Annotated in this window: 51 protein-coding genes (1 of these 51 running past the window's edge); 25 read left to right on the top strand and 26 right to left on the bottom strand. The window is 54.6% G+C overall.

What is annotated here, in order from left to right; genetic code table 11:
- A protein-coding gene (locus tag C4520_12250; protein ID RJP19853.1) for a hypothetical protein crosses the window boundary here: on the bottom strand, positions 1–138 show its 5' portion. The gene continues 147 nt to the left of window position 1, outside the view; only the first 138 of its 285 coding nucleotides appear in the window; the start codon lies at positions 136–138; its stop codon lies beyond the left edge, outside the window.
- 417 nt (positions 139–555) lie between these two features.
- Between C4520_12250 and C4520_12245 the strand changes: the two genes are divergently transcribed.
- Complete coding sequence (locus C4520_12245) at positions 556–1,023, top strand: hypothetical protein (protein RJP19852.1); 468 nt, start codon at positions 556–558, stop codon at positions 1,021–1,023.
- 71 nt (positions 1,024–1,094) lie between these two features.
- Here C4520_12245 and C4520_12240 read toward each other — a convergent pair whose 3' ends face one another.
- The 3 genes from C4520_12240 to C4520_12230 are packed head-to-tail and all read right to left on the bottom strand — an operon-like array spanning position 1,095 to position 5,183.
- Complete coding sequence (locus C4520_12240; GenBank protein ID RJP19851.1) at positions 1,095–1,571, bottom strand: deacylase; 477 nt, start codon at positions 1,569–1,571, stop codon at positions 1,095–1,097.
- Positions 1,572–1,626: 55 nt separating this feature from the next.
- Entirely contained in the window at positions 1,627–2,979 is a 1,353-nt protein-coding gene (locus C4520_12235; GenBank protein ID RJP19850.1) for an HD-GYP domain-containing protein, read from the bottom strand.
- Positions 2,976–5,183 carry a HEAT repeat domain-containing protein gene (locus C4520_12230; GenBank protein RJP19849.1) on the bottom strand — a complete coding sequence of 736 codons (2,208 nt, stop codon included), beginning with the start codon at positions 5,181–5,183 and terminating at the stop codon, positions 2,976–2,978. Before C4520_12230 ends, C4520_12235 begins: the two co-directional genes overlap by 4 nt.
- 258 nt (positions 5,184–5,441) lie before the next feature.
- Between C4520_12230 and C4520_12225 the strand changes: the two genes are divergently transcribed.
- The 15 genes from C4520_12225 (at position 5,442) to C4520_12155 (ending at position 25,358) form a co-directional block, all read left to right on the top strand.
- Complete coding sequence (locus tag C4520_12225) at positions 5,442–6,878, top strand: MFS transporter (protein ID RJP19848.1); 1,437 nt, start codon at positions 5,442–5,444, stop codon at positions 6,876–6,878.
- A gap of 80 nt (positions 6,879–6,958) precedes the next feature.
- Positions 6,959–7,639, top strand: a complete 681-nt coding sequence (locus C4520_12220) for an RraA family protein (GenBank protein RJP19847.1) — start codon at positions 6,959–6,961, stop codon at positions 7,637–7,639.
- Positions 7,640–8,395: 756 nt separating this feature from the next.
- Positions 8,396–9,205, top strand: coding sequence for an epoxyqueuosine reductase (locus tag C4520_12215; GenBank protein RJP19846.1), 810 nt, complete (start codon positions 8,396–8,398; stop codon positions 9,203–9,205).
- Positions 9,206–9,513: 308 nt separating this feature from the next.
- Positions 9,514–14,358 carry a hypothetical protein gene (locus C4520_12210; GenBank protein ID RJP19845.1) on the top strand — a complete coding sequence of 1,615 codons (4,845 nt, stop codon included), beginning with the start codon at positions 9,514–9,516 and terminating at the stop codon, positions 14,356–14,358.
- A gap of 248 nt (positions 14,359–14,606) precedes the next feature.
- Positions 14,607–15,728 (top strand): epoxyqueuosine reductase, encoded by a 1,122-nt coding sequence (locus C4520_12205; GenBank protein RJP19844.1) that lies wholly within the window; start codon positions 14,607–14,609, stop codon positions 15,726–15,728.
- Positions 15,729–15,766: 38 nt separating this feature from the next.
- Entirely contained in the window at positions 15,767–16,393 is a 627-nt protein-coding gene (locus tag C4520_12200) for a DUF1847 domain-containing protein (GenBank protein ID RJP19843.1), read from the top strand.
- Positions 16,394–16,772: 379 nt separating this feature from the next.
- The gene (locus C4520_12195) at positions 16,773–17,117 is read left to right on the top strand and encodes a hypothetical protein (GenBank protein ID RJP19842.1); all 345 of its coding nucleotides are present in this window, start codon (positions 16,773–16,775) and stop codon (positions 17,115–17,117) included.
- A 498-nt stretch (positions 17,118–17,615) separates the two neighbouring features.
- A complete protein-coding gene (locus C4520_12190; GenBank protein RJP19841.1) occupies positions 17,616–19,160 on the top strand; it encodes a cytidylate kinase-like family protein in 1,545 nt (514 codons plus the stop codon).
- 36 nt (positions 19,161–19,196) lie between these two features.
- Entirely contained in the window at positions 19,197–20,276 is a 1,080-nt protein-coding gene (locus C4520_12185) for a sulfite exporter TauE/SafE family protein (protein ID RJP19840.1), read from the top strand.
- A 39-nt stretch (positions 20,277–20,315) separates the two neighbouring features.
- Positions 20,316–20,735, top strand: coding sequence for a response regulator (locus tag C4520_12180; protein RJP19839.1), 420 nt, complete (start codon positions 20,316–20,318; stop codon positions 20,733–20,735).
- 183 nt (positions 20,736–20,918) lie between these two features.
- Entirely contained in the window at positions 20,919–21,743 is an 825-nt protein-coding gene (locus tag C4520_12175; protein RJP19838.1) for a cytidylate kinase-like family protein, read from the top strand.
- Positions 21,744–21,759: 16 nt separating this feature from the next.
- Positions 21,760–22,173: a response regulator gene (locus C4520_12170; GenBank protein RJP19837.1), complete on the top strand. Its 414-nt coding sequence runs from the start codon at positions 21,760–21,762 to the stop codon at positions 22,171–22,173.
- Positions 22,166–23,737 (top strand): HAMP domain-containing protein, encoded by a 1,572-nt coding sequence (locus C4520_12165; GenBank protein ID RJP19836.1) that lies wholly within the window; start codon positions 22,166–22,168, stop codon positions 23,735–23,737. Before C4520_12170 ends, C4520_12165 begins: the two co-directional genes overlap by 8 nt.
- Positions 23,738–24,171: 434 nt before the next feature.
- Entirely contained in the window at positions 24,172–25,065 is an 894-nt protein-coding gene (locus C4520_12160; GenBank protein RJP19835.1) for an SDR family oxidoreductase, read from the top strand.
- A 56-nt stretch (positions 25,066–25,121) separates the two neighbouring features.
- Positions 25,122–25,358 carry a hypothetical protein gene (locus C4520_12155; protein ID RJP19834.1) on the top strand — a complete coding sequence of 79 codons (237 nt, stop codon included), beginning with the start codon at positions 25,122–25,124 and terminating at the stop codon, positions 25,356–25,358.
- A gap of 188 nt (positions 25,359–25,546) precedes the next feature.
- Here the strand turns inward: C4520_12155 and C4520_12150 are convergent, their stop codons facing one another.
- Complete coding sequence (locus C4520_12150) at positions 25,547–27,730, bottom strand: STAS domain-containing protein (GenBank protein RJP19833.1); 2,184 nt, start codon at positions 27,728–27,730, stop codon at positions 25,547–25,549.
- 322 nt (positions 27,731–28,052) lie between these two features.
- On the opposite strand from C4520_12150, the gene C4520_12145 reads away from it, so the two are divergent.
- Complete coding sequence (locus C4520_12145) at positions 28,053–28,787, top strand: SagB/ThcOx family dehydrogenase (protein ID RJP19832.1); 735 nt, start codon at positions 28,053–28,055, stop codon at positions 28,785–28,787.
- An 8-nt stretch (positions 28,788–28,795) separates the two neighbouring features.
- On the opposite strand, the gene C4520_12140 is transcribed toward C4520_12145, so the two are convergent.
- The gene (locus C4520_12140; protein RJP19831.1) at positions 28,796–31,423 is read right to left on the bottom strand and encodes a PAS domain S-box protein; all 2,628 of its coding nucleotides are present in this window, start codon (positions 31,421–31,423) and stop codon (positions 28,796–28,798) included.
- Positions 31,424–31,602: 179 nt separating this feature from the next.
- Positions 31,603–32,430: an SDR family oxidoreductase gene (locus C4520_12135; GenBank protein ID RJP19830.1), complete on the bottom strand. Its 828-nt coding sequence runs from the start codon at positions 32,428–32,430 to the stop codon at positions 31,603–31,605.
- Positions 32,431–32,647: 217 nt separating this feature from the next.
- Here C4520_12135 and C4520_12130 point away from each other — a divergent pair, with 217 nt between their 5' ends.
- The 4 genes from C4520_12130 (at position 32,648) to C4520_12115 (ending at position 36,905) form a co-directional block, all read left to right on the top strand.
- Positions 32,648–33,697 carry a creatininase family protein gene (locus C4520_12130; GenBank protein RJP19829.1) on the top strand — a complete coding sequence of 350 codons (1,050 nt, stop codon included), beginning with the start codon at positions 32,648–32,650 and terminating at the stop codon, positions 33,695–33,697.
- 79 nt (positions 33,698–33,776) lie between these two features.
- Positions 33,777–35,171: an FAD-binding oxidoreductase gene (locus C4520_12125; GenBank protein ID RJP19828.1), complete on the top strand. Its 1,395-nt coding sequence runs from the start codon at positions 33,777–33,779 to the stop codon at positions 35,169–35,171.
- A gap of 65 nt (positions 35,172–35,236) precedes the next feature.
- Entirely contained in the window at positions 35,237–36,535 is a 1,299-nt protein-coding gene (locus tag C4520_12120; protein ID RJP19827.1) for a hypothetical protein, read from the top strand.
- Positions 36,536–36,545: 10 nt separating this feature from the next.
- The gene (locus tag C4520_12115) at positions 36,546–36,905 is read left to right on the top strand and encodes a carboxymuconolactone decarboxylase family protein (GenBank protein ID RJP19826.1); all 360 of its coding nucleotides are present in this window, start codon (positions 36,546–36,548) and stop codon (positions 36,903–36,905) included.
- Positions 36,906–36,958: 53 nt separating this feature from the next.
- On the opposite strand, the gene C4520_12110 is transcribed toward C4520_12115, so the two are convergent.
- Positions 36,959–37,489 carry a ferritin gene (locus C4520_12110; GenBank protein RJP19825.1) on the bottom strand — a complete coding sequence of 177 codons (531 nt, stop codon included), beginning with the start codon at positions 37,487–37,489 and terminating at the stop codon, positions 36,959–36,961.
- Between the two features lie 256 nt (positions 37,490–37,745).
- Between C4520_12110 and C4520_12105 the strand changes: the two genes are divergently transcribed.
- A complete protein-coding gene (locus tag C4520_12105) occupies positions 37,746–39,293 on the top strand; it encodes a phosphotransferase (protein RJP19824.1) in 1,548 nt (515 codons plus the stop codon).
- A 23-nt stretch (positions 39,294–39,316) separates the two neighbouring features.
- Positions 39,317–40,177: an SDR family oxidoreductase gene (locus C4520_12100; GenBank protein RJP19823.1), complete on the top strand. Its 861-nt coding sequence runs from the start codon at positions 39,317–39,319 to the stop codon at positions 40,175–40,177.
- A gap of 103 nt (positions 40,178–40,280) precedes the next feature.
- Here the strand turns inward: C4520_12100 and C4520_12095 are convergent, their stop codons facing one another.
- From C4520_12095 to C4520_12065, 7 genes are all read right to left on the bottom strand, one after another.
- On the bottom strand, positions 40,281–40,676 hold the full coding sequence (locus C4520_12095; protein RJP19864.1) for a four-helix bundle copper-binding protein: 396 nt from the start codon (positions 40,674–40,676) through the stop codon (positions 40,281–40,283).
- A 251-nt stretch (positions 40,677–40,927) separates the two neighbouring features.
- The gene (locus C4520_12090; protein RJP19822.1) at positions 40,928–41,434 is read right to left on the bottom strand and encodes a ferritin-like domain-containing protein; all 507 of its coding nucleotides are present in this window, start codon (positions 41,432–41,434) and stop codon (positions 40,928–40,930) included.
- 15 nt (positions 41,435–41,449) lie between these two features.
- Complete coding sequence (locus tag C4520_12085; GenBank protein ID RJP19821.1) at positions 41,450–41,923, bottom strand: hemerythrin domain-containing protein; 474 nt, start codon at positions 41,921–41,923, stop codon at positions 41,450–41,452.
- 206 nt (positions 41,924–42,129) lie between these two features.
- Positions 42,130–42,360 (bottom strand): hypothetical protein, encoded by a 231-nt coding sequence (locus tag C4520_12080; GenBank protein RJP19820.1) that lies wholly within the window; start codon positions 42,358–42,360, stop codon positions 42,130–42,132.
- 17 nt (positions 42,361–42,377) lie between these two features.
- Positions 42,378–43,586, bottom strand: coding sequence for a glutathione-dependent formaldehyde dehydrogenase (locus C4520_12075; protein RJP19819.1), 1,209 nt, complete (start codon positions 43,584–43,586; stop codon positions 42,378–42,380).
- 246 nt (positions 43,587–43,832) lie between these two features.
- Entirely contained in the window at positions 43,833–44,333 is a 501-nt protein-coding gene (locus C4520_12070) for a PRC-barrel domain containing protein (GenBank protein RJP19818.1), read from the bottom strand.
- Positions 44,334–44,755: 422 nt separating this feature from the next.
- On the bottom strand, positions 44,756–45,010 hold the full coding sequence (locus tag C4520_12065) for a hypothetical protein (GenBank protein ID RJP19817.1): 255 nt from the start codon (positions 45,008–45,010) through the stop codon (positions 44,756–44,758).
- Positions 45,011–45,280: 270 nt separating this feature from the next.
- On the opposite strand from C4520_12065, the gene C4520_12060 reads away from it, so the two are divergent.
- Positions 45,281–46,294, top strand: coding sequence for an HD domain-containing protein (locus C4520_12060; GenBank protein ID RJP19816.1), 1,014 nt, complete (start codon positions 45,281–45,283; stop codon positions 46,292–46,294).
- Positions 46,295–46,341: 47 nt separating this feature from the next.
- Here the strand turns inward: C4520_12060 and C4520_12055 are convergent, their stop codons facing one another.
- The 9 genes from C4520_12055 to C4520_12015 all read right to left on the bottom strand — a co-directional run bounded on the left by C4520_12055 (position 46,342) and on the right by C4520_12015 (position 55,086).
- Positions 46,342–47,160, bottom strand: a complete 819-nt coding sequence (locus C4520_12055) for an MBL fold metallo-hydrolase (protein ID RJP19815.1) — start codon at positions 47,158–47,160, stop codon at positions 46,342–46,344.
- A gap of 118 nt (positions 47,161–47,278) precedes the next feature.
- On the bottom strand, positions 47,279–47,593 hold the full coding sequence (locus tag C4520_12050) for a hypothetical protein (GenBank protein RJP19814.1): 315 nt from the start codon (positions 47,591–47,593) through the stop codon (positions 47,279–47,281).
- Complete coding sequence (locus tag C4520_12045; protein ID RJP19813.1) at positions 47,590–48,132, bottom strand: DUF4416 family protein; 543 nt, start codon at positions 48,130–48,132, stop codon at positions 47,590–47,592. The genes C4520_12050 and C4520_12045 overlap by 4 nt, the downstream gene beginning before the upstream one ends.
- Complete coding sequence (locus C4520_12040; GenBank protein ID RJP19812.1) at positions 48,101–48,811, bottom strand: epoxyqueuosine reductase; 711 nt, start codon at positions 48,809–48,811, stop codon at positions 48,101–48,103. The genes C4520_12045 and C4520_12040 overlap by 32 nt, the downstream gene beginning before the upstream one ends.
- Positions 48,808–49,620, bottom strand: coding sequence for a rhomboid family intramembrane serine protease (locus C4520_12035; GenBank protein RJP19811.1), 813 nt, complete (start codon positions 49,618–49,620; stop codon positions 48,808–48,810). The genes C4520_12040 and C4520_12035 overlap by 4 nt, the downstream gene beginning before the upstream one ends.
- A gap of 2 nt (positions 49,621–49,622) precedes the next feature.
- Entirely contained in the window at positions 49,623–50,111 is a 489-nt protein-coding gene (locus C4520_12030; protein ID RJP19810.1) for a hypothetical protein, read from the bottom strand.
- Between the two features lie 172 nt (positions 50,112–50,283).
- Positions 50,284–51,477 (bottom strand): M48 family peptidase, encoded by a 1,194-nt coding sequence (locus C4520_12025; protein RJP19809.1) that lies wholly within the window; start codon positions 51,475–51,477, stop codon positions 50,284–50,286.
- A 203-nt stretch (positions 51,478–51,680) separates the two neighbouring features.
- Positions 51,681–53,321: a thiamine pyrophosphate-binding protein gene (locus C4520_12020; protein RJP19808.1), complete on the bottom strand. Its 1,641-nt coding sequence runs from the start codon at positions 53,319–53,321 to the stop codon at positions 51,681–51,683.
- A 283-nt stretch (positions 53,322–53,604) separates the two neighbouring features.
- Complete coding sequence (locus C4520_12015) at positions 53,605–55,086, bottom strand: hypothetical protein (protein ID RJP19807.1); 1,482 nt, start codon at positions 55,084–55,086, stop codon at positions 53,605–53,607.
- 327 nt (positions 55,087–55,413) lie between these two features.
- On the opposite strand from C4520_12015, the gene C4520_12010 reads away from it, so the two are divergent.
- Positions 55,414–55,614 (top strand): hypothetical protein, encoded by a 201-nt coding sequence (locus C4520_12010; protein RJP19806.1) that lies wholly within the window; start codon positions 55,414–55,416, stop codon positions 55,612–55,614.
- Here C4520_12010 and C4520_12005 read toward each other — a convergent pair.
- Both C4520_12005 and C4520_12000 read right to left on the bottom strand, forming a co-directional pair.
- Positions 55,604–56,074, bottom strand: coding sequence for a hypothetical protein (locus tag C4520_12005; GenBank protein ID RJP19805.1), 471 nt, complete (start codon positions 56,072–56,074; stop codon positions 55,604–55,606). The two genes, C4520_12010 and C4520_12005, sit on opposite strands and share 11 nt — an antisense overlap.
- 75 nt (positions 56,075–56,149) lie before the next feature.
- The gene (locus C4520_12000) at positions 56,150–57,283 is read right to left on the bottom strand and encodes a hypothetical protein (GenBank protein RJP19804.1); all 1,134 of its coding nucleotides are present in this window, start codon (positions 57,281–57,283) and stop codon (positions 56,150–56,152) included.
- Between the last annotated feature and the right edge of the window lie 388 nt (positions 57,284–57,671).

Here is a 57,671-nt window from a genome sequence, read left to right as displayed (position 1 = left end):
CGTGTACGAATGCACCTTGTGCGCCGTCTCCATGGGCCCGCTTGCGCATCCGGAAAGAATCGCCAGACTGACCATGGCGAGTAAAAAGGCTCCAGCCGTGTCTGAAAGGAATCGCCCGCGCTGCATAATCTTGCTCATTTTCCCTCCTCGATATGATCACCCACCCCAACTATCTTCCTGAACTGAATGCCGTGGGGAGGAGCAGGAACAATACCAAGTTAATCGTATTGTCGAAAATAGTCATAACTTCAGTCCTATAGAGATGCTTCGCATAACGCTTCGACCATTGCATCGTGTGCGCGACCTCCCGCGCTGTCTGTGCATGAACTCCCACTGTCTGAATTCCGCCAAATAATCGCGGCTTACTTTTCAAACCCGCCGCTGTTAAATTTATTGTAGTTTATTACATGAAAGGAGAAGATTCCAATGGCGGATTCAGTGAAAACAGCTATCAATTGGCTGGTCGATTATCAGCAGGCGCTTGACGAGGCAAGGAACCGCAACAGGCTCGTCTATCTTGACTTCTGGTTTCCCGGGTGACTGGGCTGCAAGAAGATGGATACAGTTACGTATCCAACCGATGAAGTGATTCAAGAGATCAACGACCTGTTCGTTCCCCTGAAATCGCAATGCAATTTTGTGAAGCCGACCGAGCTGATGAAGAAATACCGCGTTCGCTGGACGCCGACCCTGTTTGTTCTTGAGCAGGACGGCAACCCGCGCTTTCATACCGTCGGGTATATGCCGCCGGCGGAACTGGTGGGCCAACTGGAGTTGATTCGGGCGATGGAGAATTTCGACATCGGCCAGCTCGAACTCGCGATGGCGGAGCTGAGAAGCGTCGCCGATCGGTATCCGGCCAGCGCCGCCGCCCCTCAGGCGATTTTCTATGAGGGAGTCGCGCGATACAAGCAAACGCACGAGCCGAAGCACCTGAAGCGGGTATATGTTGAGTTGCAGAAGCGGTATCCGGGCAGCCTGTGGGCGAAGAAAGCGACTCCTTGTGAAGAGGCGCCCGATTAGGCCAGACATAAAGAGGCAGTTCCTCATCAGGCTGAAATGGGGGGTGAAAATTGGGCAAGCACGCGTGATTCCTACACCTTCGCCATCTTCGATATCTCTATGATCTTCGGGTTGACCAACTTTTTGTAGTCGTCAAACCGCATTCTAATCGATTCGGTGTGGGAGCCGGCATTGAATATGATCTCGCCCATTTCTGCCAGTCCCTTATCAACGTAGACCGGCAAATCGTACAGATTACCGAACGGCGATTCGGCTCCCAACTCGACCTCGGGGAACAGTTGCTCCATCTCCTGCTCGTGCGCGAGCCGCGTCTCCTGACACCCAAGTTCCTGTTTCAGGAGCTTGAAATCAACCACGTTTGGCGCTTGCAGCACAAGGAGCACGAATTTTCCGTCACAATAGCAAACAACGCTCTTCGCAACCTTCCAACCCGTAACATCTTGTGCAGCCGCGGTTTCCTGCGCCGTATACGCGACTTTATGCGATAAAACTTCGTACGATATTCCTTGTGAATCCAGGTAGTCTTTAAGCTTTCGAGAGATAGTCATGGGTTCACCTCCCCACCATCAAGACCCATTTTTTTTCTGTTCCGGTATGATTCTGTCAAATATTGTCTGAATCGGCAACACCCACGACAGAGTATTCGGAAGGATTCTCGGCGGTATCAACGAGAGGTGCATCCGAATCGGAGGAAAGACGGTCCAGCAATCGGACCTTTGGGAAGAACGGATTATCCTGACCGGGTTCGATCACTACCGCTGCAGCCCCGTTCTGCAACCGCACCAGACTGCCCGGTGGAAATACTCCGATGATACTCAAAAACAGCTTGACGAGCAGAGGATCGAAATGTGTGCCCGACCCGTGAAGCAGGACTTTTACGGCATAGTCCAGCGTTTGTGCCGGCCGATACGGGCGGCTGGCCGTCATCGCCTCATATGCATCGGCGATCCCTATTATTCGCGCAACCGCATGCGGATGACTTTTGCCCTTGACCGGCGGATAGCCGCTCAAGTCATAGCCGGCGTGATGCTCGAAGGCCGCCAGTACCGGCAGATCACCCAGACCCTCGTATCGCATCAGCATCTGGGCGCCCTCTATCGGATGACGCCGGATGATGTTCCACTCGGCATCGGTCAGCCGGCCGGGGTTCGCGGCGATTTCGCGCGGGATTTTCAGTTTTCCTATGTCATGCAGCAGCGCGCTCACGCCTATGGCATTAATACATTCTGCCGATAGAGGAAGCTTTCGAGCGATCAGAAGCGCGGTTACGGCGACATTCACCGAGTGATGGAACAGGAGCTGATCGTAGTTTTTCATGCTCATGATGCCCATGCGCGCGTTGCGGTCGCCGAGAAATTCTTCCAATAAGGAGGATACTATCTTCTGAAGCGCCTCCTTGTCTATTCCGGGCGATTCAGCCGCGACATCCTGTTCGACGGCTTTCAGGCACTCGACGGCGCCCTGATACGATTGGGATGCCGCTTCACCTGTTTCCGTCTCGCTCAGGTCGTACGCCTTCTCCATCAGGTCGACCGCTAAAAGATTGTCGAATTCGACGCCGGATATCTTCTTTTCCTCCAAGTTTTTCCTCAACTCCCGCTTATCGGGATTCTTCTGTTTTTCCGCCGCCAGAACAGCGAAAAAATTCGCGATGGCTTCCGGCTCGGCATCCCGATTGATGGAAATACTGTTGATGCCGCGTTCCTTGAGGAATTGGACGAGAAAAGAATGCTTGATTGTCTCGTCGGGAAGCATTTCCTTTTCAAAGTACAGCTCGGAATTCACCATGTGGGCGGTGACACGAGCGCTGCCCGCCGGGGTCGAGCGAATCAGTTTCATCAGATCTTCGGCCGATTGCAGCACCATCGGGTGTTTTGGCGGATAGACGCCAACATTCCGCGCAACGGCCGCTATTCGCGCTATTATTTCGGGTGCGCCCGCATGATGTTCGATCATACATTCGCCTCGCTTAGATCACGAAGAGCCGCGCCTGCGAGCGCTCGAATCGCAGCCGCCTTCCGGCGGCGGAAAAAGCTGCGGGTTTGCGCAAGTTTCTCGAGTATAGACAAAGCCGGCTTCGTTGCTATCGATTTCAGCGCATCAACGGACAATCGTAGGAATTCATCATCCCGCTGGAAAATCGCCCGCCCCGATAAATGCCGCTGTAAAATCGGAACGGCTTGCTCCGCCTCAATCGCCGCCACCCACCCGAGCGCCGTTTTGCAGATAGCCGGGTCGTCATCGTCCAACGTGGAGCACAAAAGTTCCACGGCTTCGCCCGACCGGATCGCCGCCAGCGCCCTCAGTGCCTCCTTGCGAACGCGCGAATCCTTGTGTGCAAGCGCGAATTCCAGATATGGCACGCAGGCAGGCGAACCGGTCTGCGCCAGTATCGAAACCGCATTTCGCACGACAAACCATTTCGGGTGCTTCAGCTTTTCAGCCACTGCAACCACGTTCTTGTCGCCGGCGCGAGCGATCACTTTGCAGATCAGCAGCCGGGCTCGCCGCGATTTCTCCTCTTCGAGCGTCCCCATGAGTTGCGAGACGGCGGGCGGCCCAGCCGCTTCAAAATATTGGACCACTCGCTCGAATTCGGGTCCCTCGCCCTGCATGTTTCGCAACGTAGCCGCCAGTTCTCGCACAACGGCGCCCTCGCTGTATTCTTCCAGCAATGAGACAAACGGCTTGAGCTGCTGCTGGGAAAACATCCGTTTTTTCCGTTCGAACTCCTCCTTCAGGTTCTTCAGAAGCTGCGCAGCCCTCTCAAAATCATGCTTTTCGATCAGATATTCCATCGACTCCCGGACCCGCTTCAAGATCGCCGCATGATGAGTCGCGACATTTTCGTATCTCATCAACTCGAGCAGGATGGGTGTCAGCTGGTATTCGATCGGGGCTTGCAGTTCCTCCGCGACTTGCACATCCAATCGGGAGCGTTCCTCTGGAAGAAACAACACCTTCTCACAAGGATACTGCTCCATCACAAGCATGTGGGGCGGGGCGCCGGCATCAGGACCGCCCGCAGCTTCAGGAAGGCTCCTCTCTTCTGCGAAAAGGACTTCCTCTGTCTCGGAAGTCAGCTTGCCTTTCGTGCTGAGACCGTCCCGCAGAATCCCCGCCAACTCCGCTTTGTTTGCCCCGCTCAATTTCAGGTTCTTGAAGTATCCCTGCAACACGGAAGCCGATCCCCCGCTCGCCTCAAAATTCTCCAGGAGCGCATCGGCAAGTTGCGAAGCGGGAAACAGGCTGAGAATCTCCGACTCGATGCTCTTGAGCGCCAGGTTCGGCACAAGGCCATCTCTGACCAGATCTCCCCTCATACCCGCCGACATATTCAGCACCGACAGCGCCAGGTTCTGTACCACTTCATGCCGTTCTTCTTCGGACGACAGGTGCGTGGAGGCGGTTTCGATCGCCTTCAACGCCTGCCGCAATCGAGCTATCTGCGAGTCATCAGCGGCATCCCCCTCTGCCTGATCGAACTGGAGGGCGAACCTCTCGAGCGCGCGGGAAAAGCGGCTCGGCTCCTTCAGCAGCATTTGAAGGCGTTTCATGTCCTGAGCGCTCCCGCCTTGAATGCGCACAAACATGCTCCCAATTAATTCGGCACTGTCCGGCTCGCGCGAATCGGGAGGACTGTCAGTGCCTTGCGGGGCGAGTTCGTCAGGCAGGAAAAAACTCTCGCCATCGACGATCATTAACTCGGCGGTTTCCTCGACGAGCGCATGGACCAGGTTGCGGCTCTTGGTGAATTTCTCGATGCCGCCTGCCTTCGCTATGCTCTCCCTCGGCAGGTTCAGGATCCCGAGCAGAGCCCTCAGTTCCTCCACCGGAATAAACGAATCGAGAAAGATTTTCCTGACGCCCCGCTTGAAACATTCGAGCGCCAAATCCTGAACTCGAGGGTCGTTTGTCGTTCCTTCTTTTCTGTTAACCCGAATCCGCTTCTTCTCGATCAGAAGCTCCACAACCTCTTCATCCGGGAAGCGCTTTTTCATTATCGAAAGAACCTTTTGCAGCGACTCGTTGACCATGGCGTTGCCGGCAGGATACAACTGGAGGTTTTTCTTGGCCAGGATAAAAGCGGCAAGAAACTCGTCGGCGGCGTGTTGGGTGGACGTTTTTGAACCATCAAATGGTCCAGCTTGCCACTGCATCAGGATTTTCCCCTCCTGAGGGTGTTCCGCTTGTCCATACTAGGCAGAACCGGGGCTCCTCGTTAAGAAGTGGGTTATCGCTTGTTATTTCAAAGGTTTATGAATAATCATCATTTTTATACATACCCCCGCCACCGGAAAAACATGTTGACGCGTTTCGGTCAGGCGTACTACAATGAGGACAATTTGAGCATGAATTGTGCCAGCAAAATTACGGGTGCCGCAACGTGAACAATTATTCTTCAAGACCAGGTGGTAATGGATAAAGGAAATGCCGGCGAAGTGCTTTCATGCTCGACCGGTAATGATAATCAGGCAGCCCCCGTCGGCGCGGCCGAAACCGCGGCGCGGGCCTTCCGGCTCCCGCTGAAAACGCTGATCGGATACGGGTCGTCCATGATCGGGCTAAATGGAATGGCGACCATGATCAGCGTTCACCTGCTGTTCTTTTATACCGACATAGTTCTCATAGCCTCCACAACAGTTGGCGCCGTTATGGCGCTCGCGCAGGTATGGGACGCCGTGACCGATCCGTTGATGGGCCACGTATCCGACCATACCTCGTGGAAATGGGGCCGCCGCCGCCCCTACATCATGATCGGCATGTTCCCGGCGGCTATCCTCTTTTTCCTGCTCTTCTCTCCGCCGCTCAACCTGTCCATACAAGCTGCTTCCCTCTATTTCGCCATTGTATTTATTGTCTTTTATACGTTCCGGACAGTCTGGGAAACTCCCTATTTCGCGCTGGCGCCGGAGATCACCCTCGATTATGACGAGAGAACTCGTTTATCAGCCTACCAGCAGGTCTTTGCGACCCTCGGGGACATCCTCGGCACAATGGCGCCGGTCATCCTGGTCGGAATTTTCGCCACGCAACGAGGCGACTTCTCTTTTCTCGGACTGCTGGTTGCGGTTCTGGCAATCGCTTCAGGACTTTTCACCTATTTCGGAACGCGTGAGAATCCCGACCTCTCGAAAACATCAAAGCTCCCGCTGCTCAAATCCTTGAAAGCAACCGCCGGCAATCGTCCTTTCCTCTTGCTCGTGCTGACATCCTCGTGCACCGCCATTTCAAACTACACGACAATCGCCGTCACCCGCTACATCGTGAAGTACTATTTTCAGCGCGAGGACCTGTATCCTCATTTCTTCGCCGCGTTCTTCGTGGGCGTGTTCATCTCAATTCCGCTCTGGATAAAGTTGACCGGGCGCATCGGAAAGAAGAACGCGTATATCTTTACTATGCTTGTCTATGCGGCGCTGCTCTGGGTGATCCTGCTGCTCGGTCCCGGCGATTACTTCATCTACGGAGCGACAATGATCATAGCCGGCGCCTTCAATATCGGCCTGTGGCTGATTCCCGGCTCCATTCTGCCGGACATCATCGAGTGGGACCAGCTGCACGTGGGCGACCGCAGGGAAGGCGCCTTCTACGGCATCTGGACCCTCATTCGCAAAGGAGCAATCGGCGGCGCCTTCATGATCATCGGGTATCTGCTTGATTTCGTCGGGTATGTGCCGAACGTGGATCAAACGCCGCAGGCTCTTCTTGGAATCAAGATGCTGTTCGGCCCGATACCGAGCGTGCTACTCGTTCTCGGCATCCTCATTTTCCTCAAGTTCCCGATTACGAAAGAAGTACATCGCAACATCGTCCGCCAAATCGATGAACGGCGGAAAGAAGCTCAAAAATGATTGGGAGTTATTACTGAAGAAGAATTCGCTTCGTGCCTTCATGGCTTAGCGATTTCATTCCTTCCGAAAGGAGATTCTGTATGGCCATGCCCCTGACTCGCGAGCAGATAGAGGAGCTGCGAAAAATCACCACGCCCACGATCATTAATGCTATCGAGACATTCGACGTTCAGCCGCGCAATTCCGGCTTCATGAACCCGCAGATACGCTGCATTCTCCCGGAGCTTGGGCCGCTGGTCGGCTATGCGGCCACCGGCAAGCTTTGCGCAAACAAACCCGCTGAAGAGAAACACCGCGGACTTAACCACGAGATGTGGAAACTCATTCTCCAGACGCCGGCGCCGCGCGTCGTCGTCATTGAAGACATCGATAACCCACCGTGTGTGGGATCTATGTGGGGAGAGGTCAACGGCACCATCCATAAAGCGCTCGGCTGTATCGGAGTGGTGACCAACGGGGGCGTCAGAGACCTGGACGAAGTGCGCGCGATGGGATTCCACTTCTTCGCGACGCATGTGATTCCCTCGCACGCATACGAGCACTTGGTCGAGATCGGCACGCCCGTCTCGGTCGGCGGGCTCACGATCAAGCCGGGCGACCTGCTGCACGGAGACCAGCACGGCGTCATTGTCATCCCGCATGAGATAGCCGGCGAGGTGGCTGGCCGCGCACACGAGGTCGAGGAGAGCGAGCGCGGCATCATCAACTTTTTCCGGTCTTCCGATTTTAATCCGGAAACCTTTATCGACGCCAAACATTAGGGCCGCGGGAACGATATTGTTCAGCGATATTTGTCAGCGTTATCTGTCATTGAGCGGAGCGAAGAATCTCGCTTTGCTGTTGAGCGTAAGCGGAATCCCCCGCCTTGCGGGATTATTCTGACCCTGCGGTCGGGGGAAGAATCTCGTTTTTATTTAAACTGTTGCTGAACGCCTTCCAGGATGGGAAAGTTCCGCATACGGCCTCGACAAGATCGGCCAGCAGGAAGCGTCCGCAGAGAACTCAGAATCTGTCATTCTGAGCGAAGCGAAGAATCTCGCCTTTTGAACCGGTGATGAAGGAGGAAACAATTCGGCAAATTTGCGTGTCGTGGTATCCATTACAGGGGCGCGATTCATTGCGCCGGCGACAAGACTGGCCGAATGAATTCGGCCCTACCGCTTGGGCGGAAGCGCGTTCATTCGGTAGGTGCGATTCATTTTCTAGGCAGGCGTTCGATTCGGCAGGTGCGAATTCATTTGCAACGTACCTGTTTAATTTGGTAGGTGCGAATTCATTCGTACAGTCTTCGCAAAATTAGCGCGAGGGGGACGCAAACAGCGGGAATTAGAGACTGTCCGACGATGACGAGGGGGACGGTTCGGAGCGAAGGGGACTGGCTCCATTTGCGGAACTCATGCCTTTTTGAATTCGTAGATACAGGTCTGCGACCCTGGCGCCTGTCCCAGGAGCGAAAACCCGTCGCTCAATCGGGCGGACACATGGAATTACCCCCGCACCGTTAACCAAGGAGCACCATGAAAAACCAGGATATCATCAAACTCATCAATGATTTCGTCGCTCGCGGCGAAGGCAACCACATCCCCGAATGCGGCGGAATGCGAATGTATGATCCCTCCCCGCTGGTTGGTTTCGCGTCGGCGAACGACCCGCTCTATGCGGAATTGAAGAAAGAGGGCGTCATCGGCCCGCACCACACCATGCCGCAGGACTGGGTCCCGAACGCGAAAAGCGTCATCGCGTTCTTCCTGCCGTTCACCAAAGAGGTCATCGAAAGCAACTACCCGGAAGGGATGTCCTCGAAGGAATGGTACCTCACCCGCTATTACGGCGAAGATTTCCTCAACGCTTTGCGCGACCACGTGGCCGCATCGCTCCAGAAGGCGGGATATCAGGCGGTGGCGCCGTCACGCTCGGACAACTTCGAGATGCTCAATACCTCGAGCAACTGGTCGGAGCGCCACTCGGCCTACATCGCCGGCATGGGCACCTTCTGCCTCTCGTATGCCCTTATCAATGAGAAAGGCTGCGCCGGCCGCTACGGAACCGTTGTCACCGATCTCGAGCTTCAGCCGTCTCCGCGCACCAAGGGACTGCGCGATAACTGCCTGTACGACGAGAAAGGCACGTGCGGCCTGTGTATCGCGCGCTGTCCGGTCGGCGCGATCACGCCCGAAGGAAAAGACCATATGAAATGCCAGGAATTCCTTGTGACCAAGGTGATGGCTCATTACGTGCCGCAGTACAACATCGTCGTCGGCGGCTGCGGCAAATGCCAGACCAAAGTCCCCTGCGCCCGCAAAATCCCGAAGAAGGCGGACCTGTAAGAAGCATCCACCACGAATACTGAGAAGCGCGCCGAATGCCGCGAATCAAGAAACCGATACTTATTCTATCCGCAGATTTCTCAGATTTGCGCTGATTAAGTTAATAGTGGAGGCCGACCTATCTGCCCGCCCACCGCTCCTTCGCCATCCCGCATCCTCCGTAGGGGCGGCCCTCGAATCAAAGTTCAAATGGCAAAAATGCAATCGCACTGATCCTCTTAAAGCTTTACAATTGTTGACTCTGTGCGCGGGAAGGCTTAGAATTGATTCTACGGCAAAAATTGAAGCTTGAAATGAGATAGAAACCAATGCCTCTTGACCAGATATTTTTGCAGGAATTCAATCTGCTTATAACACTTCCCTTCCTTGTTTCGACGCTTGGTTCCATGGCGGCCAATGAGGTCAAGGATTTCGCAAAAGCACTAGCAGGAAAAAAAGCGGCGAAGCAGGTCGCCTTGACAGAGAAGATTCGCGAATATAGGGAGCAGTGTGATTTGCCGGGGCTGATACAGAAGGCCTGGAGCAAGGCCCTTCGTTCAACTGTCTCGAACGATGAAATGGCATTCGCATTAGCTGATGAAGCCTTTGCCAATAGTTTATTCGCCGACCTGCTTTCCCAAGAAGCCGCAAATGAAACGGTGGACAAAGTATTGGCGCAGCGGGAGAAAGTCGCAACTCTTGCTCACTTCGATGAAAAAGAGCTAAGAGAAGTCGTCCCAGCCATTCATAAAGCATTCATCGTAACCGTCTCCAAAGATGAATTACTGCGGTTTTTGTACATCACTGCTCAGAACCAAAAGATTTTCGACAGGCTCATAAGGGAGGGAGCGTTCACCCAAGAGCAGCTTGTCAAGATAGTCAACAAACTCCAGTTGTTCAGTCAAAAACTGGATTCTCTGCACTCTGAACATTCCAGGCATGCGATACGTACGGAAGAGGTTCTTTCGCAGATTGTAATCCTCTTGAAGGATGCATTGGCCCGGCAGGATGTGACCGTCCCAAAGCTTTCATTTAATGTTGAAGCTTACATAAATGGAATCCTGCAAAACGAAGAAGAGTTTGATGCGGTATATGTGCCCCTAGATGTTGAGGCAGAGATTTCTGGGCAAGAGGGAACAAAACCAAAGACTCCGCTCTTCGATTTCCTTCAAACAGTGAGAAAGCATGAACGATCCTCAAGACGTGGTAGAGATGAAGAAGAACGGAAGCAATTTGAGTCTATGCCTTTAGCGGAAGCAATTGAAAGAAACCCGAAGCTGGTAATTCTTGGTGAGCCGGGGGCGGGAAAATCGGTTTCTCTGCGGCATCTTGCAATGATGTATGCGCGTAAAGGGAAGCAAGACCCGGATTCGCCTCTTCCGGTCTTGATCGAACTTAAGGACATCGGCATTGGCGGCAAGAATATCGAGACGCTCATCGCCCAGGAGTTGGGCTGCAAGATTTCGGAACTCGATGATCTACTTGCTTCTCAAAAATTTGTCTTCCTTTTTGATGGCCTGAACGAAATTGGTACCGAACATAGAGCAGATGGCATTGCAGAGGTTCGAACCTTCTTTGGCGGCAAGCATAACTGTTATGCTACTTCCCGGCTCGTCGGCTATTCGGATGACATTTCACGCGAGACAGTGGAAATCGAGCCGCTCGATGAGCCAAGAATTCACAATTTCATCGAAAATTACCTGCGATATTGTGGAAGCAGCCGGACAGAGCCCGAGGTGTTCAATGCCATACAGAACGAGCATCGCCTCTCTGAACTTGCATCTAATCCGCTTATGCTTTACATGATGACAACAATCCTTGCACTGCAGGGGTATTCGGACACGCCGAAATCGAGAGGACAATTATTCGAATTGTTCGTGACGAATCTCCACAAGCGAGATAGCCAGCGTTGTCTTTGTAAGCTCGCGGAAGAACAGTGGACAAGCCTTTTGGGAGCATTAGCATATGAGATGATTGATGACGGAGGCAAGGTAGCAATTAAGAAGGAAGAAGCAAAAGAAATTTTGAAAGACGTAAGGCAGAAAATGATCCAGTCTGGTAAATTGTCTCCATCAAAGCATGGAGAGCTGTTCGATAATTACGAGGAGTTGCTTCAAAGCGGTTTATTGAGGGAAAAAGAAGAAAATGTCGAATTTTGGCATCAGCAATTCCAGGAATTTTATGCCGCTACGGCCTTAGAGCAGCAGATACTAAACTTCGCCGATAAAGATGATTTAGACGAAAACAAACAATTCATTCAGAAACACTTGAATATGCCACTTTGGGAGGATCCTCTTTTACTCGTGGCCGAAAAGATAAGTCGGTTAACTAATGTAGTATCTGACTGTAACACCGCAATAACGGCAGGCAACCGATTGATCCACTTAACGCTGTCGCTGGATCCTGTTTTTGCTGCAGATCTGGCACGTTCCTGCGGACCTGCTGTGTGGAAAGAAGTGCGGATTGCCGTAGGAGAACACTTGCGGGCAATGTACCAACTTCATGATAAATACTATCGACAAGTCGCTTTGGCTGGAATGGTTGCCAGCGGCTCAAATGATTTTGTAGATATATTTTTACCTCTTCTGACTAGCGATGATCGGCAGGTTCGTCTGGAAACTTATCGTGCATGGCGTAAGTTTCATCCATCGAGCTTAGGCACAAATTGGAGAAATGTCGTTAAAACCTGGAACGAGGAAAGTCGAGTAGATTTTCTCTGTGAAGTAATTTCGGAAGGCCGTATGGCCAATGTCGCCGAGGAATTTGCACTCATGGACCCAAGCCTAAACGTGCGATTCGTAGCTCTTCAAATGCTTGCGTGGATTGATGCTAATGAGGCTGTGGTTCAGATCCTGAAGACTTATCGTGACGATGAGTTCGAACAAGTATTGCGGGACAGGATATTACATAAAATCCCCTCTGAGTTACACGTCAGGGCTCTTGCCACCTACAAAAGGCTTCTGAATAAGGAAGAAGATCCAAAAGAGCGACTTAGAATTCTATTTGCCGCAGCGAAAGTAGGCGGTGACCAAGTCTGGGAGAGAGTGAAAGAGGAGTTGGCGAGATGGCCGTCTGGAAAAATCGGTGACGATATTGAAACACTTCTCAAGCCAGCTTTAGAGTTTGGCAGAAAGAGCGATCCTGAGTGGGTCAGTCAATGGGTGGCGCAACGTATTATTAGCGGTTACCTATGGCGCGATCATTGGATGGAGTTCGTCTCTCAAATTCCCAATACGCTAAAGCAAAACTTGCTGGAAAGAATTGTTCATGGCGACTTTAGGCAGACTAGTAGTAAAGGCGTTTTATCAATCTTGGCTGCAACCGCTGATGCCGAATTTGCCAAGAGCATATTTTCCCGACTATGTGAATTTCATACTGTTACGGCCGAGCGCAGCAAAACCGATACTGCATGTTGGGAAATTTTTGGGCAGCTAAGACACCTGTTTCATGCATTACCCCCTGTGCCGGCTGTCTCTGGAATCTCAGATACCCTGGCGCCGGAGCTTGATCCAGTCCAATATGAAGTTGCCGTTGATCTCCTTGGCGGTTATGAAGACTCTGATTTGAAGAACCTGCTACGTAACGACTTACGTCAGGCCTTGCGAAAGTATCTCAAAAGGGGCATTCCATTTGTATTGAGCCGGGACGATTTCAGCGGGAGCTTAAAGGGCCATCTTTCAATAGCCCTAGCAAGAGTTGGATATCCAGAGGATATGTCCGACTTATACCGGCTTGTACAGGCTGATATAGAGCGTCGAAGGCGGGCATTGAGAGCTCGAATGAGTGGCGAACGAGGTCCGATCCCTAATGGCGGCGCGAGGAGTCATTCCAACGAGTATACGCGTGCGATTGTGCTATTAGACCCAGAAAAGGGAGAAGAAATACTTCTGAAAATTTTGCGTGAACCCGAGTATGAGGAGGATGCGGCGAAAACACTGGTTCAGTTGGCCAAAGTACAGAAACCTGGAGAGGCATTTAGCTCAAGAACAAACTACTCTGTCATTTGGAATTCCCGCTCCGGACAATATTCCACCGTTTTTTTTGAAGATCGCCGTCGTCGTTATGTGGCGGCAATTAAGCAGCGAATCTCAGTAATCATGGATGATCATTCACGAAGCGGTGCGCCTGACTCTTTTAATCTCCGACTGAAAAGATTGGCATATACTATCGCTCTCCTTGATGGCGTTGAGTCAGCAGATTATGTCATGGAAATCATGACACTCCGCAGTGAATGGGATGACTGGATTCGAGCCGATGCCGTCGAAGCCTTGCTCTTCAGCGGAGCACGAGTGCAGGCAGATGCGGCACTTGCTGTCCTCAACCCGGTGATCCAGCGTGGTATATCGAAAAAATATTACCGAGACGAGTATCTTCTTGAGAAATGTCTCTGTCTGCTACCATTTGTCGAACCAGCTTCGGTAGGAATCGCGCGCATAAGAGAAGTTATCGCTTCAACACGGATTCTAGGCTATGGATTACGTGACTTAGTGACTGCGATCGGATACAGCCGATGTGACGATTCTCTATACCTCTTGCAGGATTTAGCAGAGAACGCTGAATACCAATATAGATATATCGCCAGTGAATGGCTTGGGGCCGTTGCTGCACTTGACACGCCAGAATCCAGACGTACCCTCTTGGACTTTATCGATCCTGAAATCGAACATCCCAAAATCGAGCTATATTTTGAACAACATCATCGAAAACGACTCGCTCTACTTATTGCAGATATTGCACGTGCGGATCCGGCAATGAAAGATCATCTATTTCGGTTTTGTTATATACAGATTTCCTCCCGGGCGCGCCTTCTGCTCGCCGATATCATCGCCGAATTGCGGACTCATGAAGCCCTACTCGCCGGTCTAAATCTGATTGACGATCAAGCCAATCCTCCTGTTCCGGACGGGCTGATAGAAGCGTTGGAAAACGTTTTTCTCGACCGACATGCATATGGTGATTCAGGATATTCATTTATACTTGAACCTCACAGCGCAAATGATATCAGGATACGCCTGTTCAATATGATGTCATGCGATGGGGGACGGAGACGGTCGGCTCGCACACTACTTATCCAAATAGAACAGTGGCGCCTAGAGTATGGACGGCCAAATAATGAACCTCGTCACCCTGCATTAGATTCCGGTGAGCGGTGGCCACCGCTTCGGACTATGTGAAAACCTTATTCCGCTTCAAGAACACCCCGAAAGAGAGCGTAGCGTTTGTTCCTGAAACACGATTCCGCTAATCGATCATGTCCCCAATTCGCAATCTGCTAGTTCTTGTCCTAGACGCGGAGATTTGGTAGGATGGTAACTCTAAATTCTGGCTTATCCCTTTCTCGAAAGGGTGACCAAAAAGAAACAGTGTTTCTCTGCGTTCTTTGCGTCTTCGCGGTTAAGATGGAGTTAATTCGGAGGAGTTCATGAATTTGAAGCAGCGCCTGATTCAGAAAGCCCAAGAGCTTGATTTCACCGATGTCGGTTTTACGACGGCGGAACCGCTGGATTTGTACCTGAAGGAGCTCGAGTCGCGCGAGGAGTTTTATTTCTGGGCGCTGACCGATATGTTCGATCTCAGGCGCGGCGCGGGCCTGCGCGAGAAACATCCGTGGGCGAAATCGGTTGTGGTGCTCCTGAGCAATTACCACCGGCGCCGGTTTCCCCCGCAACTGACCGGCAAGATCGGCCGCTGCTATCAGGTGGACGACCGCCAGGAGAAGCGGGAAGAATATCAACGCATCACAGTTTTTTTCAATTTTCTGAAGCAGGAAGGGCTCCAGTATCAATTCGATCAGGAGACGCCGGCTCGCATGACGGCGGCCAAGGCCGGCCTTGTCACCTACGGCAAGAACTGCTTCGTTTATTCCCGGCGGGCGATGCTCGGCGCCTCCTGGCTGGTAAGCATCCCGATCCTTCTCGACAAGGAGATCGAGCCGGACGAGCCTTCAATCGAACTCGGCTGCCCGAAATGGTGCAAAAACGCCTGCATCGCCGCCTGTCCCACAGGCGCGCTTTTTGCCCCCAAGAAAATGAATCCGCTCAAATGCATCGCATTCAATTCGTATTACGCGCCCGGCATAACGCCGCTCGAGCTGCGCGAGCCGATGGGCGCGTGGGTGTACGGCTGCGACCGCTGTCAGGAGGTGTGCCCGCGCAATCAGGCGTGGATGAACCAGGCGCTGCCGGAGAACCCTTCTCTTTTCGAGCGCGCCGACGATTTCCGGATCGAGACACTGCTCGCGATGAGCCAGGAGCACTACGAGAACAAGGTGTGGCCGCTCGCGTTCTATATCCCGAAAGAGAACATCGCGAAGTGGAAGATGAATGCGGCGCGCGCACTCGGAAATCTGGGTGACCCGGCTCATGTGCCGGCGCTGATCCGGGCGTTCGATGAGAACTCCGACGAGACCGTCCGCGGCATGTGCGCGTGGGCGCTCGGCAAACTCGGCGGCAAACAGGCGAAAGACGCCCTCGAAGCGCGCCGCCCGAAAGAGGACGGCTTGGTGGCCGAGGAAATCGCCGCCGCCCTCGCTGCCATAAATTGATCGGTATCTCCGGACCAGACAAAAGAGGAGACAAGATAATGGAACAGATGACACCCCAATGCGCCGAGTGCCTCTCAAAGCTGTGCGTGCTCGGCCCAAGCGAAAACGGCCCCGAATTCTGCGTGATGAGAACAACGCCCGAACTGTTTGATGAAGCCCGGGCGATTGTCGCCAACCCCGATATCCAAAAAATGTTCCGCGGCGTCGCACGAACGTGGAAAGACTCGAAGCTGAGCAAGAACCGGATTGAAGAAATAGTGATTTACGCCCGCAACATGGGCTTCAAGAAGCTGGGACTCGCTTTCTGCCTCGGCTTATCGGGAGAAGCGGAGGTCGTTTCGGCTTTGTTCAAGAAAGCGGGCTTCGACGTCGTCTCGGGCTGCTGCATGACCGGCGGGTTCTCTTCCGATGATGTCGGGCTTCCGAAGGAAGATAAGATATATACCGACGGGCGCCAGCCGCAATGCAATCCGGTCGGCCAGGCCTTGATGATGAACAAGTACGGAACTCAGTTGAACGTCATGCTGGGGCTGTGCGTGGGCGACGACGCCCTCTTCATCAAACATTCGTTGGCGCCCATCACCATCCTGGCGGTGAAAGACAGGATTCACGCCCACAATCCACTGGCCGCCATCCCAAAATACAAGGAAGAGTTGGGCTTATGATCGGTTTTCGTGGTGTCCTCTCCCCTACTGTAGGGGCGGGTTTCTAACCCGCCCCGGTTTTAAATCCGGCGGCGGATACTGAAAATTTCATTGAACCTCAGAGACGCAAAGATCGCAGAGAAAAACCAATCAGGAAAGAGGGACTTATTGATTCATTCGTCATATCCTCTTCCCTTCTGTAGGGGCGGGTTTCAAACCCGCCCGGGTTTTAAATCCGGCGGCAGACGCAATGAATTGCGCCCCATGACAAAAACGAATTGCAAGCCGCCATCGGTCTTGAACGCTTTACCTCTGCGGTTAAAAGGGCAATATCGAATGAGCCAAAATGATTTGCGGCAGCACGCTGTATCTATAATACTAGTAGTGGAGGTTGTCTTTGATGAAATTCGCTTTTTTCCGTTTTGGACATAACCATAAGTCAGAGCAGAAGCCGGTAATTATCGATGCCGAAGACGACATAGAGCGGGAACGCGGCACCGGCCGGATCATATTCCGAAAACCGACCCTGAAGGAAAAGATCATTCTGGTGCTTCAGATGCTCGGAGGCATCCTGCTGACGGCCGGCCTTTTCCTCCTCCTGCTGCCGGTCGCAATTTTCTTGGCTGTCGCGGTTTCGGCGCTCGTCCTGGCCTTCCTCATCGTGTTCTGGTGGCACATGCGAAAACACCGCCCGGAGATGGAAAGATGGCGTTCGTATGTCGAGCGCCTGTTCGGGCGTCTCTAGCCCAAATCTTCCCGATCGCTTCGATAGGGATCGACAGGAATTCTTTAACGCTAATCACCCTCCTCCAGCTGCGGGGGCAATGCCGGACGACCCGACGCAGGCTTGACATTTCAACGATCTTGTAGTAAAGTCTAAGCACCAAAGTCAATCAAAAAGGCGGTGTAAAATCCGCACACCCCTGTGGGTTTTCGAATGTTTATGCGCCGTTTGGTTGACCTCGGAGAAGCGGTGGTGAAACTAGAATGCACCTTTTGAAGTTTCGCCATTTAGTGAAGATTCGAAGCCGATTCGGCATAATTCGGCCTTTGCATCGCCATATTTGAATAATTGATATGGTGCGTTTTGACGCAAAGGGTGGAGTGCCTTCGGGTGAAGAGCGTCCCCCAAACAGCGCTCTCGAATTCTTTCGCCCTCTTTGATTCCCGATAAAAGAGGAAGAGGCATCACCTCGAACGAGCGGCGCCCCAAACCGCACGCGCGAGGAAATGGAGGGAATCTATGGCATTGCCTATCATTTTTATCTCCAGCGAATCGAGGACTGCGCGTCGAAAGCTTGCGGACGACCTTGCGAGGAAGCTCGGCTGCAAGTGCCTCTGTCGAGAGGACCTTATCGACGACGCAACCAGGGCAGGCATTCCGGTCGGCAAACTCGAGGTGGCAATGGTCAAGTCGCCCGCCATGAGTGAGAAACTGGCCAGGCAAAAGGAACGCTACCTTGCCTTCATCACGGCCACTCTGTGCGAACTCGCCCAAAAGGAATGTTTCGTTTATCACGGCAGGGCCGGTCATCTTCTGCTGCCAAACATTCCTCACATGCTTCGAGTGCGCTTGGTCGTGCCGCACGAGACTCGGGTTCTCGAGGCGATGGAGGAACTCAGGCTAAGCAGGGAGAGGGCCGTCGAGTATGTGAAGAATGTGGACGAAGATATCGAGCGGTGGATACGCTATTTCTACGGGGTTCGTCGCGACGAGCCGGGTCAATACGATATCGTCATCAACCTCGAAAACATGAGCCTCGCCAACGCGAGCGCAATGCTGTGCTCCATCGCCGAACTGCCCGATTTCCGACCCACGCCCGCATCGCTGAAGACCATGGAAAATCGCACGCTCGAGGCCTGCGCCCGAAAATGTCTCGCGATGGATCCGCTGACGGCGGATGCCGATCTGAGAGTGCGGGCAGACGACGGCGTCGTGACCGTAACTTATATGCCGAGGCAGCCGGGAGTTGCCGATGTTATTCCCCAGGTGTTGGAGAAACTGGAAAAGTGCCGTCAGGTAATGTGCACGATGGCCAGCACCAACATCTTATGGATTCAGGAACGATTTGAGCCGCAGTGCGAAACCCTGAATCAGCTTAACCAGATCGCCAAACGGTGGGACGCCGCCATTGAACTGGTTCGATTCACCGTTCCAAGCGATGTCGAGAACTTGTTTGTCAGCAGTAAAGCAGGCGAGAAGCCCGAAACTGAAGCGGTTGCCGCCGGTTCGTTCGAGCGGCTCACACAGGAATATAATGGCGGTATCGAGGACGACGTCGAGGACCCGAAAAGGGATGAAGGCGGGATTCAGGATACGATCCAGGAGCTGGTCAACCTCGGCCGGTCGGGCGGCGCGAGCACGATATCCGGAAATTTCCATTCCCTTCTTTCCAGGGTTCGCAAGGACGTCAAGTACAGCCTTATCGTCGTGGGTGATCTCTTTCTCTCGAAGCCCGCGGAGACGCGGTCGCGGCTGAGGCGCGAGTTGAGCGGCTACCTCGGCGACCGCCTGAACATCCCGATCATCAACAGCGAGGAACTCCAGCAGAAGTACCTGGTCGGCAAGAAACAGGTTTTCAAATTAGGCGCCTACGGAGCAATCGTTTTTCTCATGTATCTTGCGGTTTTCCAGTTCCAGGAGCCCATTCTCTCGTTCTTGAGCGCGTCCGACCGTATCCAGGACAGAATCCTGAGAATGGCCGCTATCCTTATCGTTATCCCGGTGGTCGCATATATCTATGGGACCTTTGCAAGCCTGCTCCTGAAATTCCTGAAATTCGAGTAATTCCGGAATCCAAGACGGCTACAGGAGGAATTAGTGATGCACGGGCTAGAAAATCTTTTCATTCCGTTGAGCCTTTCAACGGCATTCCAGGTGATTCTACTTGGATTTATCGGAGGTGTGCTCAGCGGCTTCATCGGGAGCGGGGGCGCTTTCTTCATGACGCCGGGCATGATGAACCTGGGCGTGCAGGGCGTCATGGCCGTCGGAAGCAACATCGCCCACAAGTTCGGCAAGGCGATGATGGGCTCTCGCAAACACGGCGAAATGGGAAATGTGGACAAGAGGCTTGCCATTTTCCTGGTGGCCACCTCGTTCGCGGGAATCAGGCTCGCCGTATGGATCAACAGCAAGCTGTTTGCAGGTGCAGGCGGCGGTCATGGCGAGGCCGAAGGCGCAGGGGCCAACCTTTATATCAGCGTGGTGTTCATTTCCATCCTCTCGGTGGTTGCGATCTCGATGCTTCGTGACGCGCTGCGCAAGAGCGACGAAGGAATGGGACCTTCGCGCAAGATAAGCGAATTCCTCTCGCGCCTGAGGCTGCCCCCGATGATTTACTTCAGAATCGCCGACGTGAAAGTATCCCTCTGGATGCTGTTGCTGGTTGGACTGGCGACCGGTTATCTGGCCGGCACTATCGGAGTCGGCGGGTTCATCGGAGTCCCTGCGATGATCTATGTGTTCGGTATTCCCACCGCCGTAGCTGCGGGCACCGAACTGTATCTGGCCATGTTCATGGGAGCCTGGGGCGCCATCAATTATGCCTGGGAGGGCTTCGTTGACATTCGACTGGCAATGCTGTTGTATCTCGGCTCGCTGCTCGGCATATATATCGGCGCATACGGCGTGAAAGTGGTGAACGAGGTATATATCAGACTGGTGACCGGCCTGGTCATCATCATTTGCGCGATCAGCCGCGGCATCGCGATCCCGATGTATCTTCGTCAGCTCGGATGGCTGAACATGGATCCCGCGCTGGATGCATATTTCAACGGCGCGAGCAAGGTAATGCTTTTTGTGGCAGGATTCGGCGGAGTCGGCGTCATTCTCTACAACGTGTTCCGCGCTCATCGACGCAAGCGAAGCATTCAGGTCATCATGAAGTACGTCGAAACTTAGACTGAGGGGGCAGAATTCTTCGTACAAGGAGAATAACGGATGCAAGGCAAACTGAATGTACTGCTCATAGATGATGAGCCGATCGTGGGGAAGCGCCTGCAGCCGGCTCTGTCGAAGGTCGGCTGTGACGTGGAGATATTCACCGATCCCCTTGCGGCGGTAGCGCGGCTCAACGAGAAAACGTTCGATATCGTCGTGGCCGACATCAGGATGGAGCAACTCGACGGAATCGAAATCCTCGAGCGGGTCATCGCCAAGTCGCCTCGCACGAAGGTGATCATGATCACCGGTTACGCGACGCTGGAAATGGCGCGGGAGGCTCAGGCGAAGGGAGCCTTCGATTTCATTGCCAAACCCTTTACTCCGGGTGACCTCCGCGAGGTAATCGCGAAGGCTGCCGACTCGTTGGGAATCAAAGGCATCCGCGAAGAAGCGCAGCCCCGAGGGACGCAGCCCTGAAAGCGTTTCGGAATCGCCTTTCGCCGCAGAACCGGCCTTGTCAGCTCCCCATACCGCCGGGAAGCCGCGCATCCGAATTTTTTGAGATCCCCGCCTTTTCATTCATATCCGGATACTTGATTCCATCGTTGTTATGTAGTATTCTCAAAAAGAGGACATCGATCGGGGAGAGGATATAAAAAGATGCCTATCGTAACGGTCTCAAGGCGCGCCTATAGCTGGGGTAAGGACATCGCCGAGAAAAGCGCTCAGGTTTTTGGATATGAGTGCGTTGGGCGCAAGGTGCTTCGGCTGGCTTCGAGTGAGTACGGCGTTCCGGAGGAAAAACTCTACCGCGCGACTCATGAGGCGCCCTCGCTTCTCGGAATGAGCCCGAAGACCAGGAAAAAATACATCGCCTACGTCAAGGCCGCTTTCGCAGAATACATGCTCAAGGACAACATCGTCTATCATGGCCCCGCCGGAGAACTGCTCATCCAGGGCGTCTCGCACCTGCTCAGAGTTCGCATCAATGCCGACCTCGCGGACAGGATCGCCCTGAAAATGAAGCGTGACGGCGTGTCCGAGAAAGAGGCCCGCAGCGGAATCCAGAGCATCGACGAACAGCACGCCAAACTCATGCGGTGGGTGTACGGGCGCGACGATACCGATGCCCGCCTCTACGATCTGGTGATAAACGTGAGCCAGATCGGAGTTGATAAAGCCGTTGATATCATCACCGGCACGGTCAAAATGAAGAAGTTCCAGCCGATGACCTACTCACTCAAGTTGTTGAAAAACATCGAGCTTTCGTGCCGGATCGCAGCTCATTTGGTCGACCTCGATCCCGACATCCGGGTGCGCTCCGAGAACGGCAACGTCCACATCTACACCAAGGCGTCCGGTAAAGCAAAAACGAAAAATGTCCGAATAATAAAGGAAAGAACGCTCGATCTTGCAGATGTGAAAAACGTGGATGTCCACATGTCGGAAGACCTGTTCGAGCGTATTGCAGGCGAAATGAGATGATCGAAAAGGATTGGATATGCAGGAAAAAATCAGGCTCCTGATAATCGATGATGAGCCGATCGTGGGAAAGCGGCTGAAGCCGGCCCTCGAAAAGATGGGGCTTGCGGTCGAAGCCGTCGACAACCCGCGAGAAGCGCTCAGACTCTTTGACTGCCAGCCGTTTGATATCGTGGTGACCGACGTGCGCATGGAAGGCGTCGATGGAATCGCCATACTCGAACACGTGACTCAGAACTTCCCGCGGACAAAGGTTATCATGATCACCGGCTACGCCATGATGTCGACCGCACGGGAAGCAATGGATAAAGGGGCATTCGATTTCATTGCGAAACCATTCGAGCCGGACGAGCTGCGCGTAATCGTTGAACGAGCCGCCGCGGCGCTCGGATACGATACGCAGGCTCCGACTTCAAAGGGCGGTAATGACTGAAGAGGCCGCACGCACAAGCGCCAAACAAACCGCTTCAACCGCGCAATCCGCCGAAGCAGCGCTGGCTTCCGGCAGGCGCGTAACCGATCTTGCGCTAAAGGCCCTCAAAGAGCGGCCGAAATTCAGCATCCGGATGCAGATATATCTCACCGTCCTGCTTTCCCTCGTCATCTTTCTCGGCATCGCCGCGGCGCTTCTGGTTACTAACCACATCATCGAGAACAGGGTCAAGCTCCTCGAGATCTCCAACAGCTACCTGTTCGAGATACAGCAGGCGCGCCGGTTCGAAAAAAACTATTTCCTGTACGGCACCAACCTGCGCGACGCGTTGGACAACGTGTACACCGCCAAGCGGATTCTCCTCGAAAACAGCGACCGGTTCGAAGGCGTGATCGACCGCAACTCGTCAACCGCAATGCTGGCGCATCTCGAACAATACGAGAGGCTCCTCGAGAAATTGGAAGATATCGAGCGCAAACCCGAGGCTGAAGACTTCTACTGGAAAAAAAAGGACTCCGAGGTCGAAGTGCGCAAGCACGGGCAGGAAATGGTTTCGTTTGCGCAGAACCTGACGCAGAAGGAACGCGCCGGCCTCGATAACATGATCATTTTTTCGCGGAGAATGCACATCTATTCGTTCCTGTTCCTCTTCCTCCTGTTCGTGTTCAATACCGTTGTCCTTGGCTGGCGCATGATCTCTCCGCTGAGGCGGTTCCTCACATATGCCGACCGCATCGCCGGCGGCGACTATTCGCCAATCATGCCCGCGCGCCGATATCGCGACGAGTTTTCCACGCTCGCCATCGCGATCAACCACATGATCAGCGAGCTCGAGCGCAGGCAGGATATCCTGGTGCAATCCCACAAGCTGCGCGCGATCGGCACGCTTACCGCCGGCGTCGCCCACGAGCTGAATAACCCCATCAACAACATCTCGCTCACCGCGCACATGCTGAAGGAAGATTATACGACCCTCTCCGATCCGCAAAAACTCGAGATGATCGACGACTTGTTGAATGAGCTGGACAGGACCAAGAGAATCGTGCGCAGCCTGCTCGATTTCGCGCGCGAAAGCGAAAGCATCATCGAGCCGCTCGACCTGAACGACGTCATCCGGGAGACGCTCGGACTCGCCGGAAACCAGATTTCACTGGCCGGCATCCACGTCGATCTCCAGATCATGCCGCACCTGCCGCGCATTCACGGCGACCGCCAGCAGATCGAACAGGTGTTCCTCAACCTGATTCTCAATGCGATCGACGTCACCCCCAAGGGCGGACGCCTGCAGATTCTGGTTATCCCCGACGACGAGCCGAACTATGTCGCCGTGAAGGTCACCGATTACGGCCCCGGAATCCCCGATCACGTCCTGTCCTCCATATTCGATCCCTTCTTCACCACCAAGTCCAAAGGGACCGGCCTCGGGCTTTCGATCTGCCAGGGCATCATCGCCAAGCACGGCGGCAACATCCAGGTGAAGACCAGAATGAATGAAGGCACCACCTTCACCGTGCGCCTTCCGATAACGACCTTCCCCGCCAACCTCGACCGCGTCAAAAGCTGACCAAACTCAATCACCAGGGCACAAAGCCACAAAGAAGATTTTCAACCGCCGATGAACGCCTGACCTTGCCTGCCAAGCGCTTCGCATGGCCACGCGCCCCGCGTGGTTCGCATTGTCACGCGCTTCGCATGATACATGCCGAAAAAGACATTCACAGGAGCAAACAGAGAAAACAGAGATTTGGATTTCTCCTTCTCCGTCGCCTCTGGTGATTTTCGCGTGGTTTCGTCGCTTACAAATTCCGGTTTCCAAGTCTTAAGATGGATTCCCGTTCCCCAACCAGAGGCTGTTTGGGTAGTGAAGGTCGTCGGTCAAAACCCTCAGCTCCGGTCTCGACCTTTTGTGCAAGGACTGCTGCTTTCTGGTATAATCATGTTCCCATTTAATGCCCACGATATTTGCCGAACGTACAAAGCAATGAAAGGAGAATATCGATGTCCAAGATCGATTTTACCGGCAGAGTGGCCATTGTCACCGGCGCCGGCTCAGGCTTGGGAAGAACCTACGCCCTGGAATTAGCCAAGCGGGGCGCCAAGGTTGTGGTTAACGATCTCGGCGGCGCCAGAGACGGCACCGGCTCGAGTGACGCAGCGGCCAACCAGGTCGCGGAGGAGATCAAGGCGGCGGGCGGAGAGGCGATCCCGAACTACGATTCCGTTGCCACTGTGGCTGGCGGAGAGAACATTGTCAAGAGCGCCGTTGAAGCATTCGGCAAAGTGGATATCGTGGTGAATAATGCGGGCATTCTGAGAGACAAATCCTTTCTCAAGATGGACGAAAATATGTGGGATGCGGTCGTCGCGGTGCATTTGAAAGGCGCCTATTGTGTATCGAGACCGGCCATGGAAATCATGCGAAAACAAAACTACGGCCGCATCGTGATGACTTCGTCCACCTCAGGCCTGATTGGGAATTTCGGCCAGGCGAATTATGGCGCGGCCAAGATGGGGCTGGCCGGACTGACGAACGTATTGAAAAAGGAGGGGGCAAAGTACAACATCAAGGTGAATGTCATTGTGCCCAACGCCCTGACGAGAATGACCGAGGATATTCTGCCGCCGGGAATGCAGGACGTATTCAAGACTGAAAATGTCACTCCGGCCGTGGTGTACTTGTGTTCGGAGCAGTGCGAGGATTCGGGTCGTTATATTGTCGCAACCGGCACTCCGAACGGCATCCTGTACTGCCGCTCCCAGGTCATGACCGGCCCCGGGAAGAAGTTCGACAAGGTTCCTGCGGCTGAGGATATCATGCAGAACTGGGGCGAAATCACGAATCTGAACGGCGCCAGATTCTGCGAAGAAGCTACTGAGCTCTTCATGGGATAAAATCGACGGTCCCATCAAGCAGAACCCATTAAGGCACACTCTCCTTCGCTTTCTTAATGAAGGGGAGTGTGCCGTTTCTGCTTTCAGCATCGCCGGGACATGAAATCAGCGAATCCGTGTCTTTGTCTGCGTTCATCGGATTTCATCTGCGTTCCAAAGAGAAACTCTTCCCGCGCGAAGCGCGGGGTGGGGATAAAACATTCGACTACGCTCAAGATCGGAATGATTCCCGCGAGGCGCGGGACTTCATCGTTCAGCACCGGCGTGTATCGGCGTTCATCGGCGGTTTCTAAAAGAGATTCTTCGCTTTTGCTCAGAATGACCAAAGAGGGTGGCCAGATAGGCGCTAAGGCTCGACAAGAAGAGGAAGATCGAGATGATCGGCAAGCATCGCGTATCCTGGATTCTGCGGCTGGAATAATTCGCGCAATTCATTGAATTCGTGCGATACGTGATTAAATTTTCTCGCGCCTTGGCGGAATCACACTCTGCGGCACACTCTGAGGAGTGGGCACTCTTCTTCCTGGGCGTTCTCATGTGCTTTCGCATGAATCGCCTGGATCGCCGCCGATTGGGTCGGGAACATGTGGTCTTCGCCGATCTCTTCGTACAGGTGAGTGCGCTTGAGCACGTCGATCACATTGTCCTTCAACCCGCTGAACGAGACGTCGTAGCCGGCATCTCGCAGGCGCGCCACAAGCTGCGACAGCATTTCCTCGCCCGACGCATCGAGCTCGTTAATCCCGTGCGCAACGATCAGGACGTGCCTCAGGTCGGGCATGGCGGCCACCTGCTCGAGCACCTTATCTTCGAGATAGCTGGCGCTGGCGAAGAAGAGCGGGCCATCAAACCGTATTGCGGCGACGTAGCGGCATTTTTCCAGGCCGTGCCGGTTCGCATCGCGCAGCGAATCGTCGGGATGCAGCGACAGAACGGCGAGGCCGGGCTTGAGGTTGCGATACAGATACAGGATGAGCGAGAGCGCGACTCCGATCATGATGCCCTTGTCGAGGTGGGGCGCGAACGCGAGCGTGAAGACGAAACTCAGGATCGAGATGGCGCCGTCATAGCGCTGCGCTTCCCAGGCGTGGATGAACCCCTTGACGTTGATAAGGCCGACAACCGCCATCATGATGATCGCGGCAAGCACCGCCTGTGGCAGGTGGTACAAAAGCGGAGTGAACAGCATCAAGGTGATAACGACCACCAGGCTGGTTACCACGCTCGATAATCCGGTCACGGCGCCGGCTTGTATGTTTACGGCCGATCGCGAGAACGAGCCGGAGACCGGATAGCTGCGCCCGATCGAGCCGACCATGTTCGCAAGCCCCTGCCCGATCAGTTCCTGGTTCGGATCGAGACGCTGTCCCGTCTTTGCCGCCATCGCCTTCGCGATCGATATCGCTTCCATGAATCCGAGCAGCGAGATGATGGCCGCCATCGGGAAAAGCTGGAGTATGAAATTCGGATCGAACTTCGGAACCGAAAACTTCGGGAGCCCTTTCGGAATTGTGCCGACTACGGCCCCTCCCGAAGAGAGCGAAATGGAATCCTCCGGAATGATCTCGTTTCTGACGCGCATGCGCCAGCAACGCCCGTCACACTGGATGCCCTCCGGGGTCGCAGTGCGCAGGTAAAACTTCATTTCGTCCCCGCTCGTTGCCGCCGTGAACTGGAACGACCGAAGCTGGTTGCGATAGACCTGCGCCTTCTCCTTCAGTTCGGACAGGTGAAGGTTGAGCAGGGCGAGCTTATGGTTCAGTTCCATTGCCTCAGCCGAATGCAGGCCGTGCGTCTTCTGGACCTCGGTGATCTGAGGCGACAGCAGGGTGCGCGCCTCCGAGGCCTTCTCCATCTCGTCGAGCACCAGGTTATACTGGTTAACGGCCTCCCGCGCCTCCGGCGCCTCGATTGCGCTCAGGCGGGCCTTGTAGTTATGCTCGAAGCCGGTCGCCCACGCAAGCAGCGTCGTCACCACCACGGCCACAAGCACATTCGGTATCTTCGGGTTCAGCCATTTCAGGCCGTACATGATCGCAAACGCGAGCGCGGCCATTCCGAGGCTCGGCACGTGCGTGTAATGCCAGGCCGCCTGCATCACGCGCCAAATGGTTTCGTAATGATGCTCGGCCGTATCGACCGACACTCCGAAAATCTTTGAAAGCTGTGAGGTCGCAATGATGATGGCGGCCGCATTCGTGAAGCCGTTGACCACGGGATGTGACAGGAAATTTACCGCGATCCCGAGCCGCAGGATGCCGAGAGTGAACTGGAAGGCGCCGACCATCATCGCGAGGAGAATGGCGTACGCGATAAAGCCTTCGCTGCCCGCCTTCGCGAGCGGTTCGAGGGCGGCAGCCGTCATCAAGGAGACGACCGCAACCGGTCCGGTAGCCAATTGGCGGCTGGACCCGAAAAGGGCGGCGATGCTGGGGGGAATGAAGGCGGCGTACAAGCCGTAATAGGCCGGCAGGCCGGCGAGCTGGGCATACGCCATCGACTGCGGGATCAGCACGAGCGCAACGGTCACCCCTGCTATAATATCGGAGCGCAGAGTTGCCCCGTTGATTTCCTTGGCCCAGGCTAAAAAGGGGAAAACCCGTACCGGGTCGATCAGCCGTTTCCTTCGGGCCACGGCTTCAACTGGAGCGACGGTTGCATTCATACTGACGGCCTGTCGTGAGTCCTTCACGGCTTCAGCCTCCCAGAGATGGCGACGGGGGGCACGTGCGATCCGGATAATGGGGATATCCTGTATGATTGACCCACAATAGTATCTTCCGTTTCCAGAAAAATTTGCTAAATTAGGTTCACCTGATGAAACGCTATTGGGGGTTTGGGCCAAACATTATCGCATGGTAGAACTATACCATAAAAGGGTGCCGACTTCAACCGCAAAACACCCGCGCCGCGGGCCTTCCTCGGATTCCCTGCGGCCTTGGCTCAAATCGATCTCCGGCCCGGCTTGGTAAGGAAAAGGGGGACATATGGAATACGAAGGAATCGGGAAAACATACCAGGATCTGACCAGGTACAGGCGCGGTTCAATGCGCCGCCACAAGCTCGACTTTGAAATGCAGCCGTCTCCCCGCAAATTGTATCCGGAATCCCTGCAAGAAGTCGTGTTGCCCACGCCCACCACAAAGGGCGGCGTGCCTCTTTGGGACATCATCAGGGAGCGCCGCTCCATCAGATCGTATGGTCGGGAATCGATGTCGCTCCAGCAATTGGCTCAGCTTCTCTGGGCGACGCAGGGAATCACGCTCCGCGTGCGAGAACATGGATTTCGTAGCGCGCCCTCCGCAGGGGCGTTATATCCAATCGAGACATATGTTCTGAGCAACCGGGTCGAAAACCTGGAGCCGGGGCTTTATCATTACGATCCGTCCGAGGCTTCCCTGCAACTGCTAAAACAGGGTGATTATGGGCGGCTCGTGGCAAGAAGCGCTCTCGACCAGCCCATGTTTGAAGAGGCGGCGGCCGTTTTTCTTTGGACCGCGATCATCGCCCGCAGCGCCTGGAAATACGCTGAGCGGGCATATCGCTACATCTACATGGATGCCGGGCACATCGGGCAGAACCTGTACCTCGCCGCGGCCGGGATCGGGTTCGGATGCTGCGCCGCCGGCGCCTTTTATGATGAAGAGATCAATGCGTTTTTGGAGATCGATGGCAGGGAGGAAACGGCCGTATATCTGGCAGCGGTCGGAAAGCTGCACTAGGAAGAATTTTACGTGGTCTCAGAATTGAGCGGGAGGATGACATCGACGCAAGTGCCCTTGCCGATTGTGCTTCGGATGCTGATGGCGCCGCCGTGCGCCTCTATGATCCTCTTGCTGAAAGGTAATCCCAGCCCAATTCCTCTGGTTTTCGTGGTGAAAAAAGGCTCGCAAACCTGCTCGAGGTCGGTTTCGGCTATTCCACAGCCATTATCGATCATCGACAGAATGATTTTCCTGCCGGTATCATCCGCTGACAAACGCGAACGTATGATCAGAGTGCCGTGACCGCAGATGGCGTCGGCCGCATTAACAAAGAGATTCACGAGCACCTGGATAAAGCGGTTAACATCGACAAACACCTTCTCGTCTTCTCGTTCGAGGTCGGCATAAATGGCGACATGAGAGAACCTGCGCGTCGCAACCTCCAGCGCCCGCTCAATAAGGTCCTCTATCGTGACGGCTGATTTTTGAAGCTGAATCGGGCGCGCAAAGTCGATCAGCTCAGTAGTTATCTGGTTAAGCAGATTCACGCCGTAACCGATCTCCCTGAAAATCTCGGCGCTTTCCTTCTGCTGACCTACATATCGCTTCAGTGACTCGGCGCCGAGTTCTATGGTCTGCAGGGGATTTCTCACCTCGTGGGCGAGCACCGCAACCATCCGGCCAATCGCGGCCAGATTCCTCGCCTGCTGAAGTTCCTCCACCTTCCGCTTGACCATGTCCTCGAGCTGTTCGGACAGACGGCGATAACGCGCTTCGGAATCTTTCAGCTCTTGCTCGGCCTCCTTTCGCTTGCTGATATTCCTGACAAACGCCCACAGGCCCGAATTCTTGCCGGCTTCGTCCTTCAAAAGGTATTTCCTGACCTCGATGGGCAGTACTACCCCGTCCTTTCTGCGATACTCCTTTTCATAGACATCGGAATATCCTCTGGGAAAGACCTGTTCGTGGATGATCTTTCTTTCGAAGGCATGCCATCTTCGGGGAGTCAGATCCCAATACGACATCTGATTCAGCTCCGGTTCGGAGTAGCCGACTATCTGCATGAAGCTGGTATTAAACTCGATAAAGCGCCCGTCCAAATCGGTCATGACATATCCGTCATGACTTCCTTCATACAGCTCGCGGTAGCGGCTCTGCGATCGGCTGAGCTTTTGCTCCGCCTGCTTACTCTCGGTGATATCCCGGATCACCGCCAGTTTTCCCGTTGCTTCGCCGTTCTTGTTCCTGAGTACCGTAATGACCGAATCGACATCGATTCTCTTGCCGATGAGAGTGACGTGGACGTTCTGCCCGCTCCAGATGTTTTTTTCCGCAAGGGCGGTATTGACCGCGTCAGAATCCAGCCAATCACCATGGACTGTCTCAGAAAGCAGGCGTCCCAGAACCTCGGCTGCGGACAATTCATACAGGCGCTCGGCCCCCGGGTTCCAGTAGGTGATCCGCTGTTCTTCATCCACCGCGATAACGGCGTCATTTATCTGCGATAGCGCGTTGGCCTGGAACCGCAGCTCGTCCTCGACCTTCTTGTGCTCGGTAACGTCTCGGATGAGCCAGCGAATTCCCTCCGGATGCCCTTTTGGATTGCGAATCAATCCGACGCTGACGGAAGCGTCGAACGCCGGCTTCTTTCCCCGCGGCTGAAGGCGCAATCCAAACTGCCTCTTCCCCTTGAGCCGAAAGACACTGGCAAACCGTGACAGGAAGACGTCATGGTCCTCCTTCCGGACAAAGGACATGAAAGAACAGCCGGCGAGATATTTGCTCGACGTATTCAGAAGCTGGAGTGCGTTGCGGTTGGCGCCGGTAATGAAGCCGGACGCATCGGTTATGATGTAGCCGTCCGGCGCGAGTTCGAATAAATCCAGATACCGCTGGCTCTCGTTCTTCAGCACTTCTCTACTGGCGAGCATCTCTTCGTTTTGATCGCGCAACTCCTCCTCCGTCACCCGAAGTTCTTCAATCGTGCTTTGAAGCTCGTCAAGCGTCCTCTTGAGCTCGTCTTCCGCGCGCCCGCGTTCCCTGATCTCTTCCTTGAGGCGCCGATTGATCTGATGCAGCTCCGCCGTCCTCTCCCGGACCAGCTTCTCGAGGTGGTCCTGGTGCTTCAACAGCTCCTCTTGCGCGCGCACCCGGTTCGTCGCGTCGATAGCGGTCAGGAGCAATCCATCGGTTTGGCCGGCCGGGTTTTGGACCGGAAACAGGCTCCAGTCCCAGTAGGTTGTTCCGCGTTCGGTATCGGCTCCATACACAAACGGTTTCTCCGAGATGGAATACGGTTTGCCCCTCTCCAGAACGCGCCGAAAAATACGTTCGTTCTCTTCGTTCGGGTACAAATCAAAATGGTTCTTGCCGCAGAAGAAATCCGTATCGCGGCCATCAGCCTTGGCATACGCCTCGTTCACGCGAATGAAACGGAAATTCTTGTCCAGGTAAGCGATCAGAACGTAGCGGTTCGCAAAAAGCTTCTCAAGGATTTCCAAGGCATGGAAGGCCTCATCTTCTTTTTGCGAGCCTTTTGAGGAGGGCGCTGCCGCTGAGCGAGAAGATTTTTCTCCCTTGGACCAAGCTGCAGGAGAAGAGGGGGATTTCTTCTTGCTCTGAGGTTCCGGATTGTGTTTCGGGCGGGAAGCCACAAACTCTCCTTTTATTGCCCCATAATCATGGCACTTTCGAGAAACTGACGAAAGAGCTTATCGAATTTTATTATAGATCAACGTGGCCATCATTTCAAATTCAAGCAACAACAAGTTTCCTCTCGATGCTCCGGCTGACGGAAACTGTGGACACTTTCCAGGGAGGAAAGCCGGTGAACTCAATGCATTTCCCATCCGCCGGTGATATTGAGGGCCTGGCCGGTCATGTAATCGGCATCCGGAGAGCACAAGAAAGCCACTACTCCGGCGACGTCCGCCGGTGTGCCGGGACGACCGATCGGGATCGCCTTCACTTTTTCATCCACAATATCCTGAATGGAAATGCCGAGCGCGTCCGCCTGTCGTGCGTGTCCCTCGCGCGTCAGATCCGTATCAATGAATCCGGGGCAAACGGCATTAACGGTGATATGAAAAGGCGCCAGTTCGAGCGCCATCGCCCGGGTCAGTCCGATTACCGCCTGCTTCGCCGCGATATAGGCGGCCAGATAGGGAGCGGGCGTTTTCGCCGTGCGCGACGACAGATTCACGATCTTGCCGCCGCCGCGCCCCACCATCTTCTGTGCCGCCGCCTTCGAGCACAGGAATGCGCCCGTCGCATTGATTTCGAGCGTCTTGCGCCACGCCGCTTCCTCCATCATCAGGATCGGCGCGGAGCCGGGGTTGCCGCCGGCGTTATTGACCAGAATGTCAATGCCTCCGAATTCGCTTTCGGTCTTCTCCAATGCGGCCTCGACATCGGCCGCATCGGTAACATCGCATTTTACGGCGATGCTCTTTCCCCCCGCCTTGCGGATAGTTTCGGCTGTCTCGTTTAGTTGGTCCCACGAACCCATTCCATAGCCGGGGGCGTCTTTCAATTCCAGGCAGATGTCGCTGATAACAACGTTGGCGCCCTCGCGCGCAAGTCGAACCGCTATTGCGGCGCCGATTCCCGTAACTCTCCCCACGCCCGTTATAAATGCCGTCTTCCCTTCAAATCTGCTCATAATGCTCTCCTCTTGAAAAAAAACTCCACAAAACTCGGCATATGCTATATAATATACGATACCAATTGCCTTATCCACAATTCATGCATCGGGAACTGCACTATCGGGAGGAAGCGCAGCCTCGCAGCGGAATTCCCTATCCATCCCAATCATAAGGCATGGCAAATAATTCATTTATTCTGATGGTGTTTTCTGTTTTTTGAACAAGGAGGTCACCGTGACTCCAAACATCTTCAAGGCTGAGGAAATGCTTTATCCTCAGATGCGGGATTTGGATCGGGAAAAGACGCTGCTGATTCTGCCCGTGAGCGCGCTCGAAGTGCATGGTCATCACCTGCCGATGGGGATGGATACCTTCTCCGCGGCAACCTCCGCGGCGGGAGTGGCCGAACTCTTTGCCAAGGCGCATCCGGACTGGTCGGTCGTCGTGTATCCGCCGTTGACGCTCGGCACCGATGAGCTGCCGCTGCCCGGCTCGATCTCGGTCAGCCCGCGCACCGTAAGAAGCGCAGTCATGGGATTCGGCAAATCGCTTGCGCGCCACGGCTTCAAGTACATCGTGATCACCAACGGCCATGGCGGTCCGCGCCATTCTCCCGCGATCGAGGAGGCGTGTCACCGCATCAGCCTCCGCAAGAAAGTGGCCATGTTCGCGCCGTCAATCCGCGTGCTTCATCCGTATACCGACGGCAGAGCGATCCCGAAACTCGAGGCCGAGCTTGGCAGGCCGTTGACCGATCTGGAGCGGCGGGCTTTCGCCACCGGCGGAGAACACGCCGGCGTTCTGGAGACTTCGATCATGCTCGCGTATCGGCCGGACCTGGTTTCCGATGTCTACAAGAGGTGCGAATTCGATCAGCCGCCTCGCGTCAAGATCTTCTTCAAGCTGAGCAAGATAGTCGGCGGCGTCTTACGATTGGCTCGGCTGAGGAGACTCGCGGACAAGGCGACGCTCATTCTGAACGGACTCGGCGGCACGCTCGGCTGGCTTTTCAATTCGCGGTGGAACTACGGCGATCACCTGGTGACCTACAGCGGCATTCCAAAGGCCGGCTCGGCCGAGATCGGAAGTGCGGCGATGAGGCTGCTCGCCAAGGATTTGCTCGAGGAGGTGGAGGCCGTAATTCACGGCAAGATGCTTCCCTCCCAGGTCCACAGCCTCATGTGGACGGTGCCGCTTATTCGGACCGATTTCTTCAGGAACCTCGGTTTTGCCGCCGCAGGCTTGTTCCTGATTTTCATTGTGGGACTTTTCTTCGTAATCTAACGAAATGGGAGGCATACTACTTATCTCTGTTATGCGGCGATTCCGGTTCGCATGCACTTGATTATTCAAATCTTGCCGGATGCTCGCCTGCAAAAAGAATAAGTATTATGTCCCCAATTTCTCTTATGGGAGCGAAGCCATGATGAAGCTTTCGCGCCGCAGGTTTCTCTCTCTCGCCGGGGCCGGCGCCGGCCTCGCCGCAGCTCCCGGACTCGCCGCCCTCCCATTTCCCGCCAGCGTCGAATATGGCGACGCGCGCGGTGAAAGCCTCTGGATGAATGAGGCGCCTATTCCTCCTGCGCCGCGGCTGGAGGACACAATCGAGGCGGACGTTGCCGTTATCGGGAGCGGGTACACCGGCCTCTCGTGCGCGTATTACCTCAGAAAACTTCGCCCCGATCTCTCAGTTATCCTCCTCGAGTCCCACAAGCTCGGCTCGGGCGCATCCTCCCGAAATTCAGGCGCCGTCAGCCGATCCTATCGCGGCCTCGGAATGACCGCCCTCACACAGCGCGGCTTCGATCGCCTGATTCAATTCATCACGGAAGAAGAAATCGATTGCGATCTGAAGCAAGTCGCAACGCTCGAGTTATTTCCTTCCAAACGAGACGCGCAAAAACTTGCCGCAACGCTCCCCGGCGCAAAATGGGTTCCCGCCGGCGAGTTGCGCACATCTCTTCAATCCTCCTATTATGCCGGTGCTCTCGAATCCGGCGATTACATCACCATACATCCGGGAAAACTGGTCGCCGGCCATGCGGAGGCGGCCCGTCGCGTGGGCGTCAAATTGTATGAGGAGTCGCCCGTCGTCCGGATTCAGGATGGGAAACCGGCGCGTCTTTCGACGCCGCTCGGGAAGGTGATTGCCCGCTCCGTTTTCATTGCGACCAATGCATATACCGCTCGCCTGGGAATTTTACGCTCCATACTCCTGCCCGTTCACCAGTTCACCTTTGCGACCGGACCGCTTACATCCGGCCAAATCACAGAGAAGGCGCTCGATCGCTGGCCGCTGAGATTCGAGCGCAACATCCTGCCGGTGACAACCGTGCTTACCCCGAGCGGCCATTTCTTCATCCGGATCGTGCTCGGCTATTCGAGCTTCAATTCCTGCAGGTGGACCGATATTAACGGCGCGAAAGAGCTCGCACGTCGCATGTTCGAGCAGCGGTATCCCTGGATTTCCAGGATTCAGCTCACCGAGGGGTGGCATGGAGTAACCGGTCACACGCTGGACGGCCGCGAAATCGCACGTCCGATTTTCGGCGGGAATATTCTTGTCAGCGCAGCCTATAACGGGCTTGGCGTGATGCCCGGCCATAACAACGGCTACTTGGCCGCATGCCGCCTCGCCGGTTATAATGACGAGGATGCGCACTATTTCAGCGACCGAATACGCCATTATCCTGTTCCGGGAGAATTCTACAGGAGCCTGCTCTTCAAGCCGTTCATGAAGGTAATGACCCCGGATTAACCGAGCCGTTTTTTATGATGCCATCTCCTCCACCCAACAACCAACTCCGCCGACTGCGCCTCGCGATGATACTGCTCTACATCGCGTTTGGATTCGCATTCCGCATCATGATGGCGCCGGCCAATCAGCTCGACCCGCACGTGCCCGACCTGACGGGCGACCTGATGATGAATTACGACGTCGTGGCGGAGATCATCGGCGCGCGTTCCATCATTGACGGCAGCTTCAGTATGTACGTCGGAAAATATTCCGCCGACGTTGTCCCGCCCGACGGCGTGGCGCTGCCATATCCTCCTCTGATGGCTTACATGCAGGCGCCGGTCGTCTTCATAGCGGACCGGTTCGGTGTCGAGCCGTTCGGCATGGTCATGATGATGCTGTGCGGCCTGCCGTATATCGTGCTCGGCGGGCTTCTTGCCTGGCAAGCGGGCAGTGTCTTACAAAATACGCTTGGGATCGACGATGAACTTTCCGCCACCACAGTGACGCTGCTGGTGCTGTTCTCGGCGCTGCTGTTCTGGGTTGTGACGTATGCTGCCCGCTTCGAGTTGGTTGCACCGCTGTTTCTGATCCTCGCAATGACCGCGCTCAGCCGCGGCCGCTATGGCCGCGCCGGCTTTTGGAACGGGATGGCGCTGATGACAAAACTGACCTCGCTACCGGCCACCGCGGTCTTTGCGGCGATTATTTTGAAAGAGATGGTGAAGGGAGAGGTTTCGGTGAAGCAGGCGGCTCGCTTTGCGGCGGGAACGCCGATCCCCCTTCTTATCCTGCTTCCGTTCCTTATCGCGCATCCGCGCGCGCTGTACGAAGGCCTGTTTGTCACGCCGGCGCTGCTGCCCATCATGGACGTGAGCTTCGTGAATCTGCTCGTGCAGGCAGGCGCATGGATATTCGACAAGGAGCCCCTGCGGGAATTGCTCAAGCTGCATTCGAGTTCGATGATCCTCGCGGCTTCATTCATATTCGTTGCCGCAGTCGTTTGGAAAAAAGATGTGAAGCCGGGAACAAGCCGGTTCTGCGCTCTGATCGCGCTGGCATCCTTTTTCCTGCCCGTACTCGCAAAGTATACGTACATCGACAAGTACACAGCGGTGGCGTCGATATTCGTGATTCTTTGGGGCGCGTCTCGGCGCAAGGGCTTCCCCCACGAGGCGGTGTGGTTCGTCATCTTGCAGTCATTTCTGCTCGACCATGTTCCGGTGATCTGGAAAAGATATGTCGGTCTGATCTTCTATGCCGTCGTTTTCGCATATGTCTTCTATTTCGCTTTTGTGGTCCGGCAGGTGGATGACGCCGAGCCTGCGGCTTCCGGTGAGCAAGAACGCCGGGCGACTGAATCGGCTGGCGTAGGCCTTCAATGAAAGGGTTCGTATGGATGAGAAAGATAGGGAGAAGTTGGAAAGAATTATCGATGACCGGAAGAAAGCTCACCAGTATCTTGTTTCAAAAGGCTCCCGCGTCTACCGTACTTTTCTGGACTTGGAAAAAGAGGCCTTCTCGAGCGGAAACCTTGAGAAGAAATATAAGGAACTCGTTGCTCTTGGCATTTCCATCGTGATCAACTGTGAATCATGCATCGAGTGGCATACGGCACAAGCTCTCAAAGCCGGAGCATCGGAGGAGCAAGTATTGGAGGCGATCGAGGTAGGAATCGAAATGGGAGGCGGACCGGCCACCGTATCGAGCAGATTCGCTCTCAAGGCCTTGGAATATCACGGCGGAAAAAAATAACTGCACGCACTTCCGTAAAAAGTAGAAACGGGACATCCCTTTCGTCGCTTGCTCTATGCAATCCCCAGGCGCAGCTGCGAAAGGCTGATGTGGTCGTTCTCAACCTCCGACACCGCCTCAAAGAATTCTCTGACCGGTTCCTCGGTGGTCCCTCGAGCGGCCGCTGAATAGAATTTTACCGCTTCTTGCTCGCGCCGCAGGGCTTCTTCCAGGTGCTCCTCGCGAGTGGTCAGCCCGCAAATTTCCGGAACATCCTGCACCGCCACTTTCGGAACATTGAGATATTTGCAAATCACCGAAGCATGCTCGCTCTCGATGCGTGAAAGAGCCTTGAACATCTCCTTTGTGAGCGGTTCATCCGTAGCATTCATAGCACAGCGGTAAAATTGAACATTATCCACCTCCAGCTTCAGCGCGCTCTCGAGATGTTTCCTGGTCACATCGCTCAGAATTGGGGGTTCCGGCTCAACCCAGTTGTCAGCCAGTATAATAAATTTTGCCGGCGCTCCGCAGAAGGGACAGTTGGAGGGCTTGGTGTTGCCGACGTAGGGATCCCCGCAAACCCTGCATTTGAAAACATTCATGATGCCTCCTCCTTTTCAGAACCCGCGCCTGTTCAACTTATTATAACAATGCCGCAAAGAAGCCGCAATTAGTTTTCTTGGCTTCTTTCCGCTTCGGGGGAAATGTTGCCCCTGTCCTCCCGCGGCCTTCGAGAAAAATCGGCCTGAAAATCAGGAACGTCTGTGCAGGCGGTCTCCTTATTGGCGGGGTGGCGTGATAATTGTTAAAGTTAAACAGGACAATGAGTTAAAGGTTGTATAGAGCCAGGCGAGTTTCATGATTCTCGAAATGCATTCCCACACCTCTGAACATTCGGTCTGCAGCCGGATCGACGCGGTCTCTCTCGTGCAGGCCGTCCATAACATGGGGTTTGAGGGGATCGTTCTGACCGATCACCATTATCTCTGGATGCCGGAGGAAATGGAGGATTTGCGCCGGCGCGCAGGCATTCCCGAATACTTTATTATTCTCGCAGGGCAAGAGGTAGCCACTTCAGATGCCGGTCACGTGCTGGTATACGGGGCCGAACGCACGCTTTCCGAAAAAACCCCGCTTCCCGCCATCCGGCAGGAGTTTCCTGAGGCCGCCATCGTTTGGGCGCACCCGTATCGCAACGGCCACAAGCCCTCTCCGGAGGGCCTGACGAATCCTTATCGGGATGCAGTCGAGATCTTCAGCTCGAATCATACTGTTGTGGAATTGAATCGCGGCGTGCGTGACTGGCACCGGCACAAGTTTGCGGCAACCGGCGGAACCGACGCTCACTCAACCGCCAATGTCGGCAGATATCCCACCATTTTCGAGCATCCTGTTAAAAGCATCGGCGACCTCGCCGCCGAAATAAGAGCCGGTCGCTGTCGCCCCTTATATAAGGAGATCACTCGATCAAGAGCTCCGCACATTGAGGTGGTGGAGCTTGTCATCGGATTGAAGGGAGCGAATAAGGTCCGTGAAAATCTGGTGATCAAGCGCTACAACAGACTGGATGCGTGGGAGCGCGGTAACCGCACTTCTCACATTCTGAAAGAACTGGGTCGGTATTCGTTCCACGGCGGAAAATTTCGCGTGCCGCGTCCCCTTGGTTCGGATGCGGAAGAGTTGGTCCTGATCGAGGAAGGAGTTCGCGGGAGAACCCTCTTTGAGCGGGTCCTGCGAGCCGATGTCGAGCATGCACGGTTCTATCTGCAGCTTGCGGCGCAATGGCTGGCGAATCTGCATAATATGAAGCTTCAGATAACGCCGCCCGACGAATTTATGGAGACCGAGCCCCACCGGCTGGCGCATTATGTCTCCAATTCCGATCGAATCGACCCGAAGCATGCCCGCCGCATCAGCGAGATCACGAACCATGTCCTGGAAGCGGAGCGGGTGTTATATTTGCATCATCCTGAGCGCATGGTCCAGGGGCATGGCGATTATCACCCGAAAAACTTATTCATCGGGCAGGACAATCCCGACGACAGCGAATCCAGCTATATTTCAGCTGTGGACTTTGATGATTCCTACTGCATGCCGCCCGCATTCGACGTCGGCACTTTCATAACCCAGTTTCGTAGCCAGTTCTTCCATCACCGGGACGTGCTGAAGACGGTGAATGAAGATTTCTTTCTTGCCACTTACCTGCAATATGCAGAGGATGCGGGCGACGATTTCCTTGCGCAGGTCGAGTTGTTCAAGGCCCGCGCCAGCTTGAGCATCATCTATTTCCTGATAAAAATCGGTCTCGGAGACAGTGAGAACTTGTGGAGGATACTGGTGGAGGCCGAGCATAGCCTCACAAGTCTGTCCATCCACGAATCGCATGCCGAATTCCGCGCCGACTGATCTATTAAGAGAAAGGAACCGAAATGGCAGAGAAAGGAAAGAAACAGTTTCCGCGCCAGCGGCAGAAACAACCTGGCATCCGCTCGAAGATGCGACCCAAGCCACTCACCGAAAGCGCACACTATAAACCTTCCGAGAAACTACTCGATAAGGCCACCCTGATCACCGGCGGCGACAGCGGCATCGGCCGCGCGGTAGCCATCCTTTTTGCGAAAGAGGGTGCGGACGTCGCAATCGTGTATTTGAGCGAGCATGAGGATGCCGCTGACACCAAGCGCCTGGTGGAGGCTGAAGGGCGCCGGTGCATTTTGATTTCCGGAGACGTTGGGCGGGAATCTTTCTGCTTCCGCGCGGTTGAGAAGACAATAAAAGCCTTCGGCAGATTGAACATTTTGATAAATAACGCGGGCGAACAGCATGTTGTGGAAGATTTCGCTGCGCTCAGCGGCGAACAGATTGAAAAGACTTTCAAAACCAACATCTTCTCAATGTTCTACATGATCAAGGCGGCTCTTCCACACCTCGCTCAGGGCAGCGTCATTATTAATTCCGCATCCATCACCGCTTATCTCGGACATCCGAAACTGGTTGATTACGCTTCCACGAAGGGAGCGATCGTCGCCCTCACGCGATCGCTGGCGCTGAAGTTCGTTGACCGGGGCATACGCGTGAATGGAGTGGCCCCCGGCCCCATCTGGACACCCTTGATCCCGGCCAGCTATGACGAGGATCACGTTGCGGAATTCGGCGGAAACACTCCAATGGGACGAGCCGGCCAGCCGGAAGAAGTAGCCCCCTGTTACGTTTTCTTGGCAAGCAATGACTCGTCGTACATGACCGGTCAGATACTTCACCCCAATGGAGGCCGCATTGTAAACGGCTGAAAATTCCTCCTGCAGGAATAACCGCTGTTGCCGCCGACCTGAAAAACGTGGCGCCTGTTTCTTCTCCGCGAGAAGCGGAAACAGGCTCCTTTTCTTTCAAAGATTAGCGAGCCACCGTCATTTCCTGAATGATGCGGTCGCATGTTTTTTCACAAGCGCGGCAGGTCTCCGCACAAATACGGCAATGCTCGTGGTGGGCTGCATGCTGTTCACATTCCTGTCCGCAGACACGGCATGCCGCGGCGCAGACCTCCAGTTGTTTGTGAAGCAGGCCCATGTCTGCGCCCACCTGGCGAAGCAGCATTCGCGCGGCGGCGCTGCAAGCGTCGGCGCAGTCATAATTGAGCCGAATGCATTTCACGAGCTGCTTCACATTGTCCTCTGCCAGACAGGCGTCCGCGCAGAGAATGCACGTATCGGCACACGAAGTGAGTGTGTCGATTGTTCTCATCAGATTGTTTTTGTCGATCTTGATTTTTCCAGGATGCGCTTCAATCATCTCTTGAAGATGATTCATAACTTTCTCCTTTTCCCGGGAAGCGATTCTTATTCTGGATTCCGCGAGTAGTCCTCGCCGGCATAGCAGACAGCGCAAGCTCGCCCTCTTCTTGCTCCATCCGGTTCTTCGACTGGTTTCAATTGTCGGGTCTCAAGTATTCCCTTGCGCCCTCATATTCCGGCACGGTTCGCGAATCTATTCCCAACGGAACAATGAATAAGAGCATATCTTTTGGTGATTCTGGATCGGGATCAGGCCGTCTTCTTCCACAGTTTAGTTTCCAGGGCTGTTTCGATATATTCGAGATGTCTCCTTTCATCCTCGTAATTCTTCTCGATAAGAGCCTTGATCGATGGGGTTACGTCCCAGGAGCGGGCCTTATTGTAACTCTTATTGGTTGTCTTCTCGTTCGACCTCATTGCTTTGAGCGCGCCTTCCGTCCCCGTCTTGCTCCGAATGGCCGTGAAACCCTCCAGCAAAAAACCCTTTGTGTCACGCTTGTATTCAGGAGGCGTTTCTCCCAGTTCGCGAATCGCGACTGACAGCTCCGCAACGTGCCGTTTGTGGTCGTCGCGAAATTCAATAAGCCTGTTCTTGATGGGCCACTCCTTGATTTCATCTATCGCCTGCCCGTATGCATATTCTGCATCAATGTCCAGCTGCACCAGCGAGCTCAGTTTTTTTGCGGTTTCCTTTGTATCCAAAGGGGACCTCCTTTTCTCATTCCCATTCTTTTTTACGACGCTGACGATCAGCAATGTCTGAAGCCGTGCTTAAGCCGCGGCTTTCTTGCTCAACCGGTTCTTCAAAGACTGTTTATTCTTCTGGAATTCCTCAAAGATGTCCGAGATCTGCTCTTGATCAAAGGCTTTCCGGGCGTCATCGAAAATTTTGCTCTCCTCTTCTTCGATGTGCTTTCTGATCAGTTCCTTGAAGACGAGTAATTTTGCCTTCCACTCATCCTGGTCTTTCGGCATCTTATCCAATTCTTTCAGCACCATTTCGGCGACATGATGCTCCTCTAAAGCCTCAAGGGCGTCTTCTCTTGCGCGTTTCTCCTTGGCGAGGACCGGATAAAAAACCTTCTCTTCCGCCTTCATATGCGGAATCAGATCTATCTTCAGTTTTTCAAATAGATTCTCTCTGTTTTTCCGCCCGCCTTTCGACGTCTGAACCAGCTTCTCCAAAATCCCCTGGACCTGCTCATGATCGCTATGGATTTCCATAAAAAGATCAGCTTGCGGCATTGTCTATCCTCCTTTGGTTCTCCGAGACAAATACACCCTCCTAATTCTTGATCCCGAACATGTCTCTGGAAATAAGGTAAAGTAGTTAAATTGCAGACCGGCCGCTTTCTCGTGAACCGGGGCCGAAAGACCTTTTTGCGGCGGCATACACTTCAGCCGATGATATATGGTTGATACAACTTTCGCCGCGAGTGAGGAATTTTCCCTCAATAAGGCACCGAGATGGACCGAAAGCGCTCCCACTTCTGGATGCACATGAGAGCGTCGATTCGGGGATCTCCCTCAAGCAGTTCAATGGCCGGGTATGCTCCCGCAGCCGTTATGTGTGCGTGCGGCGAGCTTTCACGCAACGCCTGCAGGACAGGTGTCTCCATTACGAAATCACCGATCCCATACCGCAGGCACAGCAGAATCCGGCGGGCGGCGCAAAATTGCATGACAGGCTGTATCTTCTTTATGCCGCCTGCTTCAGCTCCACCTTGATCCAACCGGGTTGCCGATGGTCGAATGCCTTATAGGCATCTATGATCGAAGTGAACGGCTCAACGTTGGTCAATATCTTCGTCGGCTGGACCGCGCCGCTTTGAACCAGGTCGACCAGCATCGGGATGTAACTGCGGTGGTTGCAGTTGCCCATGTGGATCCTGAGGTTCTTCATCATTGCCTGCCCGATGGGGAACAACCTGACCGTCTGCGGATAAACCCCGATAACCGAAAGCAAGCCCGCTTTCGCCAGGGCGTCAACCGCCCACGTCAGCGCCAGTGACGGCGCATCGCCCGGCTTCCACGCCTGTCCTTTCGTCTTCCTGGGGGCCACTTGGCTCAGCTCGCGCTCGTATTCTTCTCTTTCTTTTTTTACCTTTTCCGCAGCAGGCCCGCTGTGCGGACTCTCGGCGTCCACGCCCACGGCGTCAATTGCGCGGTCAACGCCTATTCCGCCCGTCAGGCTCATGATGGCTTCCACCGGGTCTTCTTTGCTGAAATCGATTGTCTCGGCGCCTTGCGCCCTCGCCATCTCGAGTCGGCACGGCACATGATCGATGGCGAAAATGCGCCCGGCCCCAAACAGCTTTGCGCTGAGAATGGCGAATTGGCCGACGGGGCCGCACCCGAACACCGCCACCGTATGCCCGCGATGAATTTGGGCGATGTCGGCCCCGAAGTAGCCGGTCGGGAAAATGTCGGACAGCAGAATCGCTTCGTCATCGGTGAGACTGTCTATCTTTACGGGTCCTACATTGGCAAAGGGAATCCGCGCCTTCTCCGCCTGAAGCCCGTGAATGGCTCCGGCCAGTTTCGGTCCCCCGAAAAAGGCCGTGCCCGCGCGCTTGCCGTTGGGATTGGCGTTGTCACACTGGGCATAATAGCCGGCGCGGCAATACGAGCAGTAGCCGCAGGCGATGGTGGAAGGAATGACTACCCGGTCGCCTTCCTTCAAGTTCCGAACTCCGGGACCCACCTGCTCGACGATGCCCACACCCTCATGCCCGAGCACTGTTCCCGGCTCCATTCCGGACATGGTTCCCCGGATCATGTGCAGATCGGTCCCGCAAATCGCCGTGGCGGTAAGCCGCACGATCGCATCCGTTGGCTCTTTGATCTGAGGCTCCGATACATCTTCAAAACGAATATCGCCTATATCATGAAAAACCACAGCTTTCATAAAACGGCTCCTTGTTTTGGTTTCCTGACAAGGGGGTTTTCCATAGTTTGCCGTCGCCAATACCTTCCTGCAATACTCATCGAGCGTAATTTTTGGGCAGGGCAGGAGAGCTTCGCCGGTGTCCCGGAAATCTGCCGATGGGCCCCGCCTCCTTACAAAAAATTGGCGATATCCGGAAGGATATCGCCAGGTCCTTAAGGAAATGCTGAGTTAGGGCTGAATCAACTAAAGAGTTCAGTCTCGCAGTTATTGTTGCTTCTTTTGCTGACCCTGTTGACCTCCCTGCATCTGTTGCTGTGCGCCCGCGGCGCCCTGCTGATAATATGTATTCACTCTCTGCTGGATCTGAGTGAATTGCGACCAGTTGTTCTCGTCGAAGCCGGGGGCGCTTCTCAGTTGCTGCTGGCTCACGCTGATGACAAGGGCATCTTTCTGTAATTGCGGATTCGCCGCCTTGATCGGGATGGGAATCAACTTGTTTTGCTGACCGACTTTGTCGCCGGACATGATAAGATACGCGTTCTGCCCCTGTTTATCCACCACGATGTCCTGAATTTCCCCGAGCTCCTGCCCCTGCTGGGTTTGAACTTTCATGTCCTTCAGTTCGCTCAGCCGGAACGCGTTCTGAAGCTGCTGCGCCTGCTGCTGCCTCTGCTGTTGTCCTTGCTGCTGAGCCCATGTCGCATCGGCCGCCGCAAAACTGGCAATCATCAAAACCACCAACAGGACGGTGACTAAATTTCTCATAGACAGTTCCTCCTTATCTTGTTTAGTTGATGCCCTAACATCCGCCTCTTTGTCTGGAATGCGGTTTTTGCAGTCCTCTGAGGTTCACAATCAAAAACCTCATACCATTAATAAATACTCTGATAGCGATTTGCGTCCGATACTATACAGTAAACACTGTATTTTGCGACACCCCCTCATGTGCAACGGCATGTCGGGGGCTGGCAGAAGAAAGCGGATTGAGTATCAGGCACGGAAAAAAGAATCGGCGGCATCCTTACCTGACGCCGCCGAAAATGCTGGAGGGCTCCTTAACCGAATCAAAACAGGCGCTTGTTTGCGCCCTTTTCGTTACCGTTGCCGCATCTCAATAACCTTTTTCGGGCTGGCTGAAATTCCGTTACGCGAGGACATTGAGCACCGCTTGTACGACTTCTTGCAAGCTACTGGGCAGGCTCTTCTGCCGGTTGTTCCATGGGCTGCTCTGCCGGCTGTTCCATCGGCTGCTCTGCCGGCTGTTCCATCGGTTGTTCCGTCGGCTGCTCCATGGGCTGCTCCATGGGTTGCTCCATGGGTTGCTCTGCCGGTTGTTCCATCGGCTGAGTTTGCTCTTCTTCTTGCCCTTGCTGCTGACCACAGGCAACAATGAGTGAACCGCCCAAGACGACCATCAACAGAACTGCTACTAACCTTTTCATTTGTTTCTCCTCCTCAGTAGAGATTCAGCAACGTTCATTTGTCGTGCCGCCCTCTGGAACTCAGTTGCCGACGCAGGAAGCGCCCAGCGTTCGCGACCTATTCCAAATTGAACCACATTATACACCAACAAAACAAATTTTTCCATTTCAGGATGCTTTCTTACGCCACGAACAAGAATTTCATTGACATTATTTGGCGAATTATTCTAAAATATTTCTACCCCAACACGCTTGCAGGTATCCTCGAGTCATTAGCTGGCCGCGGGAAAGATGGACCAGATAGCTGAAGGTGCTCAGTTTCTGCCTATCACGCTCCAGAGCTTGCGGGTGGATACGGTAACCAGCTTCGATATCTACCTGCGTATATCGGAACGCGCCGGCGCTGATCGATTTGTGCTGTACCGTGCCAGAAATATTTTGTTCACGGAGCGAGCACTATGGAACCTGGTCGAACAAGGAATTGAGCAGCTTTTTATCCATTTCTCGGAAAAACGAGAATACCATCGGTATCTTGAGAGAAATCTGGAGACCGTATTAGCTGATGACAAAGTCTCAACCGATGATAAGTCCGAATTGGCATATACATGTGCGACGGGGCTGGTTGAGGAACTCCTGGAGAATCCCAGGTCGGGTGAACACATCCAGCGCTCGAAGAAGCTGATCTCGAATCTCGCCAATTACCTGCTCACGGAATCTCGCGCTTTCTTCAGCCTTATGGCGGCCACCTCATTCGATTATTATACCTACACCCATTCGGTCAATGTCGCGATTTTCGGAATGGCGCTGTCTCACAGGCTGGGTGAATTCAGCATTCAGGAAATTAATACCATCGGGTCGGGCCTCATTCTCCACGACATAGGCAAAAGCGGCATTGACCGCAGCATTTTGAACAAAAAGGGGCCGCTCAACAAAAACGAATGGGTGATCATGAAGCAGCATCCGGAGCACGGCGTCAGGCTTTTGCGGGAGGTGGGGGAACTGAAAGAGGGCGTTCTGGCCATTGTGGCCGATCATCATGAGAAAGTGGATGGATCCGGCTATCCCCGCGGTCTGCGCGGTGATGCAATCCATCGCTACGCGCGCATCGCCGCCCTCGCCGATATCTTCGATGCGCTTACCACTGCGCGTCCTTATAAAATAGCCGAAAAGACGTTTCCCGCCCTCCAGATAATGCGTTCTGAAATGGAAGGCGGCCTCGACCAGGACCTGTTCCGGGAGTTTGTGTTGCTCTTGGGGCCAAAGGAATCGGCGGAATACCCTAACGATACGAAATTTCACAGGTGAAGCCGGACGCGAAATTTTGCTCCTGCTCTCAGGAGCATTCTGTTCCTCTAATCGATTTTCCAGCTTTCGCCGGGATTCAGCGCCACAACTTTTATGTGGCTGTTGCGTCTCCGCATCTCTACCGCAAACTGTTCAGGTGTGCCCGGCGCGCCACGGTCAAACAGCTTCTTCAGGCCTGGGACGGTGAGCGAAATGTTGTGATGAATCGGTATCACGACCCGGGCTTTCAGTTGCACCGCCGCTTCGGCCGCCTCGATCGGGTCCATCACCACTTTCCCCATGAACGGCAAGCTCAGGCCGTTTACCGGAAGCAGGGCAACCGAGATATCAAATCTCTCTCCGATCTCGTGAAGCTCCTTGATGTAGCGCGTGTCTCCGCCAAAAAACACTGAGCACGTTCCGTCGGAAAGAACGTAGGTGCACTCTTTCGCCGGGTGATCGGCCGGAAAAGCGCTCACAAGCAGTCGCCCGATCTTTTTCGATTGCCAGGGCGCCATCTCCAAGACGCTCGTAAATCCCAATCTCCTGAGACGGACAGCCGTCGGATTTTCGGGCACGACTGTCACGGTCGATTTATCCAAACGGGCGAGCCCTTTGATGTCACAATGGTCGAAATGGCCGTGCGATATCAAAATCAAGTCGAGCTTGGGAAGATCCTCAAGCTTCATTCCAATTTGACGCGGGTGCGTAACCACTCCCAGAATCGGATCAGTAAACCACGGATCGGTCAGGACATTCATTCCCGCCAATTCGATGAGCACGGTGGCATGACCGATATCCGTAATCTTCACCATGAAGTTCCGGTCGTCTTTGCGCTCGTTCGGTGGCATCTTCTTCTCCCCGTCAGCGGAAACCGCATATCCCATCCTAATTTTCCCTTATTCACTCCGGCCGGCACATATCGCTCAACTCGAGCGGGCCCAGCCGCGGGATCGGTTTATGGTTATGATTGAAGAGCATCCCATTTGTCCGCAGGATTTCCTCCTACCGTCCCGCAAGATCGCCGGTCGGCTCAGTCCAGGTGCGCAGGATCTTCACCTTCATCTGCGGGCTGTAAATCAATGAATAGTCGCGCAGATACACTACAAGCCCGCCACTGCGCGAGCAGTAAGAGAATGGATCGACGGCGGAAATCGTCTCATATCGCTCGCCCGATCGAAGAGTCACCCGCAAATGATATAGCCGGATCTCTGCATGCGCAGGCGGATCGATTGCAAAAATGATGATAAAGAAAACCATTCCCTGAAGCGCATGCATAACGAAACGAGAGATCGCGCTTCGCGCTGTACCTGCTCTCATACGCCCACTCTCTTCAGGGTCTCAAGATATCGGCTGCGCACAGACTCGAAAAAATGAAGATACGCCTCAGTCTTGTAATCGGGATACGTCCATGGCCACGGATTAAACCTTCTATTCGCATAATGGAGCGTCACTTCGGCGAAGATGCCGTCTCCAAGGTAGATGCGGTGCGAATAATCTTTTGTCGATGCCAGCACAAGCTTTGAGAGCGCAATATAGCCGGGGTCCAGATTAATGAGCCGTCGCTCGCTCCCGAGCCGTTGCGAGATTTCTCGCTCGACCTCGTTCGTGTACAATTTTGCGGGAGCAAGCTCCTTCGGATTAATCAGGCTCTCGAATGCGACAAATTTTCTCAGCAGGTTCGGCCCCATCTCCTCGGCGTAATAATTGGTGAAATCGAATGGGATCAACTCGCTCGCGACATCGACAGCTCCGAATTTTTGAATCAGCTCTTTCTCGGCAATTGCGAAAAGCGCAGGCGAACCCGCCAGCATTCCCACCAGCAGTTTAACCGGGCGAGGCGTCTGAACCTGTCCCATCGTTTGCGTCCCTCCCCGCAGTTTTCCCCCTGCAAGCGGAAACGCACAAACCGCAAATGTAATGATCGTCTCCTAAGAGATCATTGAACCGAATCAGTTGCTGAAAGCACGCCATCAGATCGAATTGCGCCGGCTCTTGCGCGATCGCGCCTGCCGGGCACACGCGGACGCATCGGCTGCACGCACCGCAGCTCTCGCCTGTCGGAACATTCGGTTCGAGCGGCAGATCGGTCAAGACCGTCACATACCGCACCCGCGCGCCAAAATCAGGATTCACGAGCAGGATGTTCTTTCCGATCCAGCCGTGTCCCGCATAGCGCCCGATCAGCTTGTGAGAGAGATGCCCGCGAAGCTTTTCCCAGTCCACCACGCGGGAAGCCGGGATGCACTCCGCCCGCGCGCCCATGCTCTTCAGCTCTGCCGCAACATCCGTGGCGAGCGCATCGAGCAACGCGTTCACCCTCAGGTATTCGGCGCAATAGCCCGCCGTCGGGCCCGAGACGATATCCGCCAGCGCGGCTGGATTCAACCGCACTCCGAGGGATATCCCGCGAGTATAGTCATTATAGCAGGAATCGAGCAAATCCGTTTCCGCCCGGATCACGTCCAGATCGGCGACACCGAACAGAGATGCTCCCGCGGATATGGCAAGCGCCCTCAGTCGATCGGCCTCCCTCACTCGTCCCTCCGGCGCCCGCGGGCCTTTTTCAGAATCTTGCGCTCCTTGCGCGACAGAGTGTGGATGCCCTCGCGACTGATCTTGTCGAGGATCGGGTCGACTTCCTCCTCGATAAACCGAAGCCAGTCTTCTTCTTTTTTCTGTCGGCGCGCCGAGCCGATGTTGACCTTGATTTTGGGGAGCGAGAAACGAAACGTGTGGCCGTACTTGACATAAATATAACCGAATAGGATACCCCCAAGATGCGCAAACCGGGCGATCCCTCCACCGTACGCGCCGGCGCTGACCGTCATGTACAATTCGAGCAAACCGAACAGGATGACAAAATTGCGGGCGCGCATGGGAAACATGAAAAACACGAGCACGATCCGATTCGGAAACATCATGCCGAAGGCGACCAGGATGCCGAATATGGCGCCGGACGCGCCAATGGTCGTCGTGTTGCTTCCAAGACTGGTGAGAAAACTGAGCAGTCCGGCTCCGACTCCGGAAAAGAAGTACAGGGAAAGAAATGAGCGCGTCCCCCCCGTCTGCTCGATATCGCGCCCGAACATCCACAAGGCAAACATGTTCCACAGGATGTGCATCAGGTCCAGATGCAGAAACATGTACGTCGCCAATTGCCAGACCATCCCGTGAAGGACCGCATTCGCATTCAGCCCGAGGATCGCAGCAATCGGAAAACGAAACGCGGCGGCAATGATATTCTGCAGCAGGAAGACGGAAACGTTGGCGATAATCAGCCACTTCACGGCCGGCGGCATCATGATGGGATATTGGAATCGCGAATCTCTATAATATCTTCCCATATTCACCACAAGTGATACCACTTCTTCTCTTGAACAGCTTCGACAGGCGCATCGCTCTCTTGCGGTTCCTCAGGTTCCGCGGCCATATCTTTTCTTAAACTGAAGGTCACCGAATATTCGGGAAGCGTCCCGAAGTAGCGCGTTGTCTCGAATGGGAGATATGAGGGGAACCTGACGGAGATGGTATGAACCTTTTCCCTTTGTATCTGAACCGAGCCCACAACCATCTCATTGCCGACGTACCGAGAATACTTCGGGCGGCTCGTGTATCCGAAAAAAGCGTCATCCACGTAAATCTCCCCCAGCGTCCTTGTCTCCTCCGGCAGAGTCTCGACGTTTTCCAACACAAGATACACCGCGGTCGTGGCCGCCGCTCCTTTTTCTGTCCCGGGAATCCGCCAGCCGGTCAGATTCGAGCACGCGGTTGCAACGCTCAACAGGAGAGTGAGCGGTAACAAAACGAATTGGAAGAGAACGCTTTCTCTTTTCACTGGATCACGAGCCCCTTTATTATCTCATCTGAAATCTGGAAGTGCCGTTGTGGCTTTGACCATAGGGGCGACCCGGCGGGTCGCCCGATAAGGGCGCTGTTTCACGTCGCGGCCTTGCCGCACTACACCTTACTGTATTTCAGTGTAATCAAAAGCCGAGCCCTTTTCAACCTCAATGGCCGCCGCCCGTGCTTTCAGGAAAGACTTCGTGTGCGTGCCGAATCCTCTTGCTGATCGGCGGGTGTGAATATAGAAGGATTTCCACGAGCCGGCTTGGCTCAAACTCGGAGAGGTTCTGCCGGCCCAGCTTGGCCATCATCGAGATGAAGGCGCGGGGATTACGGGTCACCCTGAGCGCGAAGTCATCGGCACTCCGCTCGAGTCGTCTGGTAAAGCCGTTGATAATCGGCAGGAAGACCAGGGAAACCCCGCTGAAGACCAGCACGAGAAGCGGAAATCCCGCAATGTCGGCGACGCCGCGCAAGCCGAAAGTGTTCGAAAAAGCGTTCAGGACGAGGTAGGTAATGTAGAATCCGAGGAAGAAGATGAATGATTGGAAGATGAGCCCTTTCCAGATATCCGCATGTGTGTGATGACCCAGTTCATGGGCAAGCACGACCTCTATTTCATCGCGCCGATACCGCTCGAGAAGGGTGTCACCCAAAATGATTCTGCGCGTGTTGCCGAGCCCAACCAATGCCGCGTTCGCCGCCCGAGTCTTGCGGCTCATATCCATCTCATAGACTCCTTCTACCCGCGTCCCTACCTTCTCGGACAGAGCAAGGATGCGCCGCTTCAACTCTTCATCCCTCAGTGGAATGACCTTATAGAAGATCGGCAGCAGCACGACGGGCGCAAGGACGGTCATGATGACGGCGAACAGGACGAACAGCAGCGCCCCGATCGCCCACCACGTATTTGGATAATTCCGGAGCAGCCAGTAGACCACCTCAACAAGTGAGACCCCGATCACAAAATTTACCAGCAGGCCCTTCACCTGGTCCCACGCCCATCCTCGGAGATTCTGAGTCGATTGGCCGTATTTATGCTCCAAGACATAGCTGCCGTAGAAATCGAGCGGCAACCCGATCAGCTCGAAGAGAGCGCCCGTTACGGCGACATACAGCAGAACCACAACCCACGGATTCCGGGACGCTGATTCAACACCGCGCGCCACGGCCGGCGAAGCGCCTGAAAAAAAGAAGAGAACAAGAAAGAGAAGACCCACCGCCAGTTCGATCACAAAGAGGCGCCGCTTCTCGCGGTTATATGTTTTCGCCTTCTCGTTTTCCTGCTCTAGCGGAATTCCATCCTCTTCTTTTCCGTTCTTCTCCGTCTGTTCTCCGGACGCCTCGCTATTTGTCATTGGGGACAAGCCTCAAATGTGGATTCCGCTGCAAAACCCCTTTTGGTAGGGCCGAATTCATTCGGCCGGTCTTGAATGTGCGAGTAACTTCGCATTTACCACGGCAGAAGTGAAACCAAAAAATGGACTTTTACAGCAGAAAAAATGCCAACAGACGGGCAGGTTTAAAACCTGCCCGTAGCGCCGCCAAAATTTTCCGCAGACTACATCTCCTGCAGGCCCGGCCCAATTTCCGGATCGATCATCACGTTCACGCAGGCGGGCAGGCCGGAATCGAGCGCGCGCTGGATCGCCGGTCCGATATCCTGCGGCCGCTCGACGAATTCTCCGTGGCCGCCCATCGCTTCTATTATCTTGTCATATCTTCGCGGGGCAAGCCTGCATCCGACGGTGATTCCCTTCCTGTTCCTCAGCGGGCGCTCGATCATTCCCCAGCACGCGTCGTTGCCGATGACGGCGACAAACGGGACGTTGTGACGCAGCGCCGTGTCGAATTCCATCAGGGTGAGCCCGAAGCTGCCGTCGCCGGTGGTAACGATCACCTTTTTCTCCGGATGAGCCAGCTTGGCGGCTATCGCGTAGGGAATGCCGACGCCGAGACACCCGAAGATCGAGGATACCAGCGAGATGAATTGGCCGGGGCCGACGGCCGGAAGCGCCAGATTGCCCCAGACGCACATATCGCCGCCGTCCGTGCAGAGGATCGTGTTCTTATCGATGAACGGCGTGATCTCTCTGCACAGCCGCAGCGGATGAATGGGGATCTGATCGGATGTAAACATCGGCTCGAACATCTGCCGCATCTGCTTGCGCGCCTCTTTAAGCTGCGCCGCCCATTCGTGAAACGATACCTTCTTTACACCGCTGATGAATTGCCGCAGAACAAGCTTCACATCGCCCGCGATGCCGACGTCGGGCGTGCGGCCGGTGCACAGCTCCGCCGGCTCGATGTCCACTCTGATCATCTTGAGCGACTGCGGGAGGAACTGCGCGTTGAAGGTGAACCCGAAGCGCGTGCTCAACATGATCAAAAGATCGCTTTCGTTCAGCGTATTGCGGAACGAAGGATCGAACGTGAAACCCGGCCCCATGCACAGGGGGTGATCGTCGGGAACCGAGCCGCGCGCCGAACTGCGCGTATAAACGGGGATTCCCGTTTTCTCGACGAATTCCTGCAGTTCCTTGTATGCTTGCGACCACCAGATGCCGCCGCCGGCTATGATGACCGGTTTTTTCGCCTTCGCGATCAGAGCAAGCGCCCGTTCCACCTCGCTGGGATTGCCTGCCGGTGGGGATTGCATCCGGTGGCAATCGGGAAGATAGACGGAATCGGCATCGACCTCGCCGAATGCCTGATCCATCGGGATCTCGATGAAGGCGGGACCGGGCCGGCCGCCGGTTGCATGCCTGAGCGCCATCCCCATATATTCCGGGATGCGGTTGCCCTGGTAAACCGTGCGCGCGAACTTGGTCATCGGCTTGACGACGTCGATCTGGTTGAAATCCTGAAGCGCTCCCGTATCGAATTCGTGAATCGAGGCGTGACCCGCCATCGCCAGGATCGGCGTGCCCCCCGCAAAAGAATTCGCGATTCCGGTCAGCATGTTGGTGAAGCCGGGACCCGCGGTCCCGATACAGACCCCCGGTTTTCCCGTCGCGAGCGCCCATCCCTCGGCCATATGAGCAGCCGACTCCTCGTGGCGCACGTCGATCACACGGATGCCTTCCTCGACACAGCCCTCCATAATTGGATAGATATGACCGCCGACCAGCCCGAACAGAAATTTTACGCCGTCATTCTTTAACACCCGCGCAGCCAGCGCGCCGCCCGTCATCTTCGACATGATACAAATCCTTTCGTTTACAGGTTCAAAGGGGCACTTTCAATTCGAGCCACCATTATATCAGATTCCCCCAAAACCGCGGACGGGCTAAATTATCTCTGGGAAAGCAATGGAAAAGGAGCATTCACATCCGCTGATTTCGCAGATTTTCATTGATTAAAGACGAAAAATTCTTCTCTCCCGCACCGTAGGGGCGACGGATAAAGGCAAGAGAGGAAGTTAGAAGGACGCGGCTGGCGCCGCGTATCTTGGATTCCTGCTTCCGCAGAAATGACAAAAGGACTTACCCGCGCATGACCTTGCGCGATTTGTAGCCGGTTCGCGTGCGCTCGGCTTTCTCGAGTTTCTCATCGACGAGCTCGCGGCGGATCTCGACGCCGTGGTACAGAAACGATTTCTGCACGAAGTCGAACTGCCTCTCGATCGCCTCGCGAGCCGATTTGTACCCGTGCACGAGCGCCAGATCCATCAGCTTGCGCGATGCATTGAGCGGATTGTGGAACATGGTCGGATCTTCCGGATCGGGCTCGATCATGATGATCGTCACTTGCGGGTTCTCCGATTTGTAGCTCTCGATCTTTCTCAGCAGTATCTGGTGGAGGATGCTGCGGTATGACTGCTCCAGGATGCCGAGCGGACCGAAATCCTTCATGAGGCCCGGCTTTTTGCTGATGAACGGCACCAATGGATTGACGCAGATGATCAGGTCGGCGCCGTGCTCGATCGCGATATCGAGGTTGGCGGCATTGCAGATGGCGCCGTCCACGTAATAGCGTCCGCCGACATGGACCGGGCTGAACGTGAGCGGGAGAGCGGTTGAAGCCTCGACCGCCTTGGAGATGGACACCTTCATATCGCCCGCCTCGCCGAACACGCGTCTCTCGGTTGTGTCGAGGTCGGTCGCGATTATGTAAAGCTCCGTTCCGCGTTTTTTCAACTCGCGAAAGCTGTTGGTCCCTCCGGCGTCTTCCAGCACGTTTTCGAGGAACACCCTGATGCGATCGGCCGAAAGAAAGCTGGTCATGAAAAAGCTGGAAAGAAAAAGCGGGATATCTTTGTTGGGCTCGTTCCAGAAATCTATCAAGCCGCGATACAGGTTGGGCAGAAAAGAAGTCACCTTACCTACAAATTCGGAGACGTTCGGATAATAAATTTGCGCCCATTCGAGCCGCCGCCGTTCGAGCATCATGCGAAACGGGATTTTGTTGGCCGCGCAGGCCGCGACAAATGCGCCCGCGCTGATGCCCATGTAGATATCGAAGTCGCGAATCCCGTAATCGTAGAGGGCTCGGACCGCTCCGAACTCGATGAATCCGCCCAGTATGCCGCCGCCCTCGAGCAGCAGCGCCGTCTTCCCCTTCCCCCGACGCTGCGCCAGCAGCATATCCGCGAATTCGCCGGCGCATTCGACCTTGTCACAGTAGAAGTCGACGCCTCCGACGCGGCCCCACGTGTACGGCGGCACGGAAGGGTCGTCATTAATCAGGCCGATACGGCCGCTGTAGGACTTGCGCAGATTCTTGAGGGAGGCCATGAGCCTTGATGCGCCGTTGCCGGGAAACAGGAGAAGAATCCCGTTCAGATAATAGGTGAGAAATGAGTGAGCCGACTCGAAATCGGTGCAACTGAGGATTTCCAGTTTGGCGTTTCTTTTTTTGGCGGATTCGCGAAGGATTTTCTGGACGTGCAGAAGCTTTCTGGAATTCTCTCCGACAAGAAGCAGCCGGGCGGAATGGTTCAGGTTCAGCAGTTCCTTTCGCTCCATATCGCCTCTGTTCCTCGGAAGTCTCCGGCGCTTACTGATGATTCTAACATGCGCAGAAATGGCTTGTAAAGCCGGGAATAGTGTTAATCTCGGGGCGGGAAACGCATCTCAACATATTTGAACACGAGCAACCCGCATAGGACGCACGTCCGGGGCATCTCCTTTGAACTATCCGCAGTGCCGGACTTGTCGGACCCGGCGCGCTTGAGGCAATCAAGGCGCACAAGAAGATTTGATGCATCCGCTCTTCAAGCGAGCTGCTGTGATAAAATGAATGGCGGCCGTTCTGGCGGCCGCCATTGAGCAAAGAGGGGGACCTGATACTTCATGTATTCAGAGAAAACCGCGCCCATGCGGATTGTGAACATCGAGGAATGCCTGTACTGCGTTTATTATCAGGCGCTCGGATGCGCCGGGAGCCTCAAGTTCTGCACGTATCTGAACGTCCTTCTCGAACACGGCTCCGGCACTCCCAGGTGCCGGCATATGGCGCCAATCGAGGGCGCCGACCGGCCGATCAGCGGTTGAAAACCAGCCGCGTGATAGTATGCGGGTCATCAAGGAAGAATGGTCCGCGCTCGGTCATGCCTTCGATCGTGCCAAAATCGGCATTTATAATCGTTTCGATTTCACGCCCGTCAGTCAAAGTGATAACCGCGGGCACTACGTACATGATTCGCGGTATGTCCTCAGTTTTCTTGGAAATCCAACCTGTTTGGCGAATCTCTTGTACGGTCTCAATCGGGATCTCGACCCTTGCCGACGCTTTTTGAACAATGAAGCTATCGATCGGAAGACCGAAGTGGTTACGAATGACGAAATCATGAACGGTGACAACCATCGGGCCGGTGCAGAGCGTTCCCGGATGGTACAGCGCTGCCGGCATAACGGCGCGGTCCAGGGTGAGCGTGATCGTTCTCGCGTTTCCCTGCTCGCCTCGCGCGGCGGAAGTAAATCCTGCCAGCAGTGCCAGGACGAGCAGCAACATGAGACCAGCCTTAACAGTCCGTATCATCGATTTCCTCCAATCAGGTGGTTTGGCTTCAGGGCGGAAACGTTTCCTTTATCTGCTCAAAATCTTTATTTCTATACGTCTATTCTCCGAACGTCCTTCGGGCGTCTCGTTTGAGGCGATCGGCTGCGATTCACCGAATCCGCGCGTTCCTACTCGTTCGGGATCAATTCCCTGCGAGACCATGAATGACTTGGCGGATTCCGCGCGTTTCTCCGAGAGCACCTGGTTGAATGCGTCCGACGCGATATTGTCGGTATGTCCTTGAATTTCAACCTTCAAGCCGGGGTTCTCTTTCATGACGCCGGCGTTCTTCTCGAGCACCTCGACGAACTGGGGTTTGATGTCCCATTTGTTGTAGTCGAAATTGATGCCCTTGATCACCCAGCATCCCATCGAGTTCACCGTAGCGCCCGCTGGTGTCTCGGGGCAGCGATCCTGGTAATCGGGAACTCCGTCGCCGTCCGAATCGAGCGGGCAGCCGAACTCATCGACAGCCACACCGGCGGGAGTATCCGGGCAGCGATCCTTCCAATCGGGAACGCCATCGCCGTCGGCATCGCCCTCGACGGGAGCGGCCGTTTCAGTCGGTTCAGACTCCGGCAGTGACGCTCGAGCCGAGCGGTTAAATGCGAGATAGGTAACCGTATGCGGGTCCGCCACAAATATTTCTCCGAGATCGGTCATGCCTTCGACCGTTCCGAAATCGGCGTTCATCAACGTGTCGAATTCTGTCCCGTCAACCAGAACCATATGGACCGGGACAACATAGGCGATCCGCGGAATATCTTTCGTGTTCTTCCTAATCCATCCGGTCTGCCTTATTTCGCTGACCGTTCCAATGGGAATCTCGGTACGGGCCGAAGCGGTCTGAATCCAGAACCCGTCAATCGGTTCGCCGAGGTAGTTCCGGATGGCGAAATCAAAGACCGTGACCGTTTCCGAATCCGTCCAGAACAGGCCGGGGTGATAAATGCTCACCGGCATCACTCGCCGATCCAAAGTAACGGTAATCGATTCGGCGCCTCCCTGGCCGGCGACTGCTTCCATCTGCATGCCGGCAGTCAGCGTCAGCGAAAGTACAAGCATAAGGACTGCATGCACGACCTTCATTGTCACGATTCCTCCCATCAAACGGCCTATGTCGAGTATCTTTTTCCCGCAAAGTAGCACGAAGCATACCATTGAAAGAAAAACAGGCCAAACAGCGGGCTTTCTCGCCCTTATAAGTCTCTGTAACAATTTGGTTTAATCCTATTTTGACAATTCTTTCACAATGCTGGATTATGTTGTCTTCAACAGGAGGCTCATCGGCAAAAAAATGCGCCGGCAATTTACATTTTTGTTATATGAGAGGGGATTTAGGTGCAGCATCCGCCCGTTTTTCCCGTTTCCCGTATTGTCCCGAAAAAAAAGCGCCCGCCCCCTCAAAGCCTTTCTCAAAAGATATTCATCTTATTGGCTGTAACCCGCGTCACAGCGATTCCGCAAACCGGGTGGGGAATTCCCACATAAGTTCTTGAGTTGCCTTAAGTAATCCCACCAGCAGATTTCTTGAGCAAAGTCGCGATCA

The sequence above is a fragment of the Candidatus Abyssobacteria bacterium SURF_5 genome (assembly GCA_003598085.1).
Lineage (GTDB): Bacteria > Abyssobacteria > SURF-5 > SURF-5 > SURF-5 > SURF-5.
Note: the sequence above shows the minus strand (reverse complement) of the source record. Positions and strands in the feature narration are given on the sequence as shown.

Bases quoted from the DNA above. Each gene is read 5' to 3' on its own strand.
- C4520_12150 (RJP19833.1), bottom strand. From the start codon at position 27,730: ATGAATGCAACCGTCGCTCCAGTTGAAGCCGTGGCCCGAAGGAAACGG.
- C4520_12065 (RJP19817.1), bottom strand. From the start codon at position 45,010: ATGAAAAGGTTAGTAGCAGTTCTGTTGATGGTCGTCTTGGGCGGTTCA.
- C4520_12035 (RJP19811.1), bottom strand. From the start codon at position 49,620: ATGGGAAGATATTATAGAGATTCGCGATTCCAATATCCCATCATGATG.
- C4520_12075 (RJP19819.1), bottom strand. From the start codon at position 43,586: ATGAAAGCTGTGGTTTTTCATGATATAGGCGATATTCGTTTTGAAGAT.
- C4520_12010 (RJP19806.1), top strand. From the start codon at position 55,414: ATGTATTCAGAGAAAACCGCGCCCATGCGGATTGTGAACATCGAGGAA.
- C4520_12165 (RJP19836.1), top strand. From the start codon at position 22,166: ATGACTGAAGAGGCCGCACGCACAAGCGCCAAACAAACCGCTTCAACC.
- C4520_12110 (RJP19825.1), bottom strand. From the start codon at position 37,489: ATGAATGTTTTCAAATGCAGGGTTTGCGGGGATCCCTACGTCGGCAAC.
- C4520_12055 (RJP19815.1), bottom strand. From the start codon at position 47,160: ATGGGATATGCGGTTTCCGCTGACGGGGAGAAGAAGATGCCACCGAAC.
- C4520_12115 (RJP19826.1), top strand. From the start codon at position 36,546: ATGGATGAGAAAGATAGGGAGAAGTTGGAAAGAATTATCGATGACCGG.
- C4520_12170 (RJP19837.1), top strand. From the start codon at position 21,760: ATGCAGGAAAAAATCAGGCTCCTGATAATCGATGATGAGCCGATCGTG.
- C4520_12100 (RJP19823.1), top strand. From the start codon at position 39,317: ATGGCAGAGAAAGGAAAGAAACAGTTTCCGCGCCAGCGGCAGAAACAA.
- C4520_12125 (RJP19828.1), top strand. From the start codon at position 33,777: ATGCTCGCCTGCAAAAAGAATAAGTATTATGTCCCCAATTTCTCTTAT.
- C4520_12185 (RJP19840.1), top strand. From the start codon at position 19,197: ATGCACGGGCTAGAAAATCTTTTCATTCCGTTGAGCCTTTCAACGGCA.
- C4520_12145 (RJP19832.1), top strand. From the start codon at position 28,053: ATGGAATACGAAGGAATCGGGAAAACATACCAGGATCTGACCAGGTAC.
- C4520_12200 (RJP19843.1), top strand. From the start codon at position 15,767: ATGGAACAGATGACACCCCAATGCGCCGAGTGCCTCTCAAAGCTGTGC.
- C4520_12155 (RJP19834.1), top strand. From the start codon at position 25,122: ATGAAGGGGAGTGTGCCGTTTCTGCTTTCAGCATCGCCGGGACATGAA.
- C4520_12160 (RJP19835.1), top strand. From the start codon at position 24,172: ATGTCCAAGATCGATTTTACCGGCAGAGTGGCCATTGTCACCGGCGCC.
- C4520_12045 (RJP19813.1), bottom strand. From the start codon at position 48,132: ATGGGACAGGTTCAGACGCCTCGCCCGGTTAAACTGCTGGTGGGAATG.
- C4520_12135 (RJP19830.1), bottom strand. From the start codon at position 32,430: ATGAGCAGATTTGAAGGGAAGACGGCATTTATAACGGGCGTGGGGAGA.
- C4520_12240 (RJP19851.1), bottom strand. From the start codon at position 1,571: ATGACTATCTCTCGAAAGCTTAAAGACTACCTGGATTCACAAGGAATA.
- C4520_12000 (RJP19804.1), bottom strand. From the start codon at position 57,283: ATGGTATGCTTCGTGCTACTTTGCGGGAAAAAGATACTCGACATAGGC.
- C4520_12205 (RJP19844.1), top strand. From the start codon at position 14,607: ATGAATTTGAAGCAGCGCCTGATTCAGAAAGCCCAAGAGCTTGATTTC.
- C4520_12050 (RJP19814.1), bottom strand. From the start codon at position 47,593: ATGAGAGCAGGTACAGCGCGAAGCGCGATCTCTCGTTTCGTTATGCAT.
- C4520_12190 (RJP19841.1), top strand. From the start codon at position 17,616: ATGGCATTGCCTATCATTTTTATCTCCAGCGAATCGAGGACTGCGCGT.
- C4520_12015 (RJP19807.1), bottom strand. From the start codon at position 55,086: ATGGAGCGAAAGGAACTGCTGAACCTGAACCATTCCGCCCGGCTGCTT.
- C4520_12245 (RJP19852.1), top strand. From the start codon at position 556: ATGGATACAGTTACGTATCCAACCGATGAAGTGATTCAAGAGATCAAC.
- C4520_12220 (RJP19847.1), top strand. From the start codon at position 6,959: ATGGCCATGCCCCTGACTCGCGAGCAGATAGAGGAGCTGCGAAAAATC.
- C4520_12175 (RJP19838.1), top strand. From the start codon at position 20,919: ATGCCTATCGTAACGGTCTCAAGGCGCGCCTATAGCTGGGGTAAGGAC.
- C4520_12005 (RJP19805.1), bottom strand. From the start codon at position 56,074: ATGTTGCTGCTCGTCCTGGCACTGCTGGCAGGATTTACTTCCGCCGCG.
- C4520_12230 (RJP19849.1), bottom strand. From the start codon at position 5,183: ATGCAGTGGCAAGCTGGACCATTTGATGGTTCAAAAACGTCCACCCAA.
- C4520_12020 (RJP19808.1), bottom strand. From the start codon at position 53,321: ATGTCGAAGATGACGGGCGGCGCGCTGGCTGCGCGGGTGTTAAAGAAT.
- C4520_12070 (RJP19818.1), bottom strand. From the start codon at position 44,333: ATGAGAAATTTAGTCACCGTCCTGTTGGTGGTTTTGATGATTGCCAGT.
- C4520_12215 (RJP19846.1), top strand. From the start codon at position 8,396: ATGAAAAACCAGGATATCATCAAACTCATCAATGATTTCGTCGCTCGC.
- C4520_12095 (RJP19864.1), bottom strand. From the start codon at position 40,676: ATGATTGAAGCGCATCCTGGAAAAATCAAGATCGACAAAAACAATCTG.
- C4520_12085 (RJP19821.1), bottom strand. From the start codon at position 41,923: ATGCCGCAAGCTGATCTTTTTATGGAAATCCATAGCGATCATGAGCAG.
- C4520_12210 (RJP19845.1), top strand. From the start codon at position 9,514: ATGCCTCTTGACCAGATATTTTTGCAGGAATTCAATCTGCTTATAACA.
- C4520_12080 (RJP19820.1), bottom strand. From the start codon at position 42,360: ATGCAATTTTGCGCCGCCCGCCGGATTCTGCTGTGCCTGCGGTATGGG.
- C4520_12025 (RJP19809.1), bottom strand. From the start codon at position 51,477: ATGACAAATAGCGAGGCGTCCGGAGAACAGACGGAGAAGAACGGAAAA.
- C4520_12060 (RJP19816.1), top strand. From the start codon at position 45,281: ATGGACCAGATAGCTGAAGGTGCTCAGTTTCTGCCTATCACGCTCCAG.
- C4520_12180 (RJP19839.1), top strand. From the start codon at position 20,316: ATGCAAGGCAAACTGAATGTACTGCTCATAGATGATGAGCCGATCGTG.
- C4520_12235 (RJP19850.1), bottom strand. From the start codon at position 2,979: ATGATCGAACATCATGCGGGCGCACCCGAAATAATAGCGCGAATAGCG.
- C4520_12105 (RJP19824.1), top strand. From the start codon at position 37,746: ATGATTCTCGAAATGCATTCCCACACCTCTGAACATTCGGTCTGCAGC.
- C4520_12225 (RJP19848.1), top strand. From the start codon at position 5,442: ATGGATAAAGGAAATGCCGGCGAAGTGCTTTCATGCTCGACCGGTAAT.
- C4520_12120 (RJP19827.1), top strand. From the start codon at position 35,237: ATGATACTGCTCTACATCGCGTTTGGATTCGCATTCCGCATCATGATG.
- C4520_12195 (RJP19842.1), top strand. From the start codon at position 16,773: ATGAAATTCGCTTTTTTCCGTTTTGGACATAACCATAAGTCAGAGCAG.